Below are 56,128 nucleotides of genomic sequence, written 5' to 3' on the forward strand. Positions count from 1 at the left end.
AGCGGTGTGTCAGTCATACAGGGGGTGACTGACACACCGCTTTCGCGAGCAAGCCCGCTCCCACAGGTCAAGCAGTGCTCAGAAACCTTGCGGCGTCGAACGGGCGACGATGGCTTCCACGTCCAGCCCTCGCGGCAAGGCACCGTACACTCGGCCGTTGGTGCCCAGACGGCTGGCGATAAACGCATCACTGACCACCGAACTCCCCGCCTCCAGCAACAGCTTGGCCTGCAGTCCCAGGGCGATGTCTTCGGTCAATTGTCGGGCGCGGTACTGGATGTCGCTGGTGTCCTTGAACGCCGCCTGCAATTGAGCGATGTGCGCCGCCAGACGCTTGTCGCCATGGCCATCGCCCAATTCACTGAACAACGCATCGAGCACCCCCGGCTCTTTCGACAGGGCGCGCAACACGTCCAGGCATTGCACGTTGCCGGAGCCTTCCCATGTCGAGTTGACCGGTGCCTCGCGGTACAGCCGCGGCAGGATGCTGTCCTCGACATAACCGGCGCCGCCCATGCACTCGGCGGCTTCGTTGATCATCGCCGGCGCGCGTTTGCAGATCCAGTACTTGCCCACGGCCGTCACCAGCCGGGCGAATTTTGCCTCTTGCGAATCGTCCAGGTGATCCAGCGCCCGACCCATGCGAAGGCTCAGGGCCAGGGCCGCTTCGCTTTCCAGCGCCAGATCGGCCAGCACGTTCTGCATCAACGGCTGCTCGCTGAGCGGTCTGCCGCCGACAGAACGGTGGGCGCAGTGATGGCTGGCCTGGGTCAGCGCCTGGCGCATCAAGGCACTGGAACCTACCATGCAATCGAAACGGGTCATGGCGACCATTTCAATGATGGTCGGCACGCCCCGGCCTTCTTCGCCGACCATCCAGGCCAGGGCGCCACGGAACTCCACTTCGCTGGAAGCGTTGGAGCAGTTGCCAAGCTTGTTTTTCAGACGCTGGATATAGAACTGGTTGCGGGTGTCGTCCGGGCGATGGCGCGGCAGCAGGAAACAGGTCAGGCCCTTGTCGGTCTGGGCCAGGGTCAGGAAGGCGTCGCACATCGGCGCCGAGCAGAACCACTTGTGGCCCACCAGTTCGTACGCCTGACCAGGGCCGCCGGCCCCTACCGGGTAGGCCTTGGTGGTGTTGGCCCGCACATCGGTGCCGCCCTGTTTCTCGGTCATGGCCATGCCGATGGTGACACCCGGTTTGTGCGCCATGCCGACGTTGCGCGGGTCGTATTCGGTGGAGAGGATTTTCGGCAGCCATTTCTCCACCAGGTCCGGTTGCAGACGCATTGCCGGGACGCTGGCGAAGGTCATGGTCAGCGGGCAGCCACTGCCAGCTTCGGCCTGACTGTGCAGATAGGTCATGGAGGCGCGGGCGACATGGGCGCCGTCCTGCGGCTGCGCCCAGGGCAGCGAGGTCAGCCCGTGTTCGATGGCGGTACGCATCAACTGGTGATAGGCCGGGTGAAACTCCACCAGGTCGATACGATGGCCGTAGCGATCGTGACTGCTGAACACCGGTTTGTTCTCATTGGCGAGGAACCCCGCTTCCATCAACGGCCCGCCTGCCAGTGCGCCGTAAGCGTCGATCCGCGATTCGGCCCAACCGGCCCCGAAACGCCGCGACCATTCCTGTAGTGGCAAATCGATGCGATACAGGTTGGCGCCATCCAGCGATGGCGGCTGATTGGTCACTTCGTGGGTTTCGGCGAACTGGTGCAGGTTCATGGCAGGGCTCCTTTGGTCAGCCAAGGGGATTTCAGTTAAGCACCGTCCCTTGGCCGAACAAAGTGTCATATCTGCCTAACTTCCGGCGCTTTCGCCTTGTTGCGCGCAGAGGACCCGACGATAGAGGGCCGCCTGCAAGTCTTCAAATTTCACCGGTTTGCTCAGGTAGTCGATCAACGCGCCGGTCGGGCAGCGCTCTCGATCCACACCTTGGGCAATCACGAACAGTGGCAATTCGGTGCAACCGGGCAACGCCCGGATCTGGCAGCAGACCGACACGCCCTCCAACGGTAGCAACTGGCAGTCGAGCAGCACCGCATCGAAGCTGTCCCGTTGCAGGATGTCGAGCGCTGCGCTGCCGGTGTCGGCGGTGCGCACCCGGAAGCCCAGCTTGAGCAACATGCCGCGCATCACCAGTTGATTGATGCTGTTGTCATCCACCAGCAGCACCGTGCAATCCTGCGGCAACCGCACCCGTGGCAGTTCGCGGGTCATGAACGACAGCGGCGGCGCCTCGCTCGCTTGAATGTCGCACTCGACATCGAGCTGGAAACGACTGCCGCGCCCCGGTTCGGAACGGTGAGTCAGGCGACCGCCGAGCAATTCGATCAGTTGCCGGCAAATCGCCAGGCCGATGCCCAGGCCGCCATACTCGCGGGTCATCGAACCGTCGACCTGGAAGAAGCGCTGGTACAGGGTCGCCTCGCCCAGATCGGTGAAGCCGATGCCGGTGTCGATCACGGCAAAGGTCAACGCCAGTCGATTGGGTTTGACGGTCTTGCCGGTCACCCGCAACGCCACCCCACCGACCCGGGTGAACTTGATGGCGTTATCGAGCAGGCACTCCAGGCATTGCACCAGCCTGGCGCTGTCGCCGTACAGGCGGTCCGGCACATTCGGCGCCACGTCGACCTTGAAATCGAGCGACTTGCCCGTGGCATTGCCCTCGAACTGCACACGCATGGCTTCCACCACGCCGCGCAGGCTGAAGGCCGAAGGGGAAGCCGTGAGCTTGCCCGCCTGCAACTCGGTCAGGGTGAGAATACCGTTGACCATGCGCATCATGTCCCGCGCCGATCCCGCGGCGGTCTGCTGGTATTGCTCCAGCTCCGGGTCCATTTCCACGGTTTGCATCAACTCCAGCGAGCCGATCACACCGTTCATGGGCGTGCGCAGTTCGTGGGTCAGGGTGGCGAGGAATTCGTCCTTGAGCTGGTTGCTGCGTGCCAGTTGCTGGTTGAGCACTTCCAGTTTCTGCCCGGCATCGAGCAGGGTCTGCGCCTGCTGTTCGCGCATCGCGTTGATGCGGTCTGCCAGGGCCAGGGACAACAGTGCCACCTCGATGGCCGAGCCGATCTGGCTGGAATACATGGTCAGGAAAACGTTCGGCAGGTAGCCCAGGACCATCAGGGTATTGATGATGCCGCCGAGCAGGAACGCCGACCAGGCAATGATGAAATAGCGCGCAACCCGCAAGCCGCGAAGCCAGGCGAAAATCCCTGCGGCAAAAATCACCACGGTGAAGGTCAGCGCCAGGGCCGTCGCCAGGCGCAGGGCCAGGGCATAGCTGGTCATCAACGACAGGCCGACCACCAGTGCGCTGAACAGCACCAGCGCCAGCAACACGCGGTCCAGCCAGCGGCTATGGGTGGCGGTCTGCAGGAAGCTGCGGGCGAATTGACTGCCGAACAACCCGGCACATCCGATGAAAAACGGTGTGGCGGCGTTGGCCCACCAGGGATTGTCCGGCCAGAAGTACTGTACGGCGGCGCCGTTTACCGACAGCTGATACAGGCCAAACGAGGCAATGTAGAAGATGTAGTACAGGTAACTGGTATCGCGCACGCTGAGAAAGATGAACAGGTTGTAGACCAGCATCCCCAGCAGCACGCCATAAATCAGCCCTAGCACGTACAGCCGCACCGGTTGCTCTTCCAGGTACGCGGTGCTGGACCACAGCGTGACCGGCGCCTGGATCGAGCCTTGGCTTTGCAGGCGCAGGTAAACGGTTTGCGCCTGTTCGGGGGCGAAATTCAGGTTGAACAGATAATTATTCTGGCGGATCTCGCGCGTGGCGAACGGCAAGGCGTCGCCAGTCTCGCGGACCAATTGATAGTTGCCGGCTGCGTCGGGCAAATACAGGTCCAGGCGATCGAGGGGCGGATAGGCCAGTTCCAGCAGCCAGGTGCGCTGCGCCGCCGGGTTGGTCGGGCGATAGTGAAGGTCGATTTTCAGCCAGAACACCGAACGCGAATAACCGGCGTTGAGGGTCGCCTTGTGGTGCGGCTTGAAGTTGCCGGACGCCGCTTGCAGTCGCACATCGCCAATGCTCGCCTGGCCGTCGACGTCTTCAAACACTTGCAGGGATTTGCCCAAGGGCAGGCTTTGAGTGAACTCATCGAACTCGACGGCGTTCGCCAAAAAGGGCAAACACAACAGCAACATCAGCAAATAGCGCATTTATGCCCCAGCGTGGCCTTTCCGGTCCCGTCAGCAAGTCCCCCCATTCCTTTTGAGCAGACGTCAAACCGGTGTTTTCTATTATTTGTTTGAATCCACTCTAGCATAGCGGCTGATTGCCATTAAACACTACAGAAATATTTCCTGAAAAGGCTCTAGAACGGGCGTTACAGCGAATATTCCGGCGACAGCGCCATGGGTCCGTTCACCCCGCTATTGGACTTTGCAGCCGCCGCGCAGGCTCGGCAACCGCTAAAGGGACCTTCATGACTACCTGGTCGACTGGTGGTAAGCTCGCGCACCATGAATATCTACAGCTCACGCCCCGTTGTCCTCTGTCTCTCCGGCCACGACCCAAGTGGTGGCGCCGGCTTGCAGGCAGATATCGAAGCCCTGCTCGCCCAGGGTTGCCATGCGGCTCCGGCCGTCACCGCCCTGACCGTGCAAGACACGGTCAATGTCACTGACTTCCGCGTCCTCGACCGTGAGTGGGTATTGGCCCAGGCCAATGCCGTGCTCAACGACTCCGACGTCGCTGCGGTCAAACTGGGCATGCTCGGTTCCCTGGAAATGGTCGACACCGTTGTCGAACTGCTTTCGGCGAACCCGCACTTGCCGGTGGTCTGCGACCCGGTGCTGCGCGCCGGCGGCGGCGGGCGACTGGGCAAGGACGAAGTCGGCTACGCCATGCGCGAACGCCTGCTGCCCCTGTCGATCATCGCCACCCCCAACCTCCCTGAAGCCCGCATCCTGGCCGAACTGCCAGAAGGCACCGCGGACGAGTGCGCCGAAAAGCTCCTGCCGTTTGTAAAACACTTGCTGATCACCGGCGGTCACGGCGACGAAACCGAAATCCACAATCGCCTGTACAGCCGCGACGGCCTGCGCGAAACCTACACCTGCCAGCGTCTGCCCGGCAGCTACCACGGCTCCGGCTGCACCCTGGCCAGCGCCCTGGCCGGTCGTCTGGCCCAGGGCGAAAACCTCGCCAGCGCCGTGCAGACTGCACTTAACTACACATGGCGCACCCTGCGTGATGCCGAGCAGTTGGGCAAAGGCCAGTTCGTGCCTCGCCGCCTGCCGCTGGACTTCTGTTCGTAACTTCTTTTCGTGATGCGGTGAGGCTTGCCTGATGAAACTACGTGGCCTGTACGCCATTACCGACAGCCAGTTGCTGGCCGGCAAATTCCTGTCGTACGTGGAGGCCGCGCTGGAAGGCGGCGTCACCCTGCTGCAATACCGCGACAAGAGCAGCGACGAAGCCCGCCGTCTGCGGGAAGCCGAAACCCTGCGCGATTTGTGCGACCGCTACAAGACCCGGTTGATCATCAATGATGACGCCGAACTGGCCGCACGACTGAACGTCGGCGTGCACCTGGGCCAGACCGATGGCCCGTTGTCCCCGACCCGCGCCTTGCTCGGTTCCAGGGCCATCATCGGTTCGACCTGCCACGCGCAACTTGAACTCGCCGAGCAAGCCGCAAAGGAAGGCGCCACTTACGTCGCCTTCGGCCGTTTCTTCAATTCCAACACCAAGCCCGGCGCACCGACCTGCAGCCTCGACCTGCTCGACCAGGCGCGTAAACAGCTGCACCTGCCAATCTGCGCGATTGGCGGCATCACCCTTGAAAACGCCGCACCGCTGGTGGCCCACGGGGTTGATCTGCTGGCGGTGGTGCACGGATTGTTCGGCGCCCAGAGCACGGCTGAAGTGACCCGTCGCGCCCGCGCCTTCAACGAATTGCTTTCCATTTAAAAATCTGAGAATCCGATCATGTCTCGTTCCGAAACCCTGTTTGCCAACGCCCAGAAGCATATCCCCGGTGGCGTGAACTCCCCGGTTCGCGCGTTCAAGAGCGTTGGCGGCACGCCGTTGTTCTTCAAGCACGCCGAAGGCGCCTACGTCACCGACGAAGACAACAAGCGCTATGTGGATTACGTGGGTTCCTGGGGCCCGATGATTCTCGGCCACAGCCACCCGGACGTGCTGGATGCGGTGCGCAAGCAGCTGGAACACGGTCTGTCCTACGGCGCACCGACCGAGATGGAAACCCAGATGGCGGACCTGGTCTGCTCCCTGGTGCCGTCGATGGACATGGTGCGCATGGTCAGCTCCGGCACCGAAGCGACCATGAGCGCGATCCGTCTGGCCCGTGGTTTCACCGGCCGCGACAGCATCATCAAATTCGAAGGCTGCTACCACGGTCATTCCGACAGCCTGCTGGTCAAGGCTGGCTCCGGTGCCCTGACCCAGGGCGTGCCAAGCTCGGCCGGCGTGCCGGCGGCGTTCGCCAAACACACCCTGACCCTGCCGTTCAACGACATCGACGCCGTTGAAGCCATGCTCGCTGAAGTCGGCCAGGACGTGGCCTGCATCATCGTCGAGCCGGTGGCCGGCAACATGAACTGCGTACCGCCAGCGCCGGGTTTCCTCGAAGGCCTGCGGACCCTGTGCGACAAGCATGGCGTGGTGCTGATTTTCGATGAAGTGATGACCGGCTTCCGTGTCGCCCTCGGCGGCGCCCAGGCTCACTACGGCGTGACGCCGGACTTGACCACCTTCGGCAAGATCATCGGTGGCGGCATGCCGGTCGGCTGCTTCGGCGGCAAGCGCGAGATCATGTCGCGTATCGCCCCGCTCGGCCCGGTGTACCAGGCCGGTACCTTGTCGGGGAACCCGCTGGCGATGGCGGCCGGCCTGACGACCCTGCGCCTGATCAGCCGTCCGGGCTTCCACGCCGAGCTGACCGACTACACCACGCGTCTGCTCGATGGCCTGCAAGTACGCGCCGATGCCGCCGGCATTCCATTCGTGACCACCCAGGCCGGGGGCATGTTCGGTCTGTACTTCAGCGGTGCCGACGACATCGTGACGTTCGATGACGTGATGGCCAGCGATGCCGCACTGTTCGGTCGCTTCTTCCACCTGATGCTCGAAGGTGGCGTCTACCTGGCACCGAGCGCCTTCGAAGCCGGTTTCACCTCGATCGCCCACGGCGAAGCCGAGTTGAAACTGACCCTGGACGCCGCCGAGCGTGCCTTCGCCGCACTGAAATAACGCGGGTCCGCTGACGTTGGCCATTGCCAGCGTCAGCTTTCACCTACACTCCCGCGCTTTTTCCTACGCATCTGCCAACAATCCCCAGCAAAGTGGGCGATATATTCCCCGCGCAGCAGAAAAACGAGTAAAGACTTTGTAAGGTTGGCCCTGCTTATTTCATAATGCGCGCTTATTGGATCCCCTCGTTGGGTCCGCGCGCCCTTCAGAGGTAAGTCGATTCCCATGAACCGCACCGGCCGCGCCCTTTCAATGGGCTGCCTGTTGCTCCTTCAGCCCCTGCTCGCGCTCGCACAAGCAGGCGGTAACTCGTTGTTGATCCCAGCGATGGGTCGCTGCACCCTCAATACCCAGCCGCAAGACCTGGCACAGGCCATCGCCGCCTGCCAGAAAGCGTCGGATGAAGGGGATGCACAAGCGCAATATGAGTTGGGTGAGTTCTACTACGAAGGCAAGAATGCGCCGCGCGACCTCAATCAAGCCCTGAGCTATTTCGAGAAGGCCTCGTTGCAAGGCCACGCCCAGGCGCAATTCAAACTCGGCACCATGTTCTTCCACGGCGAAGGCGTGCCGGCCAACAACGTTCAGGCCTACATCCTGCTGAAAATGGCGGCGGTCAACGGCGCTGAAGATGCATTGGACACAGCCGACGAAGTCACCGAGCAAATGCCCCGCGAAGAACTGGAAGTCGCCACCCAGGTACTCGGGCAGATCTTCCGCAAATACCTGATGGAACTGCAGAGCGCCGATGGGCGCACGCCGTTTGCGCCGCTGCCCTGAATACCGCTGACTGGGAGGGAGCTTGTTGTGGCGAGGGAGCTTGCTCCCGCTGGGGTGCGAAGCGGCCCTAAACCCTGCAATCACACTCCGCCTGACACACCGCGCGCTTCGGTCTTGCGACTGCTTCGCAGCCGAACGGGAGCAAGCTCCCTCGCCACAAAAGCTCGCTTGCGGCTATTTCGAATTACTTCTCAGGCATCGGCACCGGAAACGGCATCACATTGCCGACCGCGCCGCGGGCTTCGCTGATTTTCGGGGTGCCCAGGCGTTCGACTTCGTCGATGCGCACGATCGAATGCATCGGCACGAAACTGCGCACCACGCCTTCGAACTGCGCCTTGAGCTTTTCTTCGCTCGGATCGACGACAACCTGCGTGCGCTCGCCGAAGACGAACTCTTCCACTTCCAGAAAGCCCCACAGATCGCTCTGATAGATCTGCTTGGCGTACATTTCGAACACCTGGCCCTGGTTGAGGAAAATCACCTTGTAGATTGGAGCTTCACGTTTGGTCATGGTGGGCGAGCAACACATCGGGGGATAAAAAGAGGGGGCGAACTATAGCATAGCCACCGGACGCACAGCGGTAGGAACCTTGGAACTTGTTCCCTATAATGCGCGGTTCTCCGAACCACGTGATGACCCTTTTCCATGGCCAAGAAGCTTTACATCGAAACCCACGGTTGCCAGATGAACGAGTACGACAGCTCGCGCATGGTGGATCTGCTGGGCGAACACCAGGCCCTGGAAGTCACCGCCCGCGCTGAAGACGCCGACGTGATCCTGCTCAACACCTGCTCGATCCGCGAACGCGCCCAGGATCGCGTCTACTCGCAACTGGGTCGCTGGCGCGAACTGAAACTGGCCAACCCGGACATGGTGATTGCCGTCGGCGGCTGCGTGGCCAGCCAGGAAGGCGCCGCCATCCGCGATCGCGCGCCCTATGTCGACGTGGTGTTCGGCCCGCAGACCTTGCACCGCCTGCCGGAAATGATCGACGCGGCGCGCAGCAGCAAACTGCCGCAAGTCGACGTCTCGTTCCCGGAAATCGAAAAGTTCGACCACTTGCCCGAACCGCGCATCGACGGCCCGAGCGCCTACGTGTCGGTGATGGAAGGCTGCAGCAAGTACTGCACCTTCTGCGTGGTGCCTTATACCCGCGGCGAAGAAGTCAGCCGGCCGTTCGACGACGTGTTGGCCGAGATCATTCACCTGGCCGAAAACGGCGTGCGGGAAGTGACGCTGCTGGGGCAGAACGTCAACGGTTATCGCGGCGCGACCCATGACGGTCGCCTGGCGGATCTCGCCGAATTGATCCGGGTGGTGGCCGCTGTCGATGGCATCGACCGCATCCGCTACACCACCTCGCATCCGCTGGAGTTCTCCGACAGCCTGATCCAGGCCCACGCCGAGGTGCCGGAGCTGGTCAAACACCTGCACTTGCCGGTGCAGTCCGGCTCGGACCGCATCCTCGCGGCGATGAAGCGCAACCACACCGCACTGGAATACAAATCCAAACTGCGCAAACTGCGGGCGGCAGTGCCGGGCATCTGCATCAGTTCGGACTTTATCGTCGGCTTCCCCGGCGAGACCGAAAAAGACTTCGAACAGACCATGAAGCTGATCCAGGACGTCGGTTTCGACTTCTCCTACTCGTTCGTCTACAGCCAGCGCCCGGGCACTCCGGCCGCCGATCTGGCCGATGACACCCCGGAGGAGTTGAAGAAAGAGCGCCTCAACGCCCTGCAACATCGCCTGAACCAGCAAGGTTTCGAGATCAGCCGACAAATGGTCGGTTCGATTCAGCGGATTCTGGTGACCGATTATTCGAAGAAAGACCCGGGCGAACTGCAAGGCCGGACCGAAAATAACCGTATCGTCAATTTCCGCTGCGACAATCCGACCCTGATCGGCCAGTTCGCCGATGTGCACATCGATGCCGCCCAGCCGCATTCGTTGCGGGGTTCGTTGATTTCGTAACACTGAACTCCCATATGGCAGAAAGGTTTTTGTGGTGAGGGGATTTATCCCCGCCGGGCTGCGAAGCGGCCCCAAAAAAGGGGACGGCCATGCATCCCAGCTGGGATAACCCCCTCACCAGAGTTCAATGGCCAAATTCCGGCAACCATTTAAGAGCTTTCGCACCCGAGCCACTGGCGTTATCCTCTATTTCATCACTATTGCCCCAGGGCGGCTAAATACGACCTTGAACGCACCCATCGAACCACATCGTTTCATTCTCGAGCCTTTTGAGGCTCGCCGCTTCGCCAATCTGTGCGGGCAATTCGACGAGCATCTGCGCTTGATCGAACAGCGCCTGACCATCGAGATCCGCAACCGCGGAAACCAGTTCGAGCTGATCGGCGAGCGCAAACACACCACCTCCGCGGAAAACCTGCTGCGCCGCCTGTACCGGGAAACCAAGGGGACCGAGCTGTCGCCAGACATGGTTCACCTGTTCCTGCAGGAATCCGCTGTCGAAGAGCTGGACAACCACTCGCCCGCCACCGCCTCCGTCGCCCTGCGCACCAAAAAAGGCATGATTCACCCTCGCGGCTTGAATCAGCAGCGCTACGTGAAGGAAATCCTTGGCAACGACATCAACTTCGGCATCGGCCCGGCCGGTACCGGCAAGACCTACCTGGCCGTGGCCTGCGCGGTCGATGCACTGGAACGCGAACAGATCCGTCGCATCCTGCTGGTACGCCCGGCGGTTGAAGCCGGGGAAAAACTCGGCTTCCTGCCGGGCGACCTGAGCCAGAAAATCGACCCGTACCTGCGCCCGCTCTATGACGCGCTCTACGAGATGCTTGGCTTCGAATACGTCGCCAAGCTGATCGAGCGCCAGGTCATCGAAGTCGCGCCGCTGGCCTACATGCGTGGCCGCACGCTGAACAACAGTTTCATCATCCTCGACGAAAGCCAGAACACCACCGTCGAGCAGATGAAAATGTTCCTGACCCGGATCGGCTTCGGCTCGACCGCCGTCATTACCGGCGACATCACCCAGGTCGACCTGCCGCGCGGCACCAAGTCCGGGCTGCACCATGTGATCGAAGTGTTGAAAGACGTGCCGGGCATCAGCTTCACGCATTTCCAGCCCAAGGACGTCGTGCGCCACCCGCTGGTGCAGCGCATTGTCGAAGCCTACGAGCGCTTCGAAAATCGCGCCGAGGATCAAGCGCCGAAGGACAACCGCCGCGATGCTTGAGCTTGACCTGCAAATCGCGACCCAGGCGCCCGCCCCCAGCGAAGCCGAGTTCCGTCAATGGTGCGAGCTGGCCCTGCGTCAGCGCAGCGCCGACTCCGAGATGACCATTCGCCTGGTCGACGAAGCCGAAGGCCGCGAGCTGAACCACACCTGGCGGCAGAAGGATTACGCAACTAACGTCTTGTCATTCCCGGCCGATGTGCCGGACGAGTTCCTCGACATCCCGCTGCTGGGCGACCTGGTGATCTGTGTCGCCGTGGTCGAGCGCGAAGCCGCGGAACAAGGCAAGGCACTGAGCGCCCATTGGGCGCATCTGGTGATCCACGGCTGCTTGCATCTATTGGGTTACGACCATATAGAGGACGAGGAAGCCGAGGAGATGGAAGCACTGGAACGTACCTTGCTTGCAGAACTGGGCTACCCCGATCCGTACGCGGACGACGAAACCGAAACATCCCCTACCGTTACAACAAAGGATTCAGAGTAATCGCTATGAGCGAAGATCGATCGAGCAACGGGCAGAAGTCCTGGCTGGGTAAACTGACCCAGGCTTTTGCCCACGAGCCGAAGAACCGCCAGGAGCTGCTGGAGCTGCTGCGCGACGCACACCAGAACAAACTGTTGGACAGCGAGGCGCTGGCCATCGTCGAAGGCGCCATCCAGGTCGCTGACCTGCAGGTTCGGGACATCATGGTCCCGCGCTCGCAGATGATCAGCATCAAGGCGACCCAGACACCCCGCGAGTTCCTGCCTGCCGTGGTCGACTCGGCCCACTCCCGCTACCCGGTGATCGGCGAAAGCCACGATGACGTGATGGGTGTGCTGCTGGCCAAGGACTTGCTGCCGTTGATCCTCAAGGAGAACGGCGACAGCTTCAACATCAAGGACCTGCTGCGCCCGGCCACCTTCGTGCCGGAGTCCAAGCGCCTGAATGTGCTGCTGCGCGAATTCCGCGCCAACCATAACCACATGGCCATCGTCATCGACGAATACGGCGGCGTGGCGGGCCTGGTGACCATCGAGGACGTGCTCGAGCAAATCGTCGGCGACATCGAGGACGAGCATGACGTCGAAGAGGACAGCTACATCAAGCCGCTGCCCAGCGGTGATTTCCTGATCAAGGCCCTGACGCCGATCGAGAATTTCAACGAATTCTTCGACAGCGAATTCTCCGACGACGAGTTCGACACCGTCGGCGGCCTGGTGATGAGCGCGTTCGGGCACTTGCCAAAACGCAACGAAATCACCGAAATCGGCTCCTGGCGCTTCCGCATCCTGAACGCCGACAGCCGTCGGATTCATTTGCTGCGCCTGACGCCTATCGCACGATAAATATTAAGGATTGAAATGCATCGTCTGACCCGCCCCGGCTGGCCCGGTAACCTGCTGGCCATGGCGGCCGGTGCAATCACCACCCTGGCCCTGGCGCCGTTCGATATATGGCCGTTGGCTTTGCTGGCGGTCGGCCTGTTCTATGCCGGCCTGCGCGAGCTGAGCCCGCGCCAGGCCCTGGGCCGCGGCTGGTGCTTCGGCTTCGGCCTGTTTGGCGCCGGTACCAGTTGGATCTACTACAGCATTCACCATTTCGGCGGCGCCTCGGTGCTGCTGGCCGGCTTCCTGATGCTGTTGTTCACCGCCGCGATCGCCTGGTTCTTTGCCCTGCCCGCCTGGCTCTGGGCGCGCTGGTTGCGCCGCAACGAAGCACCACTGGCCGACGCACTGGCGTTTGCCGCGCTGTGGGTCGGCCAGGAAGCCTTTCGCGGCTGGTTCCTCACCGGTTTCCCGTGGCTCTACTCTGGCTACAGCCAACTCGACGGGCCATTGACCGGGCTCGCCCCCGTCGGCGGGATGTGGCTGATCTCCTTCACCCTCGCCCTGACCGCCGCCCTGATCTACAACGGCATGCGCCTGATCCGTACCGGCCGCAAAGGCTTTATCGCGGTGGGTGTTCTGCTGCTGGTCGGGCCATGGGTGGCCGCACTGGCGCTCAAGCACCATGCCTGGACCAGCCCGGCAGGCGCACCCTTGAGCGTCGCCGCACTCCAGGGCAACGTCGAACAAAGCATGAAGTGGGACCCGGCGCAGCTCAACGCGCAGCTGGCGCTGTACCGCGACATGAGTTTCACGTCCAGACCCGTGGACCTGCTGATCTGGCCTGAAACCGCGGTGCCGGTACTCAAGGAGTCGGCCCAGGGCTATCTGGACATGATGGGGAATTTCGCCTCGGAGCGTAAATCTGCCCTGATTACCGGCGTGCCGATCCGCGAAGTGGTCCATCACCAGAAGCGTTTCTTCAATGGCATTACGGTGCTGGGCGAAGGCGACGGCACTTACCTGAAGCAGAAACTGGTGCCGTTCGGCGAGTACGTGCCGCTGCAGGATGTATTGCGCGGACTGATCGCGTTCTTCGACCTGCCGATGTCGGACTTCGCCCGGGGCCCTGCCGACCAGCCCATGCTGCAAGCCAAGGGTTACCAGATCGCGCCTTTCATCTGCTACGAAGTGGTGTATCCGGAGTTCGCCGCCGGACTTGCCGCGCAAAGCGATCTGCTGCTGACGATCAGTAACGACACCTGGTTCGGCACGTCCATCGGCCCGCTGCAACATTTGCAGATGGCCCAGATGCGAGCCCTGGAAGCCGGACGCTGGATGATCCGTGCCACCAACAACGGCGTGACCGGCCTGATCAATCCGTTTGGCCAGATCACGGCGCAGATCCCGCAATTCGAGCGCGGCATCCTGTATGGCGAAGTCGTGCCAATGCACAACCTGACGCCTTACCTGCAATGGCGCTCGTGGCCGTTGATCATTGTTTGCTTATTCTTGTTCGGTTGGGCACTGGTGGCGAGCCGCATGGCCAAGACCGTCTGACAGGGCTTTGGTGGCGAGGGAGCTTGCTCCCGTTGACTGCGCAGCAGTCCCTTTTTGAGGCCGCTTCGCGCCCCAGCGGGAGCAAGCTCCCTCGCCACAAAGAGCTCTCAGCGGTAAAACAACGAATACCCCACCTGCCCCACCGCCTCGTTCATCAACTGCCCGCTGCGCCAGATCGCCTTGAACTCCGGCATCCAGCCGCCCAGCGGCTCATCATCGCTGCCGCCCAGAAACCCGACCGGTGCCGGCACCACGTCAAACCCCGCTTTCTTGAAGCTCCAGACCGCGCGAGGCATGTGTGCAGCCTGGGTCACCACCACCACGCGCTTGATGCCCTCGGGCAACAACACCTTGGCCGTCATTTGCGCGTTTTCCCACGTGGTACGGCTCTGCCCTTCTTGCCAACGCACCGTCACACCGAAATCATCGCGCAAGGAATCAGCCATCAATTGCGCCTCGCTGGGTGGCGTTCCGTAATGCAGCCCGCCACTGGTCAACACTGGCAGGCCCGAGGCCTTGGCCAATCGGGCTGCATAACGTTGACGCTCCAGGCCGACGCCCGTCGGCTGATCTGAACCCCACGCCACATCACCTCGCTCACGCCCCGACCCCAGCACAACGATGGCCTGCGCACGCTGCCCCAGCGTTGCCCATTCGTCCCGGGCCAGCGGCGGCTCGCGTTCGAGCAGCCCGGCCCCCCATTGCACCACCACCGGCAAGCTCATGAGCCAGAGACCTCCCAGGCCAAGCGCAAAACACACCCCGGCAAGCCGCGGCCTTGAGCGGCGCAACCACCAGGCGAACAAAAGCAGCAGCAATAAAATGCCGGGGGGCAGAAGGAGTTGTTTCACGAAATAACGAAAAGGCATCGAGCATCTCCATGAAGATGCCCGAAGCCTAAGTGGGTTGACGCAATGCGACAATAAATACGGAAGGACCGGGCTTCAAAAAACCATGGAGCATGGCTCTATACCCTTACTTGAATTGCAGAGACCGGACCTTTACCGCGTCTCTACCGGGAACTTTGTCCTTGAGCCAGATGATCTTGGCAGAACGTGGTGCGTCGAGCTGCTTCACCGCTTCGGACAAGCATCCGTGCGTCTCACGCTCACTGCGATCCAGGTACGCCTTGACCAGTGCAAACTCTGCAGGGCTCAGGCCGCGCAACTCCAGCTCCAGCGGACGCTCGTCCCGCAGCCGGCCGGCGGTTTTTGCCGCTTCCAGCGCCATGCCCAGACGATCGATCAGTCTTTCGTACAGCTCCGGTTTTGTAGCTTTACGCTGTGACTCCACCATCCCTCACCTCATTGGAAGATAAGACCTACTCCCCAGTTAGAGCTTAGCTTCCATGTACAAACCGGCTGAACGCCGCGACCAACGGCCCTCGCAGCGGTTTTGGCCGGATGCGCGGCGCTAATCAGGGTTTCCCTCGGTCCAGTGCGGTCATGTATGCTACGGCGCTTCCTGTAACTCCACTTCCAGCTCGTCCGGGCACAGAAAACGCCGAATCGGCGCCTTCATCGTCCAGCGTTGCATTGAAGAGGATTAGGCCACCCCTATTCAGTTCAAAAGTAGCCATGCACGAACAATATCAGCCCCGTGAAATAGAAGCCGCCGCCCAGTCGTTCTGGGACGAGCAAAAGTCCTTTGAAGTCAGTGAACAGCCAGGCAAGGAGACTTACTACTGCCTGTCGATGTTCCCTTACCCCAGCGGCAAGCTACACATGGGGCACGTGCGCAACTACACCATCGGCGACGTGATCTCCCGCTACCAGCGCATGCAAGGCAAGAACGTTCTGCAACCCATGGGTTGGGACGCCTTCGGCATGCCGGCGGAAAACGCCGCGATGAAGAACAACGTAGCGCCCGCCAAGTGGACCTACGAAAACATCGCCTACATGAAAAACCAGCTGCGCAGCCTCGGCCTGGCGGTGGACTGGTCCCGTGAAGTGACCACCTGCAAGCCCGATTACTACCGCTGGGAACAATGGCTGTTCACCCGCCTGTTCGAAAAAGGCGTGATCTACCGTAAAAACGGCACCGTGAACTGGGACCCGGTGGACCAGACTGTCCTGGCCAACGAACAGGTGATCGACGGACGCGGCTGGCGCTCCGGCGCGCTGATCGAAAAGCGCGAAATCCCGATGTACTACTTCAAGATCACTGCCTACGCGGATGAGCTGCTGGAGAGCCTCGACGAGTTGACTGGCTGGCCTGAACAGGTCAAGACCATGCAGCGCAACTGGATCGGCAAGTCCCGCGGCATGGAAGTGCAGTTCCCGTACAACGTCGATTCCATCGGCGAAGCCGGTGCCCTGAAAGTTTTCACGACCCGTCCGGACACCCTGATGGGCGCGACCTATGTCGCCGTGGCCGCCGAGCACCCGCTGGCCACCCTGGCCGCGCAGAACAATCCCGAGCTGCAAGCGTTCATCGCTGAATGCAAGGGCGGCAGCGTCGCCGAAGCCGACGTCGCCACTCAAGAGAAAAAGGGCGTACCGACCTCGCTGTTCGTCGAGCACCCGCTGACCGGTGAAAAGCTCCCGGTGTGGGTCGCCAACTACGTGCTGATGCACTACGGCGATGGCGCGGTCATGGCCGTGCCGGCCCACGACGAACGTGATTTCGAGTTCGCCACCAAATACAACCTGCCGATCAAGTCGGTAGTGCGCACCAGTTCCGGCGAGACCAACCCGGCCCCGTGGCAGGACGCCTACGGCGAGCACGGCACGCTGATCAACTCCGGAGAGTTCGACGGCCTGGATTTCGCCGGCGCCTTCGATGCCATCGAAGTGGCCCTGATCAAGAAAAACCTCGGCGCCTCGCGCACCCAGTTCCGCCTGCGCGACTGGGGCATCAGCCGTCAGCGTTACTGGGGTTGCCCGATCCCGATTATCCACTGCGACAGCTGCGGTGATGTGCCGGTGCCGGAAGATCAATTGCCGGTGGTATTGCCGGAAGACGTCGTACCTGATGGCGCTGGCTCGCCATTGGCGCGCATGCCCGAGTTCTACGAGTGCAACTGCCCGAAATGCGGCCAGCCTGCCAAGCGTGAAACCGACACCATGGACACCTTCGTCGAGTCCTCGTGGTACTACGCCCGCTACGCCTCACCGCACTTCGAGGGCGGCCTGGTGGAGAAGTCCGCGGCCGACCACTGGTTGCCGGTCGATCAGTACATTGGCGGCATCGAGCACGCGATTCTTCACCTGCTGTACGCGCGTTTCTTTCACAAGCTGATGCGCGACGAAGGCCTGGTCAGCTCCAACGAGCCGTTCAAGAACCTGCTGACCCAAGGCATGGTGATCGCCGAGACGTACTATCGCCGCGAAGCCAACGGTGCCTACACCTGGTTCAACCCGGCGGACGTCGAACTCGAACGCGACAGCAAGGCCAAGGTCATCAGCGCCAAGCTGATCGCGGACGGCCTGCCGGTGGAAATCGGCGGCACCGAGAAGATGGCCAAGTCGAAGAACAACGGCGTCGACCCGCAATCGATGATCGACCAGTTCGGTGCCGACACCTGCCGCCTGTTCATGATGTTCGCCTCGCCACCGGACATGAGCGCCGAATGGTCCGACTCCGGCGTGGAAGGCTCGCACCGCTTCCTCAAGCGCGTCTGGCGTCTGGCTCAAGCCCACGTCACCCAGGGCCTGCCGGGCAAACTGGACATCGCCAGCCTGAGCGACGAGCAAAAAGCCATCCGTCGTTCGATCCACCAGGCCATCAAGCAGGCCAGCCATGACGTGGGCCAGAACCACAAGTTCAACACCGCCATCGCCCAGGTGATGACGCTGATGAACGTGCTGGAGAAAGCCCCGCAAGGTACCGGGCAGGATCGCGCACTCGTTCAGGAAGGCCTGGAAACCGTCACACTGCTGCTCGCCCCGATCACCCCGCACATCTGCCACGAACTGTGGAATCGCCTGGGTCACGCCGACCCGGTGATCGACGCCGGTTGGCCGGTGCTGGATGATAGCGCGCTGGTGCAGGACAGCCTGCAACTGGTGATTCAGGTCAACGGCAAGCTGCGCGGCCACATCGAAATGCCGGCCAGCGCCAGCCGCGAAGAAGTCGAAGCCGCGGCACGGGCCAACGAGAACGTGCTGCGTTTCGTCGACGGTCTGACCATTCGTAAAGTGATCGTGGTGCCCGGGAAACTGGTCAACATCGTCGCCAGCTAATTGGATCAGGCGCCTGGCTGAGCCTGGCGCCGAGTAAAACCTTTCGGGCCGCTTGAACGGCCCACATGGTTTCAAGGGGAGCAACACAATGATCAAACGCAACTTGCTGGTGATAGGCCTCGCGGTCCTGCTGAGCGCCTGCGGTTTCCAGCTGCGCGGCACCGGCACTACCGAACTGGCGATCAAGGAACTCGACGTCAGCGCCCGTAATGCCTACGGCGACACCGTGACCCAACTGCGCCAGGTGCTCGGCAACAGTGGGGTCAAGGTGTATACCGGCGCGCCGTACAAGCTGGTGCTCAACAATGAGCAGGAAACCCAGCGCATCCTCAGCTACGCCGGTGCCGGCCGTACTGGCGAATATCAACTGAACACGGTGCTCAACTACACCATTCTCAGCCAGGGCAACCTGGAGTTGATGGCTGACAAGCTCGAAGTGGAAAAGGTCTTCATCCACGACGGCAACAACCTGGTGGGTTCTGACCAGGAAGCCGCCGACGCCCGCAAGGACATGCGTCGCGACCTGGTGCAACGCATGATGCTGCGTCTGCAGCAGATCTCCCCGACTCAGTTGGCGCAGTTGCAGCAGACCGCCGAAGCCAAGGCCAAGGCCGAAGCCGCGGCACTGGAAGCAGCGCAGAAGGCTGAAGCGGAAACACCGCGTCAGTCGCCGCTCGAAATCCCGCAGCAATAAGACTTACGGGGCGCTCAGGCGCCCCGTTCGCCCTCTCTTATGAAGCTCGCCCCCGCCCAACTCTCCAAGCATCTGCAAGGTGCCCTGTCGCCGGTCTACATCATCAGCGGCGATGACCCCTTGCTGTGTCAGGAAGCTGCCGACGCTGTTCGTACCGCCGCTCGCCAGCAGGGCTTCGATGAACGCCAGGTCTTTGCCGCCGACGCCAGTTTCGACTGGGGCACGTTGCTGCAGGCCGGCGCCAGCATGTCGTTGTTCGCGCAAAAACGCCTGCTGGAACTGCGCCTGCCTTCCGGTAAACCCGGAGACAAGGGTGCCGCCGCGCTCATCGAATACTGCTCGCGACCGGCCGATGACACGGTGCTGCTGATCAGCTTGCCGAAGCTCGACGGCAGTGCGCAGAAGACCAAATGGGGCAAGGCCCTGGTCGAAGGCCCACAGACGCAGTTCGTGCAGATCTGGCCGGTGGATGCCAGCCAATTGCCGAGCTGGATCCGTCAGCGTTTGTCCCAGGCCGGTCTGTCCGCCAGTCAGGATGCCGTCGAACTGATTGCCGCACGGGTCGAAGGCAACCTGCTGGCCGCCGCTCAGGAAATCGAGAAGCTCAAGCTGATGGCCGAAGGCGGTCAGATCACCATCGAAACCGTACAGGCAGCGGTTGCCGACAGTGCGCGCTTCGATGTCTTCGGCTTGACCGATGCGATCCTCAATGGTGAAGCCGCCCACGCCCTGCGCATGCTCGAAGGCCTGCGCGGTGAAGGCGTCGAACCGCCGGTGATTCTCTGGGCACTGGCCCGGGAGCTGCGTCTGCTGGCTAATATTTCGTTGCAATACAGTCAGGGCACACCGCTGGACAAAGCCTTCAGCCAGGCCCGGCCGCCAGTATGGGACAAGCGCAAGCCCCTGATGAGCAAGGCCCTGCAACGCTATTCGGCGCCACGCTGGGCGCAGTTGCTGCTCGAAGCTCAGCGTATCGACGCGCAGATCAAGGGCCAGGCGGCGGGGTCCCCGTGGATGAGCCTGAGTCGCTTGACGTTGTTGATGGCTGGCCAACGGCTTTCGCTGCCTGCCGAATAAGCGCCAGCTGCCATAGCGTTCAGCGAAAGGTCCTACACAATGCAGGGACTAGACAGCCCCCCCAACTTCGGCAGATTATTGCCACCCGCGAAAACCACTTAATCGAGAGATCAGATCATGAGTAAAAAGCCATCAACGCATGGCCCCAACAAGGCCAAATCCATCGTCGCCCAGCCACTGTTCCGCAGCCGTCAGGAACGCGCCGGCAAGGGCAAAGGCAGCTACCGCCGCGAAGCCTTCCAGTCTGACAACTGGGAGGCTTCTTACTTTCTGGCCGCCTGAAAAGGCAAGCATCGGCTCAACATGTTAAGGTCTGTACCTGATTCGTTCTCCCTGGACCCGTGCATGCCCCTCAGTCTTTCCCGTCGTTGGCACCTTCGCCAACTGATCGCTGCCTCCAGCCTCATTTTGCTAGTCGCCTGCGCGGAAAAACCGACCGCCGCCGACGCACAGCCGCTTCAGACACTGCCTGTCGCCACCGCCCCAGCCGTCGTCGCCCCCGTGGTACCGAGCGGCGAAAACCTCGACATCCAGCCGACCCAGACCTTCGCCGAATGGCAGGCGGGATTCCGCAAGGATGCCCTGGCCGCCGGTATTCGTGCCGACCTGTTCGATCGCGCTTTCGCCAACGTCAGCTTCGACCCGAGCGTGATCCGTGCCGACCGCAGCCAGCCGGAGTTTTCCCGCCCGGTGTGGGAATACCTCGACGGCGCCCTGTCGCCGTTGCGGGTGCGTAAAGGCCAGGCCTTGGTCAGCCAGTACGATGGCATTTTGCAGAGCATCGAACAGCGCTACGGCGTTGACCGCCAGGCATTGGTCGCGGTGTGGGGCATGGAAAGCAACTTCGGCCAGTTCCAGGGCAGCAAGTCTGTGATCAACTCACTGGCGACCCTGGCTTATGAAGGCCGTCGTCCAGGGTTTGCCCATGCGCAATTGATCGCCGCGCTGCAAATCCTGCAGCAGGGCGATATCGAACCCGAGAAGATGCTCGGTTCCTGGGCCGGCGCCATGGGCCAGACCCAATTCATTCCCACCACCTACAACACCCACGCTGTCGACTTCGATGGCGACGGTCGCCGCGATATCTGGGGCAGCGCCACCGATGCCCTGGCCTCGACCGCGCACTACCTGCAAAGCTCCGGTTGGCAGAAAGGCCAGCCGTGGGGCTTTGAAGTGCAACTGCCGGGCAATTTCAACTACGTGCTGGCCGATGGCACGATTCGCAAGAGCGTCGCCGAATGGCGGCAATTGGGTGTAGTGCTGCCCAATGGCGGCCAGGTTCCGGCAGGCTCGGAACAGTTGTCCGCGGCATTGCTGCTGCCGGCGGGTTATCGTGGCCCGGCGTTCCTGGTGCTGGATAACTTCCGGGCAATTCTCAAGTACAACAATTCGTCGTCTTACGCGTTGGCGGTCGGCTTGTTGTCGCAGCGCTTCGATGGTGGGGGCCTGATCAGTGGCACCTGGCCGAAAGATGATTTGCCCCTGAGCCGCACCGAGCGCATCGAACTACAGAATCTGCTGAGCGCGCAAAATTATGACGCGGGCACTGCAGACGGCATTATCGGTGCCAATACCCGCAAGGCTATTCGCAGTGCGCAGCAGTCGCTTGGCTGGCCGGCGGATGGGTATCCGACGCACAAGTTGCTGGAAGGTTTGCGTAACAGATAGTCAGCCGTAAAGCTGACACCGCTTTCGCGAGCAAGCCCGCTCCCACAGGTTTGACCGAGTTCATTCATGAAAATACGGTCGAAGGTGGGAGCGGGCTTGCTCGCGAAGACTGACTGTCTGGTGCCGACTCGTTATGGCTTGACCACCACATCCTGCTCCAATACCAATTCCTTTTTCCCCGCATCCAACCTCACCAGCGCGCCCATCGGCAGTGTCAGGTTCGGGTCACAATGCCCGCTGCGCCATCCGGACAACACCGGAATTCGCAAAGGCTCGAAGGTCTGCTTGATCAGTCGATCCAGCGCAGCAGCCTCCACTCCCGCCACATCGCCCACCAATACCCCACGCAGCTTGCCCAGGGTGCCAGCCAGACGCAGATGGGTGAGCAACCGGTCAATGCGGTACAACGGCTCGTTGATGTCCTCGATAAACAGAATGACACCCTCGGCATCAATTTCGTAAGGCGTGCCCATGGTGGCGGCAATCATCGACAGATTGCCCCCCAGCAAGCGTCCGTGGGAAACGCCCGGCTCGATGGTCGTCAACGGATACGCCACCGGATGCGTCAGCACGCTGCCCGCCTTGACCTGCCCACGCAGCATGTTGAAGAACGACGACTCGGTGGGCTTTTGCCTGTCGCCGAGCAAATCCGCATTGAGCAGCGGGCCATGAAACGTCACGAATCCCGCATAACGGCTAATCGCCAGATGCAGCGCCGTGATATCGCTGTAGCCCACGAACGGCTTGGCGTTTTTGCGCAACAGTTCGAAATCGATGCGATCGAGCAATCTCGGTGTACCGTAACCGCCGCGCAGGCAAATGATCGCATCGACCTCTCTGTCGGCGAACGCGGCGTGCAGATCATTCAGGCGTATGTCATCGCTGCCGGCCAGGTAACCGTCCTTCTGGTAGACACCAGGAAAAATCTTCAGCGAATAGCCACGGGCGCGCATCCATTGCACGGCTTTATCGGTATCCAGCGGCGCGGGACCTGCTGGCGCAATGACGCCGATCCTTCCTTCGAGGGGCAAAGCCGAAACCGGGACGTGCGGACAAAGGATGGGGCTTGGTCGAACGGTCATCCATGAATCTCCCTGGGTGAAATCTTCAACACACAGTAGTCAGGTACGCGAGCAAACAGAAGAGGGTTCGTCGCCTCCGGACTGCGGGAAAACGCTGCCATCGCCGTGGGCAAGGCAAAAAAACGCCCGCAAGGCGCAAGGCTTTGCGGGCGCGTCTTCAGGCTGTCAGTGGATCAGGACGACATCAGCTCGGCCTTGACCAGCTTGGCCTGCTCGTCGGCATGGTACGAGGAACGGACCAGAGGGCCGGACGCGACGTTCTTGAAGCCCATTTTGTAACCTTCCTCGGCGAACCAGGCGAACGTGTCCGGGTGCACGAAGCGCTGAACCGGCAAGTGGCTACGGGACGGTTGCAGGTACTGGCCCAGGGTCAGCATGTCGATGTCGTGTTCGCGCATGCGCTTCATGACTTCGATGACTTCTTCGTCGGTTTCGCCCAGGCCCAGCATCAGGCCGGATTTGGTCGGAATGTGCGGCATCATCTGCTTGAAGCGTTGCAGCAGGGTCAGCGACCACTGGTAGTCCGAACCCGGACGCGCAGCCTTGTACAGGCGCGGCACGGTTTCCAGGTTGTGGTTGAACACATCCGGCGGCTCGGCGGCAGTGATTTGCAGCGCGATGTCCATGCGGCCACGGTAATCCGGAACCAGGGTTTCGAGCTGTACGTTTGGCGACAATTTGCGGATTTCACGGATGCAGTCGGCGAAGTGCTGGGCACCACCGTCGCGCAGGTCGTCGCGGTCCACCGAGGTGATCACCACGTACTTGAGTTTCAGGTCGGCAATGGCGATGGCCAGGCTTTGCGGCTCATTGACGTCCAGTGGCTTCGGACGACCGTGGCCAACGTCGCAGAACGGGCAGCGACGGGTGCAGATGTCGCCCATGATCATGAAGGTCGCGGTGCCGCCCGAGAAGCATTCGCCGAGGTTCGGGCAGGACGCCTCTTCGCAGACGCTGTGCAGCTTGTGTTTGCGCAGCAGGGCCTTGATGCGGTCGACTTCCGGGGAAACCGGAATGCGCACGCGAATCCAGTCAGGCTTTTTCGGCAGTTCCGTGGTCGGAATGATCTTTACCGGGATGCGTGCAACCTTCTCGGCGCCGCGCAGCTTGACGCCGGCTTCAACCTTGGCACGCGGGGCCGGACGCTCGGAGACATCAAGCGTCGGGATCATGGTTTGCACTGCATCAGTAGTCATATCAGTCGATTCCGCCCGTGAGGGTCGTCTGCTCAGCATAGTCGAGGTGTTTGACGAGCTGCGCGCGCAGCCGGGCACTTACCTCGGCAAATTCAATCGATCCTGCGTGCTCGCTCAGCTGGGTCATCGCCAGCCCGGCATAGCCGCAGGGATTAATCCGTCGAAACGGTTCCAGGTCCATGTCCACGTTCAGGGCCAGGCCGTGAAAGGAACAGCCGTGGCGGATGCGCAACCCCAGGGAAGCGATCTTCGCGCCATCGACGTAGACACCCGGTGCATCGGGCTTGGCCGCCGCGGTCACGCCGTAGCTGGCGAGCAGCTCGATCAGGCATGACTCCATGCGGGTCACCAGATCACGTACGCCGAAACCCAGCTTGCGTACGTCCAGCAACAGGTAGACCACCAGTTGTCCGGGACCGTGGTAGGTCACCTGACCACCGCGATCGACCTGCACCACCGGGATATCCCCCGGCAGCAACAGGTGCTCGGCCTTGCCGGCCTGGCCCTGGGTGAAGACCGGTGGGTGTTCGACCAGCCAGACCTCGTCGGCGGCATCGCTGCCGCGTTCGTTGGTGAAGCGCTGCATGGCGTGCCAGACAGGCTCGTAAGCCATCCGGCCGAGCTCGCGAAAGCCCAACGTACCGGACATCACAGCACCATGTGCACGAAGCCGGTAGCCCGCAGTTCGCTGTTGATGTTGTACAGCTGGTCCTGGTCGGTGGCGACGATGTGCAACTGAATCGTGGTGTACTTGCCGTTGCTGCTTTGACGCTCGTCCACACGCTCATCGTTGATCTTGGCGTGTTTGCGGACGATGTCGATGATCTTGTCCTTGTTGCCCACACCCGTATCGCTGATCACCTTAACCGGATAATCATTGGCAGGGAATTCGATCTTAGGCGCCTTTACTTCGGTATCGGTCATGGCGTAACGGCCTCGTAAGCGTAAGCCGTGGCGACGGGCACAGCCCCACGCTGGATCAGCGCGGGGCCATGCAGGTGCACACTATCAGTTGAACAAGCCGTAGAAGAATAGACGGATGCTATCCCACATGCGACGGAAGATACCACCCTCTTCGACGCCGTCCAGAGCGATCAGATCGGCGCTGTGCACCACTTTGTCGTCCAGTTTGACTTCGACTTTACCGATCACGTCGCCCTTGGCGATTGGCGCAACCAGTTGCGGGTTCATGGTCATGCTGGCGGCGAGCTTTTTCAGCTGGCCCTTCGGTAGGGTCATGGTCAGGTCTTCAGCCAGACCGGCCTTGACCTGGTTGGTGGCGCCCTTCCAGACAGGGGCCTGAGCCAGCTCGGCACCTTTCTGATAGAAGGTCTGGGTTTCGAAGAAGCGGAAGCCGTAGGTCAGCAGTTTCTGGGTTTCAGCGGCACGGGCCACTTCGCTGCTGGTGCCGAACACCACGGCGATCAGGCGCATGCCGTCACGTACCGCCGAAGACACCATGCAGTAACCGGCTTCGTCGGTGTGGCCGGTTTTCAGACCGTCGACGGTCTTGTCACGCCACAGCAGCAGGTTACGGTTCGGTTGCTTGATGCCGTTCCAGAAGAACTCTTTCTGCGAGTAGATCGCATAGTGAGCCGGGTCTTCGTGGATGATCGCGCGAGCCAGCACCGCCATGTCGTGAGCCGACGAGTAGTGCTCTGGGTTCGGCAGACCGGTCGGGTTCATGAAGTGGGTGTTGGTCATGCCCAGGTCGGCGACCGTCTTGTTCATCAGGTCGGCGAACGCGTCTTCGCTGCCGGCGATGTGCTCGGACAGCGCCACGCTGGCGTCGTTGCCCGACTGGATGATGATGCCGTGCAGCAGGTCGCTGACCGTCACCTGGGAGCCAACCTTGATGAACATCCGCGAACCGCCGGTACGCCAGGCGTTTTCGCTGACGGTCACCGGATCGTTCTCGCCGATCTGGCCACGACGGATTTCCAGGGTCGCGATGTACGCGGTCATCAGCTTGGTCAGGCTGGCTGGAGGCAGGCGCTGATCACCATTGTTTTCGACCAGCACGTTGCCGCTGCTGGCGTCCATGAGCACATAGGCCTTGGCGGCCAGTTGCGGTGGCGACGGCATCATCTCGACCGCGAACGCGGCAGGTGAGAGGAGCAGCGGGACTAGAAGGCACAGGCGTTTGGCAAAGGTGGTGATGTTCATCCGTCTCTCGAAATCGCTAATGGAAACTTGCCCAGCGGGCAAAACTATTCAAATGGCCTTCTAACGGGCCATCGCGTGTTCAGTTGCTCACTCAAGTCACCCTTGCCGGGTTTTTGTTTTTCGACGAGCCAACAACCTGGTTCACCCCCGACTGCGAGTGAACCGTCAATCAAGTCCTACGTATTACTCCGTGACCACACTCGGCGAACCGAGATTGGCCATGCGTACACTGTTCTGCACTTGCTGGATCTCACCCGGCGAACCGATCGGCCCCAGGCGCACCCGATGCAGAGTCTGCTGGTTGCGCACGATCGAGCTGATGAACACCGGAGCGCTCACCATCCCGCTGAGCTTGGACCTCAGGAGTTCTGCAGCGTCCGGGTTGGCGAACGCGCCCACCTGCAGAAACTGGCCAGAGGCTGGTGCAGAAGCGTTTTTTTTTGCGTCAGCCAGTTGGACTGGCACAACGGCGGCGGCGTGTTGCTGCGGCGGTGGCGTCCATTGCTCGACGGTACCGGCCGAAGCCGTGACAACCGGCGCGCTATTCTGCGCGACTTGCGGCTCGTTGAGCATTAAAGGCGCCGGACGGCCCTTGGCGGCCCACCATTGCTGCGGATCGATGCCTTCGACCTTGACCCTGGCGGTGCCGATTTCGGCATAACCGAGCTTCTTGGCGGCCGCGTAGGACAAATCGATGATCCGGTCCGAGTAAAAAGGCCCGCGATCGTTGACGCGAAGGATGACGCTCTTGTTGTTGTCCAGGTTGGTGACCCGGACATAACTCGGCAGCGGCAAGGTCTTGTGCGCGGCACTCATCCCGTACAGGTCATAGACCTCGCCATTGGCGGTGTTCTGGCCATGGAACTTGGTGCCATACCAGGAGGCCGTACCCGAGGCCACATAGGTCTTGGATTCCTGCAACGGGAAATAGGTCTTGCCCAGCACGGTGTAGGGGTTGGCCTTGTACGGGCCGCTGTGCAGGGTCGGCGTGGCATCCGGAATGCGCGACACGTCGACGTCCCACCAGGGCGCGCCATCCTTGTGGGCGCGGTTGATGTCCAGCCCCGGCGCAGAGCGCACGGCGGTGGAGGATTTCTGCGTCGGCGAACGGCTGGTCGAACAACTGGCGACCAGCACTGCCAACGCGGCAAATGCCATCAGCTTCAGGGGTTTATTCATAGGCAATGCCCGCATTACTTGACGCCCCGTGCTTGGACCAGCTGTTCAGACAGTTGATGTACGGCCATGGCGTACATCACGCTGCGGTTATAACGCGTGATCGCATAAAAATTCTTCAGGCCCATCCAGTACTCGGGGCCATTGTCGCCTTCCAGCCGGAAAGCGGTAACCGGCATATCATCGCGCAGCGCATCATGACTTGACCAGCCCAAGGCCCGCAACTCTCCAACGGTTTTAGTCGGCTCGATACCGGCGGTCAAACCCTCGTCGATCTGATCGCCGCGCACATCGGCCCGGCTGACCACCGGCTCGCCGGCGGCCCAGCCGTGACGCTTGAAATAACTGGCGACACTGCCGATGGCGTCGTCCGGGTTGTTCCAGATATTGATGTGGCCGTCGCCGTCGAAATCCACCGCATAGGCGCGAAAGCTGCTGGGCATGAATTGCGGCAGGCCCATGGCCCCGGCGTAGGACCCCTTCAAGGTCAGGGGGTCGACCTGCTCTTCCCGGGCCAGCAACAGGAACTCACGCAGTTCCTTGCGGAAAAATTCGGCACGGGGAGGATAGTCGAAACCCAGGGTCGACAATGCATCGATCACGCGGAAATTGCCGGTATTGCGACCGAAAAAGGTCTCGACGCCAATAATCGCCACAATGACTTGCGCCGGAACGCCGTATTCCTGCTCGGCCCGGGCCAGTGCTGCCTCGTGCTGACGCCAGAAGTCCACACCACGGGCAATGCGCGCGTCGGTGATGAACATCGGCCGATACTCATTCCACTGCTTGACCCGTTCGGCGGGTTTGGAAATCGCATCCAGGATCGACTGCTTGCGTTCGGCTTCGCGGAACACGCCCATCAACTGTTCGCCGGCAAAACCGTAGTCGCGGGTCATTTCACCGACGAACTCGGCCACTTGGGGTGAGCCGTCGTAATCGCCGGCCAACGCTTCCTGCGCGGTGCCAAGGATGCTTACCAGGCCGACCCACGGCGCATTTCGAGTCGCCCAGCCACGCATTACTTGCATTGAACTCTTCACCTTATTCAAACCTGCGCGATCCACTTGCGATGGGTATGGATCGACATCAAAACCCCAAACGCTGACAGCAGCGTCACCAGCGAAGTTCCTCCGTAACTAATGAACGGCAACGGTACCCCCACCACTGGCAACAGGCCACTGACCATACCGATGTTGACGAAAACATAGACAAAGAACGTCATGGTCAGCGCACCGGCCAGCAACTTGCCGAACAGGGTCTGGGCCTGGGCGGTAATCACCAGGCCACGACCGATCAGCAACAGATAGATCAGCAACAGCGCGCAGATACCCACCAGGCCGAACTCTTCACCCAGCACCGCAATGATGAAGTCGGTGTGGCTTTCCGGGAGGAAGTCCAGGTGCGACTGGGTACCCAGCAGCCAGCCCTTGCCAAATACGCCGCCGGAACCGATGGCTGCCTTGGACTGAATGATGTTCCAGCCAGTGCCAAGCGGATCGCTTTCCGGGTCGAGGAAGGTCAGGATCCGCTGCTTCTGGTAGTCGTGCATGATGAAGAACCACATGGCGATGGCCACGGGCACGGTGGCAGCCAGTACGCTGAGAATCCAGCGCCAGCGCAGGCCACCCATGAACAGCACGAACGCACCCCCGGCCAGGATCAGCAGGGAGGTGCCGAGGTCGGGTTGGCGCACGATCAGGATGAAGGGCACACCAATCAGCATCAGACTGATCCCCACATGCTTGAGCTGCGGCGGCAAGGTGCGCTTGGACAAATACCAGGCGATGGTCGCCGGCATCAGGATCTTCATGAATTCCGATGGCTGGAAGCGCACGACCCCGGGAATATTGATCCAGCGCGTGGCCCCCATGGCGTTGTGGCCCATGACATCCACCACCACCAGCAACAGCACACCGATCACATAGCCGACCGGTACCCAACGGGCCATGAAGCGCGGCTCGAACTGAGCGATGACGATCATCGAAACCAGGCCGATGCCGAACGATGTGGCCTGTTTGGCCAGCAAGTCCCAGCTCTTGCCACTGGCCGAATAGAGAACGAACAGGCTGCCGGCGGCCAGGGTCAGCAGCAAAACCAGTAACACACCATCGATGTGCATGCGTTGCAGCAGCGTCGCGCGACGCCGCATCACATCCTCACTGGAGAGCATGCGATCAAAATTATTCATCACGGGCCGTGGCCTCCGCGCTGGTAGGGCTGGCGTATTCGGCTTTGAGGCGACCGTCCTGGTCCAACAGCCAGGCGTCCATCACCTGACGCACCACGGGCGCTGCGACGCCGGAGCCGGACTCACCGTTCTCGACCATCACCGACACCACGATCTGCGGGTCGTCCGCCGGCGCGAAGCCCACGAACAAGGCGTGGTCGCGGTGGCGTTCCTGAACCTTGGAGCGGTCATATTTCTCACCCTGCTTGATCGCGACCACCTGGGCCGTACCACTCTTGCCGGCGATCCGGTACTGCGCACCGATCGAAGCCTTGCGCGCCGTACCGCGGGCGCCGTGCATCACCTGCTGCATGCCGTGGTTGACCTTGGTCCAGTCGGACGGATCGCGCAGGATGATGTCCGGCATCGGGTTGTGGTCCACCGGCTTTTCGCCTTCGATGGTCTTGGCCAGGTGCGGGCGGTTCCAGATGCCTTTGTTGGCCACCAGCGCCGTGGCCTGGGCCAGTTGCAGCGGGGTCGACTGCATGTAGCCCTGACCGATCCCTAGAATCAGCGTTTCCCCCGGGAACCACGCCTGACGGCGGGTTGCGCGCTTCCATTCGCGAGTCGGCATCAGCCCCGGGGATTCTTCGAACATGTCCAGAGACACCTTCTGACCGATACCGAACTTGCCCAGGTACGACGACAACCGATCGATCCCCAGCTTGTGGGCCAGGTCATAGAAGTAGGTGTCGTTGGAACGCATGATCGCCGTGTCGAGGTCGACGAAGCCGTCCCCGGTCCGGTTCCAGTTGCGGTACTTGTGATCGTAATTGGGCAGCATGTAGTAGCCGGGGTCGAACACTCGGGTCGACGCCGTCACCACGCCGGCGTCCAGTCCGGCAATGGCCACCGCAGGCTTGATGGTCGAGCCCGGCGGGTACAGGCCGCGCAGTACACGGTTGAACAGCGGCCGGTCGATGGAGTCGCGCAGTTCGGAATAGGCCTTGGAACTGATGCCGGTGACGAACAGGTTCGGATCGAAGCTCGGCTGGCTGACCATTGCCAGCACCTCGCCGGTTTTCGGGTTCAGCGCCACAACCGCGCCACGACGACCGCCGAGCGCGGCTTCGGCAGCTTCCTGCAGCTTGATGTCCAGGCTCAGGACGATGTCCTTGCCGGAAACCGGTTCGGTACGCTTGAGCACCCGCAACACACGCCCCCGAGCGTTGGTCTCGACTTCCTCGTAACCCACCTGGCCATGCAGTTCCGGCTCGTAGAAACGCTCGATACCGGTCTTGCCGATTTGATGGGTGCCGCTGTAACTGACCGGGTCCAGGGACTTGAGCTCTTTCTCGTTGATCCGCCCCATGTAGCCCACCGAATGCGCGAAATGCGCACCCTGGGGATAGTGACGAACCAGTTGCGCAACCACCTCCACCCCGGGCAGGCGGAACTGGTTCACGGCGATCCGCGCGATCTGCTCTTCGGTCAGCTCGAACAGGATCGGCACCGGCTCGAACGGACGGCGCCCCTGACGCATGCGTTTTTCGAAGACCACCCGATCCTCGGGCGTCAGCTCCAGCACTTCGACGATCACGTCGAGCACCTGTTGCCAGTCGCCGGAGCGCTCACGGGTCATGCTCAGGCTGAAACTGGGCCGGTTATCGGCAATCACCACGCCGTTGCGGTCGAAGATCAGGCCGCGAGTCGGCGGGATAGGCTGCACATGGACGCGGTTGTTTTCCGACAGGGTCGAGTGGTACTCGTACTGGATCACCTGCAGGAAATAAAGGCGCGCAATCAGCACGCCGATCAGTGCCACCACCGCAATTGCCCCGAACACGACGCGGCCACGCACCAGACGGGCGTCTTTTTCGTGGTCCTTGATGCGGATCGGTTGGGACATGGGGGCAGAACTACTTGTGGTAAGGGTGGCCGGACAATACGGTCCAGGCACGATACAGCTGTTCACCGATGAGGATGCGCACCAGTGGGTGCGGCAACGTCAACGGCGAGAGCGACCAGCGCTGATCGGCACGGGCGCAGACTTCCGGCGCCAGCCCTTCGGGGCCGCCGACCATGAAATTCACCGTGCGCGAGTCCAGCCGCCAGCGATCGAGTTCGACCGCCAGTTGCTCGGTACTCCAGGGCTTGCCGTGGACTTCGAGGGTGACAACGCGCTCGTTCGGCCCGACCTTGGCCAGCATGGCTTCGCCTTCCTGACGGATGAAGCGCGCCACGTCGGCGTTCTTGCCACGGGTGTTGAGCGGTATTTCCACCAGTTCCAGCGCCAGCTCGGACGGAAGACGCTTGGCATACTCATGCCAGCCTTCTTCCACCCACTTGGGCATGCGGGAACCGACGGCGATCAGTCGCAGTCGCACAGCCGTTCCTTATTCCTGGTCTTTGTTGAGCTTGTTGAAATGCTCGTGACCAACTTCAGGGCTGTGGTGTTTGCCATCGGCGGCACGGCTCTGCTCGGCACCTTTCCACAGGCGCTCCAGGTCGTAGAACTGACGGGCGTTGGAGGTCATCATGTGGACGATCACGTCGTCCATGTCCAACAGCACCCAGTCGCTGTCGCCCTTGCCTTCTTCACCCAGCGGCTTGATGCCCAGGGCTTTGACCGCTTCGCGGACCTTGTCCAGCATCGCGCCGATCTGGCGATTGGAGGTACCGGTGGCGATGATCATGTAGTCGGTGATGCTCTGCTTGTCGCGAACATCGATCACCAGTACGTCCTGGGCCTTGACGTCTTCCAGGGCGGCTACGGCGATCTTGACCAGTTCGTCGCCCTTTGGCGGCTCGGCGGCGAGGACTTTCTCAGGCAGCGGCGCACTCTTGAATGTGCCTTTGCGTTTTACTTTGCTTTCGTTGTTGCTCGTCATAAAAAACTCGTTTTGCTCGTTTGTTCGGGGCTTCGATACACGTTGTTGCCACGTGCCTTGAAGCACTCCTGTTCAGTTCGACGCACGGTAGAGTCCGTGCGCCTCGATGTAGGCCAGGACCGCGTCGGGCACCAGGAAACGTACCGACTTACCGCTGGCCAGCAGTTGACGGATCTGGGTGGCGGATACCGCGAGCGGTGTCTGCCAGACGAATGCAATCTGTCCGCTCGGCCCTTTGAGGGCCAGCGGGTCGCTCACCGAGCGCGCTGCCAGCAGGTTGCGCAAGGCATCCGGCGGTTCGCTGTCGGCATCCGGGCGTTGCAGCACCAGGATGTGGCAATGCTGGAGCAACTCTTCCCAGCGGTGCCAAGTGGGCAGGCCGCAAAATGCGTCCCAGCCCAAAAGTAGAAAAACCTGGGTCTCGTCGGCCATTTCGGCACGCATCGACTCCAGGGTATCGATGGTGTAGGACGGTTTGTCGCGCTGCAATTCGCGGTCATCCACCACCAACGGTGCCACACCGGCCACCGCGCACTCGACCATCGCCAGACGGTCCTTCGCCGACACCTGCGGCGTGTCCCGATGAGGCGGCCTGGCACTGGGTACCAGACGCAATTCATCGAGCGCCAGCGATTCGGCGACTTCCAGCGCACCGCGCAAATGGCCGATGTGCACCGGGTCAAACGTTCCGCCCAGTACGCCGATGCGTCTGCATCGAGGCGCGCTGGCGTTTACCGGGACTGACGGGTCGAAGTCGCCCAAGTCAGAGCGACTCCTGTCCGCGCAACTGGCCATCACCGACCACGACATACTTCTCGCAGGTCAGACCTTCGAGACCCACCGGGCCGCGGGCGTGCAGCTTATCAGTAGAAATGCCGATCTCGGCACCCAATCCGTATTCGAAGCCATCGGCGAAGCAGGTCGGGGTGTTGATCATCACCGACGAGGAGTCGACTTCAGCCACGAAACGCCGGGTTTCGCCCTGGTGTTCGCTGACAATCGAATCGGTGTGGTGAGAGCCGTAATGATTGATGTGCTCGATCGCCTGTTCCAACCCGTCGATCACGCGGATCGACAGGATCGGCGCCAGGTACTCGGTATTCCAGTCCTCTTCGGTCGCGGGCAGCGCATCGATGATCGTCCGTGTGCGCTCGCAGCCGCGCAGCTCGACGCCTTTTTCGCGGAACTGGGCAGCCATCGCCGGCAGGAAATCTTTGGCAACCATTTGATCGACCAGCAGCGTCTCCATCGCACCGCAGATGCCATAGCGGTAGGTCTTGGCGTTGAATGCGATGCGCTGGGCTTTGGGCAGATCGGCATGGGCACTGACGTAAACGTGGCAGATGCCGTCCAGGTGCTTGATCACCGGAACGCGGGCGTCGCGACTGACGCGCTCGATCAGGCCACGGCCACCACGGGGCACGATGACATCGACGTATTCGGGCATGGCGATCAGGGCACCGACGGCCGCCCGGTCGGTGGTTTCAACCACTTGCACCACCGCAGCCGGCAGATCGGCTTCGGCCAGGCCACGCTGGATGCAGGCGGCGATGGCACGGTTGGAGTGAATGGCTTCCGAGCCGCCACGCAGGATGGTCGCGTTACCCGACTTCAGGCACAGACTGGCGGCGTCGATGGTCACGTTCGGCCGTGATTCATAAATGATGCCGATCACGCCCAACGGCACGCGCATCTTGCCGACTTGAATCCCCGACGGCCGATAGCTCATGTCGCGGATCGCGCCGACCGGGTCCGGCAATGCGGCGACCTGGCGCAGCCCCACGATCATGCCGTCGATACGCGCTGGCGTCAGCGCCAGACGCTCGAGCAGCGCCGGCTCCAGACCATTGGCGCGGCCAGCGGCCAAATCCAGCTCATTGGCGGCGCTCAGCTCGGCACGGGCAGCGTCCAGCGCGTTGGCGGCGGCCTGCAGCGCGCGGTTCTTCTGCGCAGTGCTGGCACGGCCGATGACGCGGGAAGCCTCGCGGGCAGCGCGACCCAGGCGGGTCATGTAGTCAAGAACGGACTCAGTCATGGTCTGGCGTGGTCTTTGATCAGGTCTTGGTAAAGAGTAAAGCGGCAGATTATAGCTGTCGTGTCTCCCGACTAACAGCGGTGACGGGCGGATGGTCGAAATGGAGGGCCATTTGCCGACGTTCAGCCGGGATTAAGGCGCAAATTGTTATCATCACCGCTCACTCAGCCCTGACAACGCCGTTGATCATGTCCAATCTGACTGTTCGAACCTCCGCTTCGAGCCTGCCCAAGGGCCTGCCGGACGCTTTTTTCGACCGTGACCCGCAGATTCTGGCCCGGGACTTACTGGGCAAGGTCATTCGCCACAAGGTCGGTCATTTGTGGCTCAGCGCTCGAATCATCGAGACCGAAGCCTATTACCTCGCCGAAAAAGGCAGCCATGCCTCCCTGGGCTATACGGAAAAGCGTAAGGCTTTGTTTCTGGATGGCGGGCACATCTATATGTACTACTCCCGTGGCGGCGACTCCCTGAACTTCAGCGCACAGGGCCCGGGCAACGCGGTACTGATCAAATCCGCCTACCCTTGGGTCGACGATCTGAGCGGGCCGGCGAGCCTGGCGCAGATGCTGCTCAACAACCCCGACGCCCAGGGCCGCCCTCGCCCGTCGCAAAAGCTCTGCGCCGGGCAAACGCTGCTGTGCAAATCCCTTGGGTTGAAGGTGCCGGTATGGGATGCCAAGCGTTTCGACCATGAGATCCTGCTGGTGGAAGACGTCGGCCAGACACCCGCCCATGTCATCCAGGCCACGCGCCTGGGCATTCCCCAAGGGCGCGATGAACACCTGATGTACCGTTTCGTCGATGCGGCGTATGCGGCCTGGTGCACGCGGAACCCGCTGCGACGGGGACAGGTCGAAGGTCGCGATTATTTTGTACTGTCTTGAGTATTTTGCAGATCCCGCAGGGGCCTGCCGTGTCTTCAGCAATTGTGCCTGACATTCAATGGAGTTGTATTTATGGGCCCATGGCTCGATAGCGTGACTGCCTGGCTGACGCTCAATCCGCAATGGCTGGCGGCAGCGGTGTTCATCGTGTCCTTTGTCGAGTGCCTGGCGATCGCCGGGCTGATCGTGCCGGGAACGGTGCTGCTGTTCGCCGTGGCGGTACTGGCCGGCAGCGGAGCACTGTCGTTGAGCGAAACACTGCTGCTGGGCTTCGTCGCAGGCGTGCTGGGCGATGTGGTGTCGTATTTCCTGGGACGTCATTTCCATCAGAATATCCGGCGCCTGCCGGGGCTGCGTCATCATCCGGAATGGATCGCCAGGGCCGAGGCCTATTTCCAGCGCTATGGCATCGCCAGCCTGTTGGTTGGCCGCTTCATCGGGCCGTTGCGCCCCATGCTGCCGATGGTCGCCGGCATGTTCGATATGCCCTTCCCCCGCTTCTTCGCCGTCAGCCTCCTGGCCGGTGCCGGGTGGTCGGTGGCTTACCTGCTGCCGGGTTGGGCCACCGGTGCAGCGATTCGTCTGCCATTGCCCCAGGGTTTCTGGCCCCAGGCCGGGGTGGTGGCGGCGAGCATTGCACTGATGGTTGGCCTGAGCGCCACCAGCAGCCTGCGCAAGCATCGCAAGGCGACGATCTTCATCAGCGCAATGAGCTTTCTGATTCTGGCCGCACTGTTTATAGGTTACTCACAGCTGAACGCACTCGACCAAGGGATCATGACCCTGGTACAGGAACACCGCAGCCCGATGCTCGATGAAGTGGCCGTGGTGTTCACGCTGATCGGCGAATTCCACAACATGCTGGCCTTCAGTACCCTGTTGGTAGCACTGCTGCTGATTACCCGGCAATGGCGCCAGGCAATCTTCGCCTGCAGCACACTGCTGTTCACGGCGCTGGGCAACACCGCGACCAAACAGTTTTTCGCTCGGGTACGCCCGGAAGTGCTGAGCGATCCACTGGGCAGCTACAGCATGCCCAGTGGTCACGCCTCCGGCGCTTTCGCGCTGTTCCTCACCCTCGCCGTGCTCGCCGGTCGCGGACAACCGCCACGGATGCGCCTGACCTGGCTGCTGGTAGGCTGCCTGCCGGCGCTGGCGATAGCGCTGTCTCGGGTATATCTGGGGGCGCACTGGCCGACGGATGTGCTGGCCGGCGCGATGCTGGCCGCTTGTGTCTGCGCGGCGAGCCTGGGGCTGACTCAGCGGCGGACATCGCTCGACGCCATGCCGCAGAAGGTCTGGTGGCTGATATTGCCAGCGCTGGTGGCGTTGTTCGGGTTCTTCGTATTGCGGCATTTGCCGCACACGATGCTCAGATACGCCTATTAACAGGCGTCAGGCAAACAGTTCACCCTGCAACTCATCGAGCAGCGCCTGGATCGCATCCAGTCGCTGCTGCGGATCATCGAGTTGCAACAGGTCGATCTTGTCCAGTTCGGCAAAGGGCAGCAGGTAGGCCAACTGATTGGCCAGGGACTGTTGCCCGGTCGCTTCGGTGCCCATGTTCAGCGCTTCGACCATCGGGTGCTCCGCCAGCGCCCGAAGCAAGGCCACCAGGTCGGCATCTTCATCCTGCAGCGGTTGTTCCGGTTCATCTTCCAGCCACTCGACGTCGGCGACGATCAACTGATCGCGCTGCACCTCGGTGCGCAATACATGGAAGCGTCGACCGCCCTGCACGCGAATGCCCAGCAGGCCGTTGTCCTGGGTCTTGAAATCGGTGATCAGCGCTTCGCAGCCGACCAGCGCATAACCCGCCGGGGCGATGCCGACTTCTTCGCCCTCGAGGATGCACACCACGCCGAAGCCGCCGCCCTGTTTCATGCAGCGACCGATCATGTCCAGGTAGCGCGCCTCGAAAATCTGCAAATCGAGGATGCAACCTGGAAACAGCACCGTGTTCAGCGGAAAAAGCGGCAGACTCATAGACATTTCCTTAAACCACCATCGACACCGCCAACGGCAGCAACACCGCCGTGGCCACGCCCATCAAACTCATCGCCAGCGCCGCGAAGGCGCCGCATTCTTCGTTTTCCTGCATCGCCACCGCCGTGCCGACCGCGTGGGCGGTCATGCCCAACGCCATGCCCCGGGCCTCGGGGCTGTGCACGCCGAGCCGGGTCAACAGGCTCGGGCCGAAAATCGCGCCGATCACACCGGTGATCAACACGAACACCGCCGCCAGCGCCGCCACTCCACCAATCTGTTCGGCCACCAGCATGGCGATCGGCGAGGTCACCGATTTGGGCGCCATGGTCATCAGGATCATGTGTTCAGCGCCGAACCACCAGCCCAGCAGCACCCCCATTCCCGTGGCGACCACACCGCCTATCACCAGCGTAGTAAATATCGGCCAGAACAACTGCCGAATCCGTCGCAGGTTCAGGTACAGCGGCACAGCCAGGGCAACCGTGGCCGGGCCCAGCAGGATGCTGAGGATCTCGGTGCTCTTGCGGTATTCGGCGTAGGTCAGCCCGCAGCCCACCAGCACACCGATCACCAGCAACATGGAGACCAGCACCGGTTGCAAAAAGATCCAGCGGGTTTTCTCGAACGCCGCCAGCACCAGTTGATAGGCGCCCAGAGTTACGCCAATGCCGAACAACGGATGATGGATCACCGACGTCCAGGCGCCTTGCCAGTCAAGGGTCATTGGCTGTCCTCGGAAGGTTGTGCGTGACGCTTGATCAGGCGCTGCATCAGTACACCGGCGAAGGCCATGGACAGCAGCAGGGACAACACCAGCGCGCCGGTAATGGCCCAGAAATCCGCCGCAATGTCCTTGGCATACACCATCACGCCCACCGCTGGCGGCACCAGCAGCAAGGGCAAATAGCGCAGCAGACTGCTGGCCGCCAGGTTCAGCGGTTCACCGACCTGACCGCGACTGATCAGGAACACCAGCAGCAACAGCAGACCGACGATCGGCCCCGGCAGCACTGGTAAAAACAAATGGTTGATCGCTGTACCGAGCAGTTGAAACAGCACCAGCCAGGTCAGGCCACGTAACAACATCCTTCATTCTCCCGCAGAACCCGTCACCCGCAAGGGCGGGCCGGGCATTATAAACACGCCTGCCCTATGGATCGGCATTCGCCATAAGCATGGTCGGTTGACCGGAGCAATTCGCCATGTTGATCTAAAGTGGTAGACCGGGAGACCAGATCCCCCGGCTGAAACTATAAAACCGATGAACCCAAGGAGAGTCTCAATGCCCTATGTTCCAGTTGCAGAGCTCAATGATTATGTCGGCAAGGAACTTGGACGTTCCGAATGGCTAACGATCGATCAGGAACGCATCAACCTGTTCGCCGAAGCCACAGGGGACTATCAGTTCATCCACGTCGATCCGGTCAAGGCCGCGCAAACCCCCTTCGGCAGCACCATTGCCCATGGCTTCCTGTCGCTGTCGCTGATCCCGAAACTGATGGAAGACATCCTCATCCTGCCCGAAGGCCTGAAGATGGTGGTCAATTACGGCCTGGACAGCGTGCGCTTCATTCAACCGGTCAAGGTCAACTCCAACGTGCGCCTGAAGGTCGACCTGACCGAGGTGTCCGAGAAGAAACCCGGCCAATGGCTGCTCAAGGCCACCGCCACCCTGGAAATCGAAGGCTCGGACAAACCGGCGTATATCGCTGAACCGCTGTCGCTCTGCTTCGTGTAAAGCCTCACGGAAGCGAAGCAGCCCAGGCTGTTTCGCACCCGCTGCATTTCTACCGGCTGTATAAGGTCACATAGCTGCGGCATACTCGGTCGCCTAATTGCCCGGAACCCGCTATGCGCTCACTTGCACTCCTTGCCTTGACCCTGATGCTCACCGCGTGCGGTGACGGTGAATCACCGCTGCCTCCCGACGCCCGTCTGCCGGACGGCGGCCGCTATCGCGGTGATCTGGTCGATGGATTGCTGCAAGGCCAGGGCCGTATCGATTATCCCAATGGCAGCTGGTACGCCGGCGACTTCGACAAGGGCCAATGGCACGGCCAGGGCGAATGGCATGGCAGCAACGGCGAAGTCTATCGCGGGCAGTTCAACCAAGGCCTGTTCGACGGTCAGGGCAGCCTGACCACCAATGGCAGCAGCTACAACGGCGGCTTCAAGCTCGGCCGGCGCGACGGTGAAGGCACGCTCAAAGAAAACGGCATGACCTACCGCGGCGAATTCAAGGCCGATCAGTATTCTGGCCTGGGTCGCCTGGAACTCGAAGACGGCAGCGCCTATCAAGGCCAGTTCGCCCACGGCAAACCCAACGGCGAAGGACAGCGCAGCGACGGTAACGGCAATCAGTTCACCGGGCGCTTCGTCGACGGTCAGCTGGAAGGCAACGGGACATTCAACAGCGCAGACGGCGACACCTATGTCGGGGCCTTCAAGAACAATCAACTGCACGGCAAGGGTCGCTACGAAAACGCGGACGGCGATGTGTGGCTGGGTCAATTCAAGGAAGGCTCGCTCAATGGCAAGGGCGAACTGATCGGCGCCGACGGCAGCCACTACATCGGCTACTTCAACGATTGGCGTTTCAGTGGTCAAGGCCGCCTGAACCTGGCGGACGGCAGCTTCTACACCGGCCAGTTCGACAACGATGCCTACGCCGGTCGCGGCACCCTGGTGCTGACGGATGGCTCGGTGCTCAGCGGCACCTGGATCAATGGCCAACGGGTGCGCGATGCCGATGGCAAGTTGCTGCCCGACACCCTCGAACTCGGCCTGCTGTCCCAGGGGCGCCTACTGGAAGATGCCTTGGGCAACGTACCGGCCTCGACCCCGGCAGTGGAGCTGTACACCCTGACCCTGGGCGGCGACGGCAAGCAAAGCGTGTTCCTGCGTGAATCGGACTACGTTGCCAACATGCTCACCAGCCGTTTCGGCGCCTTCGGCCAGATTCGCCTGGTCAACCATCGCGATCACCTCAGCGACCGGCCGATGGCCACCCGGGAAAACCTGCGTCGCGCCGCCGTGACCCTGGCAGAACGCAGCGGCCCGGAAGACTTGATTTTCATCTACCTGACCAGCCACGGCACCAGCGAGCATGAACTGGTGCTCGACCAGCCGCGCATGGAACTGGCCGACCTGCCGGCGGACGAACTGGCGGCCGTGCTGGCGCCGCTGAAGAACCGCGACAAAGTGATCGTGATTTCGTCCTGCTACTCCGGCGGCTTCATTCCCGCCCTCAAGGACGAACGCACCTTGATCATGACCGCTTCGCGAGCCGATCGCGTGTCGTTCGGCTGCTCCGAAGAAGCCAACTTCACCTATTTCGGCGATGCTCTGTTCGCCCAGGCCCTAAACCAGACCGATGACCTGGAACAAGCCTTCAAACTGGCCAAGGCCACCGTCGCCGAGCGTGAGCTGGCCGACGGTTTCGAAGCGTCTGAACCGCAGATCTGGGCACCGAAAACCGTGCTTTCCCATTGGCAGTTATTGCGCAAACAGCAAGCCCGCAAAGCCCTGCAAAGTGTGTCGATCGACGGCAAGGATGCAAAGACCAACTAAGCTGAACAGTATCAAGGGAGAAACACTATGTACTTGACGCCTCAGCACGTACTGCTTGCCGGAGCCACAGGCCTGACCGGTGAGCACCTGCTCGACCGCTTGCTCAATGAGCCAACGATATCGCGGGTTCTGGCACCTTCACGCCGGCCGCTGGCCAAGCATCCGCACCTGGAAAACCCGGTGGGCGACCCGGCAATGTTCCTGCCGCAACTGAGCGGCCGGGTCGACATCGCCTATTGCTGCCTGGGCACCACCATCAAACAGGCCGGCTCGGAAGAAGCGTTTCGCGCGGTGGACCTGGACATGGTCGTGGCGTTCGGCAAACGCGCCCGGGAGATGGGCGCGCGGCACCTGATCGTGATCAGTGCCCTGGGGGCCGATCGCCGGTCTTCAATTTTTTATAACAAGGTCAAAGGCGAGATGGAGCACGCCTTGCGCGCCCAGGATTGGCCGCAGCTGACCATCTGTCGCCCTTCGCTGCTGCTGGGCGAACGCACCGAACCACGTCTGGGCGAGAAGGTTGCCGGGCCATTGTCTCGGCTGATTCCCGGCAAGTACCACGGCATCGAAGCTTGCCAACTGGCCCGCGCGATGTGGCGTTTGGCGCTGGAGGAGCAGGATGGGGTGAGGATTGTCGAGTCGGATGAATTGAGGAAGTTGGGCAAATAAGCTGCGGTGCCCTGGCGGACGCCTTCGCGAGCAAGCCCGCTCCCACATTGGACCGCGCTCTCTCAAGCGCCCCGGTCAAATGTGGGAGCGGGCTTGCTCGCGAAGGACGCGCCACACATTCCCGCCTTAAGCTACAACCCGCCCGTCGCCTGAAAACTCACCCCAATCACCGTCAACACCGACAACGGCAGCAGCAACGTATCAAGCAATGCACTGGCCGGCAGATCCACCCCCGGATAACTCGGTGCTTCGGCGCCAAAACGGTCCATCGCGCAACAACCGCCATTCATCGCATACACATCCAGCCGCGTCCCGGCGTACACCACCGGTGCCCCTGGCTTGGCCGCATCCAGCGTGCGCGCGGTGGCACAGCCCGCCAGTTGCACCGCCAGCAACACGATCAGCAGCTTATTCATCGCTGGACAGATGGTTTTCGCCCCAACGCGGCAGCATGTCCTGAGGAATGTTCAGCAGATTGAGAATGCGCGCCACCACGAAATCGATCAGGTCATCGATGGTTTGCGGCTGGTGGTAGAAGCCCGGCGATGCCGGCAGGATCGTCACCCCCATGTTCGACAACTTGAGCATGTGCTCCAGATGGATGCTTGAATACGGCGCTTCCCGGGGCACCAGAATCAGCTGACGGCGCTCCTTCAAGGTTACGTCGGCGGCACGCTCGATCAGGTTATTGCAGGCGCCGGTGGCAATGGCGGACAAAGTGCCAGTTGAACACGGCACCACCACCATCGCCGCTGGCGCGCCGGAGCCCGAGGCCACCGGCGACATCCAGTCTTCCTTGCCATATACCCGAATCTGCCCGGCAGCAGCGCCGGTGTATTCGGTGAGGAACGCCTGCATCATCTGCGGCTTGGCCGGCAGCGTGACGTCGGTTTCGGTGGCCATCACCAGTTGCGCGGCCTTGGAAATCAGGAAATGCACTTCGCGGTCGTCGCGCACCAGGCAATCGAGCAGGCGCAAGCCGTACTGGGCGCCGGAAGCGCCGGTCATCGCCAGCGTGACGCGGTCCGGGCCGTTATTCATTTGAGCGCCTCGGCGAGTTTGCCGTGCAGGCCGCCGAAGCCGCCGTTGCTCATGATCACCACGTGCGTGCCCGATTGCGCCTGGCTTTTCACCCGTTCGATGATGCCTTCCAGCGAATCGCTGACAATCGACGGCACGGTGCACAGCGCCGCCGTCGCCCCCAGGTCCCAGCCGAGGTTGGCCGGGGCGTACCAGATCACCTGATCGGCATCAACCACGCTTTCCGGCAAGCCGTCGCGGTGCGCCCCAAGCTTCATCGAGTTGGAGCGCGGCTCGATGATCGCGATCAGCGGCGCATCGCCAATGCGCTTGCGCAGGCCGTCGAGGGTGGTGGCGATGGCGGTCGGATGGTGGGCGAAGTCGTCATAGATGGTGATGCCGCGCACTTCGGCGACTTTTTCCATCCGCCGCTTCACGCTTTTGAACGCGCTCAACGCGGCGATGCCCATGGACGGCACCACACCGACGTGGCGCGCTGCAGCCAACGTGGCCAAGGCATTGGCGACGTTGTGCTGGCCGGTCATGTCCCATTCGACCACACCCTGGGAAACCCCTTCGAACATCACTTCGAAGGCCGAACCGTCTTCGCTGAGCAACTTGACCTGCCACTGACCACCGGCACCGGTGGTTTGCACCGGGGTCCAGCAACCCATTTCGATGACCCGCTGCAATGCAGGCTCGGTGGTCGGATGAATCACCAGGCCTTCGCTCGGGATGGTCCGCACCAAATGGTGGAATTGCCGTTCGATGGCTGGCAGATCGGGGAAGATGTCGGCGTGATCGTATTCCAGGTTATTCAGGATCGCGGTGCGCGGACCGTAGTGGACGAACTTGGAACGTTTATCGAAAAAGGCGCTGTCGTATTCATCGGCTTCGATCACGAAAAACGGTGTGCCGCCCAAACGCGCCGACACCGAGAAGTTCTGCGGTACACCGCCAATCAGGAAGCCCGGGCTCATGCCCGCGTGCTCCAGCACCCAGGCAAGCATGCTGCTGGTGGTGGTCTTGCCGTGGGTGCCGGCAACCGCCAGCACCCAGCGCCCTCGCAGGACGTGCTCGGCCAGCCATTGCGGGCCGGAAACGTAAGGCAGGCCTTTGTTGAGCACATATTCCACCGCCGGGTTGCCGCGGGACATGGCATTGCCGATCACCACCAGGTCCGGCGCCGGATCAAGCTGCGCCGGGTCGTAGCCCTGGGTCAACTCAATGCCCTGAGCCTCCAGCTGAGTGCTCATCGGCGGGTAGACGTTGGCATCGGAGCCGGTCACGTGATGGCCCAGCTCTTTGGCCAGAACCGCCATCGAACCCATGAAAGTGCCGCAGATACCAAGAATATGAATGTGCATAGTCGACCTCGTAAAACATGGCCGCAGGTTAGCTTAGGGAGGGGAAATTCGCACTCTTTAGCTGCGGCTGCCCCGACCACTGTGGCGAGGGGGCCGTCAGCGGGCGATACCGTGCTTGCGCAGTTTGCGGTAGAGGGTATTGCGACTCACACCAAGCTGTTCGGCGGTATGGGTCATGTGCCAGCGCGTATGCTCCAGCGCATTGAGTAGCGCCAGCCGCTCGGCATCCGCCAGCGGACGTTCCGACGCTTCAATGGGGTGTACCGCCAATGGCCGGGACTGGCGGATCATCACCGGCAAATCCTCCAGACCGACTCGCCCGCCATCGCACAACGCGGCCAGCGTGCGCAGCACATTACGCAACTGCCGCACGTTGCCCGGCCAGGCAAAGGCCAGCAGGGCCTGGCGTGCCGGCTCATCGATCAGTACCGTTTCCCCTCGCGCTTCTTCGGCCAGCAAAAAGTCGAGCAGCTGCGATTTATCACCGCGCTCGCGCAACGCCGGCAGCGCGACTTCCAGGCCATTGAGCCGGTAATACAAGTCTTCGCGGAAGCTGCCCTCCTGGACCCGAGCCAGCAGATCACGGTGAGTGGCGCTGATGATCCGCACGTTGATCATCTGTGGCTCGCCACCGATGGGCACCACCTGACGGTCTTCGAGCACCCTCAATAGCCGGGTCTGCAATGCCAGGGGCATGTCGCCGATTTCATCGAGGAACAAGGTCCCGCCATCGGCCTGCTGCAACTTGCCGCGCATGCCTTCCTTGCGCGCCCCGGTGAAACTGCCGCCGCGATAGCCGAACAGTTCACTTTCGATCAGGCTTTCGGGGATGGCCGCGCAATTGAGGGCGACGAAGGCCTTGTCGGCGCGCTGACTGGCGTGGTGCACCGCTTTGGCGAATGCCTCCTTGCCCGAACCGGTTTCGCCGTGGATCAGCAATGGCGCGTCTCGTTCGTACACCCGCAGGGCCTTGCGAAAATCCGTCTGTAACGCGGCGTCACCCAGGCAGATCCCGGGCAGTTGCGCACGGTCCTCAATGACAGGGGCCGGTACCCGTGGCATCGGTGTGCGCGGGGCCTGCCCGCGCAAAACGGCAAACAGCCGCCGCCCGTCACGGGTACGCAACGGCCAACCGGCGCTGGCATCAGGGCTGGCACGGCCGAGCATTTCATCGAGTGTGCAGTCGAAAAATGCCTCCACCGGTTGCCCCATCAAACCGCCACGGCCCTGCCCCAGCAGGTTCAGTGCACTTTGATTGACCGCGCAGATGTGCCCCTCCCCGTCGAACGCCAGCAGCCCTTCGCTGAACAGGCCGACAGATTCGGCCTGCAGATGAAATCGCAGCAACCACTGGTTGGCGAAGTTGCGCAGGAAATAGCTGCTCTCGATCATTTTCGCCGAAAGATTGACCAAGGCCATAGTGTGGAACTGGCTCTGGCGCGACACATCGGGCCGCGCCGAGGACACGTCGAGCACTGCCAGCAGTTCACCATGCGGGTCGAACACCGGGCTTGCCGAGCAGGTCAGGCCGGTGTGGCGGCCGCGAAAATGCTCGTCTCGATGAATGGTCAGCGCCTGGCGCTCCACCAGGCAGGTGCCAATGCCATTGGTGCCCTCGCAGGCCTCGCTCCAGTCGGCGCCGAGCCAGAGCCCTGCCCGCTCAAAAATCTTGCGCTCGGTGGGGGCCGTCACACAGTTGAGGATCACGCCACGAGCATCGGTCAGCAGCACCGCATGGCCCGCGCCGCAAAGCTGCTGATGCAGGCTGGTCATTTCATTGCCAGCAATGTGCAACACCTGCTGCAGGCGCTCGCGACTTTCGAGGACGCGGCCATGCTCCAGCACCGTTGGCGCCATGGTCAGGGCAGGATCGAGGTGATAGTCCTCCAGGCACCGCAGCCACGACCGGGCGATGGACGGATCAGTGCCAGGCCCGTGCAAATGGGCTTTGCCCTGGGTCACGGTCAGAACCTGTTGGGCATGGCGACTCAAGTGGTTGTCGTGCATTTCTTATTGTTCTCCCCGAAAGGTTTCCACGTTCCTGCTGGCGACATCAACGGTGCGGATTGCCCGAGCATCCTCCAGGCCGGCCGTCATTGCAATGCTGGCAAGACCGGCCCGTCACAGGCTGTGCCATAAACGGTACAAAGTGTCACGGGCAGTGTATCGATAGCGTCACGCGCGCTCTCCACCGGTCCGACAAAAACAACGCAAAGCCTTGATTTGCCTGACCTGCAAGGCAGTGGCCCGGCCTTTGCTCTACGCTTAAGGCAGGCGCACATGCGCTCTCCCTTATAAGCACAAAAAGCCAAGGAGAAATCACCATGCGTTACGCTCACCCCGGTACTGAAGGCGCTATCGTTTCGTTCAAGAGCAAATACGGTAACTACATCGGCGGCGAGTTCGTCGCGCCTGTCAAAGGTCAGTACTTCACCAATACCTCGCCAGTGAATGGCCAACCCATCGCCGAATTCCCCCGCTCCACGGCCGAAGACATCGACAAGGCCCTGGACGCTGCCCACGCCGCTGCCGATGCGTGGGGCGCCACCTCCGCCCAGGCCCGTTCGCTGATCCTGCTGAAAATCGCCGATCGCATCGAACAGAATCTGGAAACCCTGGCGATCACCGAATCCTGGGACAACGGCAAAGCCGTTCGCGAAACCCTCAACGCCGACATCCCGCTGGCCGCCGACCACTTCCGCTACTTCGCCGGTTGCATCCGCGCCCAGGAAGGCAGCGCTGCCGAGATCGACGGCAACACCGTGGCCTATCACATCCATGAACCGCTGGGCGTGGTCGGGCAGATCATCCCGTGGAACTTCCCGATCCTGATGGCCGCCTGGAAACTCGCCCCGGCCCTGGCTGCCGGCAACTGCGTAGTACTCAAGCCTGCCGAGCAGACCCCGCTGGGCATCACCGTGCTGGTCGAGCTGATTGGCGACCTGCTGCCACCGGGCGTGCTGAACATCGTGCAGGGCTACGGCAAAGAAGCCGGCGAAGCCCTGGCCACCAGCAAGCGCATCGCCAAGATCGCCTTCACCGGCTCGACCCCGGTCGGCTCGCACATCATGAAATGCGCGGCGGAAAACATCATCCCGTCCACCGTGGAGCTGGGTGGCAAATCGCCGAACATCTTCTTCGAAGACATCATGAAGGCTGAACCAAGCTTCATCGAAAAAGCCGCCGAAGGCCTGGTGCTGGCGTTCTTCAACCAGGGCGAAGTCTGCACCTGCCCGTCCCGCGCCCTGGTGCAGGAGTCGATCTACGACGACTTCATGAAAGAAGTCATGAAGAAAGTCCTGTCGATCAAGCGTGGCGACCCGCTGGACACCGACACCATGGTCGGCGCCCAGGCGTCCGAGCAACAATTCGACAAGATCCTGTCGTATCTGGAAATCGCCAAGGGTGAAGGTGCCGAACTGCTGACCGGCGGCAAGGTGGAAAAACTCGAGGGCAACCTGGCGAGCGGTTATTACATCCAGCCAACCCTGCTCAAGGGCACTAACAAGATGCGCGTGTTCCAGGAAGAGATCTTTGGCCCGGTGGTGAGCATCACCACCTTCAAGGACGAAGCCGAAGCGCTGGCCATTGCCAACGACACCGAGTTCGGCCTGGGCGCCGGCCTCTGGACCCGCGACATCAACCGCGCCTATCGCATGGGCCGCGCCATCAAGGCCGGTCGCGTGTGGACCAACTGCTACCACCTGTACCCGGCGCACGCCGCGTTCGGTGGCTACAAGAAGTCTGGTGTAGGTCGTGAAACCCACAAGATGATGCTCGATCACTATCAGCAGACCAAAAACCTGCTGGTGAGCTACGACATCAATCCGTTGGGCTTCTTCTAAGGGTGTGGGGCGATGCAGGTGATGCTGTGTCGCCCTTTCAATCGCTTTCGCGAGCAAGCCCGCTCCCACATGGGTTTGGGGGTGTCTGTCATTGCAGGCATGCCGTAAAACCCATGTGGGAGCGGGCTTGCTCGCGAAGGCGTGCTCAATCGCACCACTTTGCTGGCGCAAGCCTTGCATATCATCGATCACCAAGATGCGTAGAGAACAAGAGGACTCCGCCCCATGGCCGTATTCGCCCACTCCGTCGGCGCCCAGACCTATCGCTTCGACAGCCTCAAGGACGTGATGGCCAAGGCCAGTCCGGCACGGTCCGGAGACTTTCTGGCGGGTGTCGCCGCGCTCAACGATGGTGAGCGCGTCGCCGCGCAGATGGCCCTGGCCGACATTCCCCTGAGCCATTTCCTGCAGGAAGTGCTGATTCCCTATGAAGCCGATGAAGTCACCCGACTGATCATCGACACCCACGACAAACAAGCTTTCGCGATCGTCAGCCACCTCACCGTCGGCGGCTTTCGCGACTGGCTGCTCAGCGATGCCGCCGACGAGCATGTCCTGCGCGCCCTCGCCCCGGGCCTGACCCCGGAGATGGTCGCCGCCGTGTCGAAGATCATGCGCGTGCAGGATCTGGTGCTGGTGGCGCAGAAAATCCGCGTGGTCACGCAGTTCCGCGGCACCCTGGGCCTGCGCGGACGATTATCCACACGGCTGCAACCGAATCATCCTACAGACGAGCCGGCCGGCATCGCCGCCAGCATTCTCGACGGCCTGCTGCACGGCAACGGCGATGCCATGATCGGCATCAACCCGGCCACCGACAGCATCGCCTCGATCTGCGCCCTGCTGGAAATGCTCGACGCGATCATCCAGCGCTACGAAATTCCGACCCAGGCCTGCGTGCTGACCCACGTCACCACCTCGATCGAAGCGGCCAATCGTGGCGTGCCCCTGGACCTGGTGTTCCAGTCGATCGCCGGCACCGAGGCGGCCAACGCCAGTTTCGGCATCAATCTGAACGTGTTGAAAGAAGGCTATGACGCGGGCCTGAGCCTCAATCGCGGCACCCTCGGGCAAAACCTGATGTATTTCGAAACCGGCCAGGGCAGTGCCCTGTCAGCCAATGCGCACCACGGTGTCGATCAACAGACCTGCGAAACCCGAGCCTACGCCGTCGCACGCCATTTCAACCCGTTCCTGGTGAACACCGTCGTCGGCTTCATCGGCCCGGAATACCTCTACAACGGCAAACAAATCATCCGCGCCGGCCTCGAAGATCACTTCTGCGGCAAACTGCTGGGCGTGCCGATGGGCTGCGACATCTGCTACACCAACCATGCCGAAGCCGACCAGGACGACATGGACACCTTGCTGACGTTGCTGGGTGTGGCCGGGATCAACTTCATCATGGGCATCCCCGGCTCCGACGACATCATGCTCAACTACCAGACCACCTCGTTTCACGACGCGCTCTATGCCCGGCAGACCCTCGGGCTCAAGCCCGCGCCGGAATTCGAGCAATGGCTGGCGAGAATGGGCATCTTCACCCAGGCGGACGGCAAGGTTCTGTTCGGCAACAGCCTGCCACCGGCCTTCCGCCAGGCCCTGGCGCAATTGGGATGAGTCCAGACATGGAAAAAATACCCTTCGATCCGCACAACCCCTGGCTGGAGTTGCGGCGCCTGACCCCGGCGCGTATCGCTCTGGGCCGTACCGGCACCAGCATGCCGACCCGGGCGCAGCTTGATTTTCAGTATGCCCACGCCCAGGCGCGGGATGCGGTGCATTTGCCGTTCGATCATGGCGCCCTGAGCGCGCAACTGGCGGAACGGGGACGGGAAAGCCTTTTGCTGCACAGTGCGGCCATTGACCGCAACAGCTACCTGCAACGCCCCGATCTGGGGCGAAAGTTGAGTGATGCATCGGCCAAGGCTTTACGCGAATATGCGGCGGCCCATCCGGGCGGGGTCGATCTGGTCATCGTGGTCGCCGATGGCTTGTCAGCCTTGGCGGTTCATCGGCACACCTTGCCCCTTCTGGCGCGGCTCGAAGAACACATTCGCGCTGAAAACTGGACCGTGGCACCGGTGGTTTTGGTGGAACAGGGTCGCGTCGCGGTCGCTGATGAAATCGGTGAATTGCTGGGCGCGAAAATGACCGTGATTCTGATCGGCGAGCGCCCGGGTCTCAGCTCGCCAGACAGTCTGGGACTGTACTTCACCTACAATCCCAAGGTCGGCCTGACGGATGCCTACCGCAACTGCATCTCCAACGTGCGCCTTGAAGGCCTGAGTTATGGCATGGCGGCGCATCGCTTGTTGTATTTGATGCGCGAGGCCTGTCGGCGGCGGCTGTCGGGCGTCAGCCTGAAGGACGAAGCGCAAGTGCAGACGCTGGAGGACGATTCGGGTGCGGACATGAAAGGTAATTTCCTGCTGAGCCCGCCCGAGGCCTGAAACGCTTGTGCGTTGCACTTTCGTTCCAGTTTCAGGCAGGATCGACGCACGGCATTCAGGGTTTCCCGTCGCCGTCCAAGCATGCACGACAGCCACTTGAAGACGAGACCTACCATGCGGATTATTCAAGCGACCCTCGAACACCTGGATTTGCTGACCCCGTTGTTCGTCAAGTATCGCGAGTTTTATGGGTCCCTGCCGTATCCGGACTCGTCCCGGGCGTTCCTCGAGAAACGCCTGCGTCGCAAGGAATCGGTGATCTACCTGGCCCTGTCCGATGACGACAACAGCAAACTGATGGGCTTTTGCCAGTTGTATCCGAGCTTCTCTTCGCTTTCGCTCAAGCGCGTCTGGATCCTCAATGACATTTATGTCGCCGAGGACGCCCGCCGCCAACTGGTGGCCGACCACCTGATACGCACCGCGAAGAAAATGGCCAAGGAAACCAACGCCGTGCGGATGCGCGTTTCCACCAGCAGCAACAACGAAGTGGCGCAGAAAACCTACGAATCCATCGGATTCAAGGAAGACACCGAGTTCAAGAACTACGTATTGCCGATCAGCGACGAGTTGTAGGCAAGCCCCCTGTAGGAGCGAGCTCGCTCGCGATGTTCACAAGGACGCCGTGGGGCATCAGACTTCCCTCGTTATCGTCAACGACCATCGCGAGCTCGCTCCTGCAAGGGCATTCGTTATTAATTGTCATCCGACAACTCATCGCGTCCTCGACATCCCCCGCTACAATCTCGACGCGCTTTTCACGTCCTCGACCGTATAATGCCGACCTTCCGGCTTGTAAGAAAAACTACCTCCGTCTGTAGTCTTACGCGCAGTTATCCGCACAGGCCCACTGAACAGGGCCGTCATCACAGGTGCCTTCCATGGATTTCAACCCGCTCGATCTCGTCCTGCATCTCGATGTTTACCTCGACATGCTGGTCAACAACTACGGGCCATGGATCTACGCGATTCTGTTTCTGGTGATTTTCTGTGAAACCGGTCTGGTGGTGATGCCCTTCCTGCCAGGCGACTCGCTGCTGTTCATCGCCGGCGCCGTAGCCGCTGGCGGCGGCATGGACCCGGTGCTGCTGGGCGGGCTGTTGATGCTTGCTGCAATTCTGGGCGACAGCACCAACTACGTCATCGGACGAACGGCCGGCGAGCGATTGTTCAGCAATCCGAACTCGAAAATCTTCCGTCGCGACTACCTGCAACAAACCCACGACTTCTACGACAAGCACGGCGGCAAAACCGTGACCCTGGCGCGCTTCCTGCCGATCATTCGCACCTTCGCGCCGTTCGTCGCCGGTGTCGCAAAAATGCCTTACCCGCGGTTTTTCGGTTTCAGTGTTCTAGGCACCATCCTGTGGGTGGGTGGCCTGGTCACACTGGGCTACTTCTTCGGCAACGTCCCGTTCATCAAATCCAATCTGTCGCTGCTGGTGGTCGGCATCATCCTGCTGTCACTGGTTCCGATGATCATTGGTGTGGTGCGCAGCCGCTTTGGCGACTCGAACTCCAAAGCCGAAACCCGCTGATCCGGCATGTGGTCACTCAGCGCCTGGCGACGCCAGCGCACCTTGGCTAAACACCCGATTGCCGACGACATGTGGCAACGGGTGCGCCATCACCTGAGCTTTCTCGACGGCATCAGCGCCGCTGAAGACCAGTGGCTGCGCCAAGCCTGCGTACTGTTTCTACAAGACAAACACCTGACCGCCCTGCCGGGTGTCGAGCTGCACCAGGAGCAACGACTGCTGCTCGCCGCCCAGGCGCAATTGCCGTTGCTTCATTTGGGCGACCTGAACTGGTATCAGGGCTTCCACGAAATCGTGCTCTACCCCGACGACTTCCTCAGCCCTCAGCGCCATCGGGACGCCAGTGGCGTCGAGCACGAGTGGGACGGCGAACACAGCGGCGAAGCCTGGCAGCAGGGCCCGGTCATCCTGGCCTGGCCGGGCGTGATGGCCAGCGGTGGCTGGGACGGCTACAACCTGGTGATCCACGAACTGGCGCACAAACTCGACATGCTCAACGGCAACGCCAACGGCCTGCCGCCACTGCACGCCGACATGCGGGTCAGCGACTGGGCCAGGGTCATGCAAGAGGCCTACGATGACCTCGACCAGCAACTGGAGCGCAATCCGGACGCCGAAACCGCCATCGATCCTTACGCTGCGGAAAATCCCGCCGAGTTCTTCGCCGTCACCAGCGAATACTTCTTCAGCGCCCCGGATTTGCTGCACGAGGCTTATCCACAGGTGTACGCCCAACTGAAGCTTTTCTACCGGCAGGACCCGTTGGCGCGGCTGAGGCAACTTCAGGCCACGGACCCGGTCTATCAGGCACACGACTAAGGTCTACGCGACTTCTGGTACGTGGCGTCGCCGTAGGAATATGCCTATAATCGCCGCCACTTTTTGGTCAATCCGGCCAAGTGTTTTTGGTCAACTAACGGGGGCAACGCCCAATGAGCTACAGCAAGATTCCGGCTGGCAAAGACCTGCCGAACGACATCTACGTCGCGATCGAGATTCCGGCCAACCACGCGCCGATCAAATACGAAATCGACAAAGACAGCGATTGCCTGTTCGTTGACCGTTTCATGGCCACCCCAATGTTCTACCCGGCCAACTACGGTTACATCCCGAACACTCTGGCTGACGACGGCGATCCCCTGGACGTACTGGTCGTGACCCCTTACCCGGTTGCCCCAGGTTCGGTGATCCGCGCTCGTCCAGTCGGCATCCTGAACATGACCGACGATGGCGGCGGCGATGCCAAAGTGATCGCGGTACCCCACGACAAGCTGTCGCAGCTGTACGTCGACGTTAAGGAATACACCGATCTGCCAGCCCTGCTGATCCAGCAGATCGAGCACTTCTTCGCGAACTACAAAGATCTCGAAAAAGGCAAATGGGTGAAAATCGAAGGCTGGGACGGTGCAGATGCCGCCCGTGCTGCGATCACCAAATCGGTTGCTGCCTATAAAGGGTAAGAGCCGCTGCACGCTTTAAGCTGCACGTTCAAGAGACCCCGGTTGATCCGGGGTTTTTTGTGGGCGGTTGAAAGGCATATTTAAACGCCTTGTTTAACACGGCGCGATTGGGTGGGTTTTTGTTTAAAATTCCTCAAACGCGTCTTACATTCCGTCGTAAATTTCCCGCGAAATTTGAACGAAGCGTTTATTCAAAGGGCTTTGCCTCGCCAGTAGACTCGCGTTCATGAAAAAGAACACTAGCGGTCCACGATTCAAAGCCCTCCTGGGAATAGCGAATATCACCACGACTGGATTCGCCGAATTCCTGAATACTGCGCCGCAAAATGTCCATAACTGGTACAAGCGCGGCGTGCCTGCCCACTACATGGAAGAAGTCGCCAGGAAGCTGTCCGTCAGCAGTGAATGGCTCAAGACAGGAGAAGGCCCCAAGGATGCCGTACACCTGCGTCTGCACGACGAATCCGGCAACGTCTTCGATGCCCAGGCCATTCGCGGCGTCTATACCGTTATCGAACCCACCGACATCGACCTGCCCATCTACAAAGAAACCGCCACTGCACCCGACTCAGGCAAAACCCACGTCATCGAAGACCCTGGCCAAACCATTCGCCTGCCCCGCACCCACCTCGACTCCCTGGAAATCAACCACTCGGATGCCATCTGCACCTACATGATCGGCAACAGCATGGCCGAACGCATAGAAGACGGCTCGATCCTGGCCATCGACCGCGGCCTGACGCAAATCGTGGACGGCGAGATCTACGCCATCGAACATGACGGCATGCTGCGCATCAAATACGTACATCGAATGCCGGGCAACGCGCTGCGACTGCGCAGCCATAACCGCGAGCAGTACCCGGACGAGATTTTTCGGGCCGCACAAATCGAAGAGCAGAACATCAGGATTGTCGGCTGGGTGTTCTGGTGGTCAACACTGAACAAGCGCAGGCCGGAGGTGCCGTTTCTGTAGATAGGCTTTTCTGTAGCAGCTGGCGAAGCCTGCGTCCGGCTGCGCCGCAGTCGTGAATCGGCATCCGCGGTATACATGAATCACTGCAGTGACTGGTTTTGCGACTGCTTCGCAGCCGGACGCAGTCTTCGCCAGCCTTCGGCATTGCTCCAGCCAGCATTCAGACTGGGAATTTCCCTCAAAAATCAGTATGCTGCGCCCCACATTTGCGCATCGACCCTCTCAGAGGCTCGGATCGCACCGACAAGGCAGATGATTTTCTCGCCGAGTCCCACAGCCGGACGCAAGATCCGGGTGTACGTTTTGAAGGCTGGCGAGGTTTACCAAAAATAAACCAAGCCAGTCCCCGAGAAGCCGGCCACAAGCCGGCTTTTTAATGCCCGTGATTTGTGCAAGCACCTCCTGCACAACCTCCGCATCCAGTGACGCCTCTGCCTTCCAGCCTCACGGATAACTAAACCCCTTAACCAACGTCAACTCCCCCACCGACCGCATCGGCACCAGAAAAGTCTCCATCTTTTCGCTCGGCGTGCCTTCCTCCGTAATCACCGTGACCTGCGCCGTCGTCAGCGGTTGAACCGCCTCGTCCTGCCCGTCTTCATCACTGCGATACCCACCGCCAAAGTAATTCACATACACCAGATACTGCCCCTTGATCGGCGCGGGCATGGCGAAGATTTCCGGGCCGTAGCCGGTGGTGACGTCGACGTCGAGTGCGGCGCCGTTGGGGGCGATGCGGTTGCCGTACCAGATGTGGGCGCCGTCGGGGGTGATGAGGTGCAGATCGAGGTCGGTGCCGTCGCTGTCCCAGGCCAGCAGTACGCGTAACTTGGCGGGGGTTGCGCCGCCGCTGGCGTTGAGCAATTGCGTGCGGCGACGTTGTTGGCCGTCGGGGCTGCGCACTTCGACGCTGTTGCTGCCGTTGGGGAAGGAGAACGGGCGGTCGAAGCGGCCAGCGGGGTCGATTTTCAGGGGCATGCTGACGCCGTTGACGATCAGGCGGCCGGGCTCGGTGGATTTGGGCGTGGATTTGATCTGGCCGCTGATGCGCGCGGTGTTGGCCTGGCCGGCCGGGGTGTTGACCGATGAAGCCGGGTAGTTGACGGTCTGGCGGAAGTTTTCACCCTCGCCTTCGGACGCGCCAGTGCGCCAGCCGCCCACCGGAGTGTCCAGTTTGATGCTGTCTGCAGCCATCGCCGGGGATAACGCTGCGAAAGCGCCGAGCAACAGCAAGACCTGTGGAAAACGAAGTGTCATGGTCTATTCCAGCAAAAGGTGGCGGGCGAGCCCTTCAATGTAGGTTTCATCCTGGCCGTTGGGGTGTGCTTCAAAGGCCAGGTGCAGGTATTCGTGGGTCAGGTCGAGACGGTCTTGCAGGGTGAGCACGCCGCGCACGTAGATGCGTTGGCGTTCGCGGTCGACATAGGGTCGGCCAAAGGCCAGTCGGCAGACCGCGAAGGTGCTGACTTCGTTGTAACCCGCTTCGCTTTCCAGACGCGGACGCCAGCCGCGCCGCTGCTTTTGCAGCCAGCCCTGAGCGGCGGGCAGCGCTTCGCAGGACGCGATCGGGTTGTCCCAACGGCTGAGGCTGGCTCGCGGGTAAGCGTGCAGCAGGATGGCGTCGTAACGTTGGCCGGCATTGGCTTGTTCGACGGCTTGCTGCCAGGACAGTTTGTCCGGACCGGGTTGATCGGAGTGATAGGTGACGGTGGTACCCGCGAGCACCAGGTCGCTGGTCCATGCCGCCACACTACGGGCTTCGGCGCTGGCCGGGCGTGGGGCGACACGTTGGCGCTGGCTGCTGTCGTCGATGCTCAGGCAGTCGCCGCTGCGCGTGGCGTTTTGCAGCAGATAAGTGCGGATGGCCACGGCTAGGGCTTTGGCGGCTTCGGCAGGGTCGGGGCTGGCTTCACGC

The 56,128-nt window shown here is 61.5% G+C and carries 54 protein-coding genes (1 of these 54 cut by a window edge); 27 read left to right on the forward strand and 27 right to left on the reverse strand.

The features are described 5' to 3' along the window. Positions 1 to 78: 78 nt before the first annotated feature. Both B0W55_RS08360 and B0W55_RS08365 read right to left on the reverse strand, forming a co-directional pair. Positions 79 to 1,728 carry an acyl-CoA dehydrogenase family protein gene (locus B0W55_RS08360; RefSeq protein ID WP_077045537.1) on the reverse strand — a complete coding sequence of 550 codons (1,650 nt, stop codon included), beginning with the start codon at positions 1,726 to 1,728 and terminating at the stop codon, positions 79 to 81. A 75-nt stretch (positions 1,729 to 1,803) separates the two neighbouring features. After that, positions 1,804 to 4,188 carry a hybrid sensor histidine kinase/response regulator gene (locus tag B0W55_RS08365; protein WP_077045538.1) on the reverse strand — a complete coding sequence of 795 codons (2,385 nt, stop codon included), beginning with the start codon at positions 4,186 to 4,188 and terminating at the stop codon, positions 1,804 to 1,806. A gap of 303 nt (positions 4,189 to 4,491) precedes the next feature. Here B0W55_RS08365 and B0W55_RS08370 point away from each other — a divergent pair, with 303 nt between their 5' ends. From B0W55_RS08370 to B0W55_RS08385, 4 genes are all read left to right on the forward strand, one after another. Beyond that, positions 4,492 to 5,289, forward strand: coding sequence for a hydroxymethylpyrimidine/phosphomethylpyrimidine kinase (locus tag B0W55_RS08370; RefSeq protein ID WP_077045539.1), 798 nt, complete (start codon positions 4,492 to 4,494; stop codon positions 5,287 to 5,289). A 31-nt stretch (positions 5,290 to 5,320) separates the two neighbouring features. Continuing rightward, positions 5,321 to 5,944 carry a thiamine phosphate synthase gene (thiE, locus tag B0W55_RS08375; protein ID WP_077045540.1) on the forward strand — a complete coding sequence of 208 codons (624 nt, stop codon included), beginning with the start codon at positions 5,321 to 5,323 and terminating at the stop codon, positions 5,942 to 5,944. 18 nt (positions 5,945 to 5,962) lie between these two features. After that, positions 5,963 to 7,246: a glutamate-1-semialdehyde 2,1-aminomutase gene (gene hemL / locus B0W55_RS08380; RefSeq protein ID WP_077045541.1), complete on the forward strand. Its 1,284-nt coding sequence runs from the start codon at positions 5,963 to 5,965 to the stop codon at positions 7,244 to 7,246. Between the two features lie 225 nt (positions 7,247 to 7,471). Then, positions 7,472 to 8,026 (forward strand): tetratricopeptide repeat protein, encoded by a 555-nt coding sequence (locus B0W55_RS08385; protein WP_077045542.1) that lies wholly within the window; start codon positions 7,472 to 7,474, stop codon positions 8,024 to 8,026. 184 nt (positions 8,027 to 8,210) lie between these two features. On the opposite strand, the gene B0W55_RS08390 is transcribed toward B0W55_RS08385, so the two are convergent. Beyond that, positions 8,211 to 8,540 carry a DUF1820 family protein gene (locus B0W55_RS08390; protein ID WP_077045543.1) on the reverse strand — a complete coding sequence of 110 codons (330 nt, stop codon included), beginning with the start codon at positions 8,538 to 8,540 and terminating at the stop codon, positions 8,211 to 8,213. Between the two features lie 135 nt (positions 8,541 to 8,675). Here B0W55_RS08390 and miaB point away from each other — a divergent pair, with 135 nt between their 5' ends. From miaB to lnt, 5 genes are all read left to right on the forward strand, one after another. After that, the gene (miaB, locus tag B0W55_RS08395) at positions 8,676 to 10,004 is read left to right on the forward strand and encodes a tRNA (N6-isopentenyl adenosine(37)-C2)-methylthiotransferase MiaB (RefSeq protein WP_077045544.1); all 1,329 of its coding nucleotides are present in this window, start codon (positions 8,676 to 8,678) and stop codon (positions 10,002 to 10,004) included. 226 nt (positions 10,005 to 10,230) lie between these two features. Beyond that, positions 10,231 to 11,235, forward strand: coding sequence for a PhoH family protein (locus tag B0W55_RS08400; RefSeq protein WP_077045545.1), 1,005 nt, complete (start codon positions 10,231 to 10,233; stop codon positions 11,233 to 11,235). After that, a complete protein-coding gene (ybeY, locus tag B0W55_RS08405) occupies positions 11,228 to 11,722 on the forward strand; it encodes an rRNA maturation RNase YbeY (protein WP_077045546.1) in 495 nt (164 codons plus the stop codon). Before B0W55_RS08400 ends, ybeY begins: the two co-directional genes overlap by 8 nt. Positions 11,723 to 11,727: 5 nt before the next feature. Further along, complete coding sequence (locus B0W55_RS08410) at positions 11,728 to 12,567, forward strand: HlyC/CorC family transporter (RefSeq protein WP_077045547.1); 840 nt, start codon at positions 11,728 to 11,730, stop codon at positions 12,565 to 12,567. Positions 12,568 to 12,582: 15 nt separating this feature from the next. Then, the gene (gene lnt, locus B0W55_RS08415) at positions 12,583 to 14,106 is read left to right on the forward strand and encodes an apolipoprotein N-acyltransferase (protein ID WP_077045548.1); all 1,524 of its coding nucleotides are present in this window, start codon (positions 12,583 to 12,585) and stop codon (positions 14,104 to 14,106) included. A 107-nt stretch (positions 14,107 to 14,213) separates the two neighbouring features. Here lnt and B0W55_RS08420 read toward each other — a convergent pair whose 3' ends face one another. Together B0W55_RS08420 and B0W55_RS08425 are read right to left on the reverse strand one after the other, a co-directional pair. After that, a complete protein-coding gene (locus B0W55_RS08420) occupies positions 14,214 to 14,975 on the reverse strand; it encodes a YdcF family protein (protein WP_077045549.1) in 762 nt (253 codons plus the stop codon). Between the two features lie 106 nt (positions 14,976 to 15,081). Further along, entirely contained in the window at positions 15,082 to 15,402 is a 321-nt protein-coding gene (locus B0W55_RS08425) for a hypothetical protein (RefSeq protein WP_077045550.1), read from the reverse strand. Between the two features lie 281 nt (positions 15,403 to 15,683). On the opposite strand from B0W55_RS08425, the gene leuS reads away from it, so the two are divergent. The 5 genes from leuS (at position 15,684) to B0W55_RS08450 (ending at position 21,729) form a co-directional block, all read left to right on the forward strand. Next, positions 15,684 to 18,290, forward strand: coding sequence for a leucine--tRNA ligase (gene leuS, locus B0W55_RS08430; protein ID WP_077045551.1), 2,607 nt, complete (start codon positions 15,684 to 15,686; stop codon positions 18,288 to 18,290). A gap of 88 nt (positions 18,291 to 18,378) precedes the next feature. Further along, positions 18,379 to 18,984 carry an LPS assembly lipoprotein LptE gene (gene lptE / locus B0W55_RS08435; RefSeq protein ID WP_077045552.1) on the forward strand — a complete coding sequence of 202 codons (606 nt, stop codon included), beginning with the start codon at positions 18,379 to 18,381 and terminating at the stop codon, positions 18,982 to 18,984. 39 nt (positions 18,985 to 19,023) lie between these two features. Then, on the forward strand, positions 19,024 to 20,061 hold the full coding sequence (gene holA, locus B0W55_RS08440; protein ID WP_077045553.1) for a DNA polymerase III subunit delta: 1,038 nt from the start codon (positions 19,024 to 19,026) through the stop codon (positions 20,059 to 20,061). 117 nt (positions 20,062 to 20,178) lie between these two features. Then, positions 20,179 to 20,343, forward strand: a complete 165-nt coding sequence (gene arfA, locus B0W55_RS08445; protein WP_077045554.1) for an alternative ribosome rescue factor ArfA — start codon at positions 20,179 to 20,181, stop codon at positions 20,341 to 20,343. A 63-nt stretch (positions 20,344 to 20,406) separates the two neighbouring features. Continuing rightward, complete coding sequence (locus B0W55_RS08450) at positions 20,407 to 21,729, forward strand: lytic murein transglycosylase (protein ID WP_077045555.1); 1,323 nt, start codon at positions 20,407 to 20,409, stop codon at positions 21,727 to 21,729. A 131-nt stretch (positions 21,730 to 21,860) separates the two neighbouring features. Here the strand turns inward: B0W55_RS08450 and B0W55_RS08455 are convergent, their stop codons facing one another. The 13 genes from B0W55_RS08455 to B0W55_RS08515 all read right to left on the reverse strand — a co-directional run bounded on the left by B0W55_RS08455 (position 21,861) and on the right by B0W55_RS08515 (position 34,442). Next, the gene (locus B0W55_RS08455) at positions 21,861 to 22,811 is read right to left on the reverse strand and encodes an LD-carboxypeptidase (protein WP_077045556.1); all 951 of its coding nucleotides are present in this window, start codon (positions 22,809 to 22,811) and stop codon (positions 21,861 to 21,863) included. 173 nt (positions 22,812 to 22,984) lie between these two features. Next, a complete protein-coding gene (gene lipA / locus B0W55_RS08460; protein ID WP_077045557.1) occupies positions 22,985 to 24,007 on the reverse strand; it encodes a lipoyl synthase in 1,023 nt (340 codons plus the stop codon). A gap of 1 nt (position 24,008) precedes the next feature. After that, positions 24,009 to 24,656: a lipoyl(octanoyl) transferase LipB gene (gene lipB / locus B0W55_RS08465; RefSeq protein ID WP_077045558.1), complete on the reverse strand. Its 648-nt coding sequence runs from the start codon at positions 24,654 to 24,656 to the stop codon at positions 24,009 to 24,011. Next, positions 24,656 to 24,931 (reverse strand): DUF493 domain-containing protein, encoded by a 276-nt coding sequence (locus tag B0W55_RS08470; protein ID WP_077045559.1) that lies wholly within the window; start codon positions 24,929 to 24,931, stop codon positions 24,656 to 24,658. Before B0W55_RS08470 ends, lipB begins: the two co-directional genes overlap by 1 nt. Positions 24,932 to 25,015: 84 nt before the next feature. Beyond that, complete coding sequence (locus B0W55_RS08475) at positions 25,016 to 26,173, reverse strand: D-alanyl-D-alanine carboxypeptidase family protein (protein WP_077045560.1); 1,158 nt, start codon at positions 26,171 to 26,173, stop codon at positions 25,016 to 25,018. A gap of 183 nt (positions 26,174 to 26,356) precedes the next feature. Next, the gene (locus B0W55_RS08480; RefSeq protein WP_077045561.1) at positions 26,357 to 27,367 is read right to left on the reverse strand and encodes a septal ring lytic transglycosylase RlpA family protein; all 1,011 of its coding nucleotides are present in this window, start codon (positions 27,365 to 27,367) and stop codon (positions 26,357 to 26,359) included. Further along, positions 27,367 to 28,377, reverse strand: a complete 1,011-nt coding sequence (mltB, locus tag B0W55_RS08485) for a lytic murein transglycosylase B (protein ID WP_077045562.1) — start codon at positions 28,375 to 28,377, stop codon at positions 27,367 to 27,369. The genes B0W55_RS08480 and mltB overlap by 1 nt, the downstream gene beginning before the upstream one ends. A 17-nt stretch (positions 28,378 to 28,394) precedes the next feature. Beyond that, positions 28,395 to 29,498: a rod shape-determining protein RodA gene (gene rodA / locus B0W55_RS08490; RefSeq protein ID WP_077045563.1), complete on the reverse strand. Its 1,104-nt coding sequence runs from the start codon at positions 29,496 to 29,498 to the stop codon at positions 28,395 to 28,397. A 31-nt stretch (positions 29,499 to 29,529) separates the two neighbouring features. Continuing rightward, complete coding sequence (gene mrdA / locus B0W55_RS08495) at positions 29,530 to 31,425, reverse strand: penicillin-binding protein 2 (RefSeq protein ID WP_077045564.1); 1,896 nt, start codon at positions 31,423 to 31,425, stop codon at positions 29,530 to 29,532. Positions 31,426 to 31,435: 10 nt separating this feature from the next. Then, entirely contained in the window at positions 31,436 to 31,903 is a 468-nt protein-coding gene (gene rlmH, locus B0W55_RS08500; RefSeq protein WP_007937439.1) for a 23S rRNA (pseudouridine(1915)-N(3))-methyltransferase RlmH, read from the reverse strand. A gap of 9 nt (positions 31,904 to 31,912) precedes the next feature. Further along, positions 31,913 to 32,407, reverse strand: a complete 495-nt coding sequence (gene rsfS, locus B0W55_RS08505) for a ribosome silencing factor (protein ID WP_007975896.1) — start codon at positions 32,405 to 32,407, stop codon at positions 31,913 to 31,915. Positions 32,408 to 32,479: 72 nt separating this feature from the next. Then, positions 32,480 to 33,202 (reverse strand): nicotinate-nucleotide adenylyltransferase, encoded by a 723-nt coding sequence (gene nadD, locus B0W55_RS08510; RefSeq protein WP_077045565.1) that lies wholly within the window; start codon positions 33,200 to 33,202, stop codon positions 32,480 to 32,482. Beyond that, positions 33,171 to 34,442 (reverse strand): glutamate-5-semialdehyde dehydrogenase, encoded by a 1,272-nt coding sequence (locus tag B0W55_RS08515; protein WP_077045566.1) that lies wholly within the window; start codon positions 34,440 to 34,442, stop codon positions 33,171 to 33,173. The genes nadD and B0W55_RS08515 overlap by 32 nt, the downstream gene beginning before the upstream one ends. Before the next feature lie 188 nt (positions 34,443 to 34,630). Here B0W55_RS08515 and B0W55_RS08520 point away from each other — a divergent pair, with 188 nt between their 5' ends. Further along, a complete protein-coding gene (locus B0W55_RS08520; RefSeq protein WP_077045606.1) occupies positions 34,631 to 35,329 on the forward strand; it encodes a DNA-3-methyladenine glycosylase in 699 nt (232 codons plus the stop codon). Positions 35,330 to 35,401: 72 nt separating this feature from the next. Continuing rightward, positions 35,402 to 36,718, forward strand: a complete 1,317-nt coding sequence (locus B0W55_RS08525) for a bifunctional DedA family/phosphatase PAP2 family protein (protein WP_077045567.1) — start codon at positions 35,402 to 35,404, stop codon at positions 36,716 to 36,718. Between the two features lie 6 nt (positions 36,719 to 36,724). Here the strand turns inward: B0W55_RS08525 and B0W55_RS08530 are convergent, their stop codons facing one another. Genes B0W55_RS08530 through B0W55_RS08540 form a run of 3 tightly spaced genes read right to left on the reverse strand, consistent with a single transcriptional unit; the run spans position 36,725 to position 38,404 of the window. Further along, complete coding sequence (locus B0W55_RS08530; RefSeq protein ID WP_077045568.1) at positions 36,725 to 37,315, reverse strand: LON peptidase substrate-binding domain-containing protein; 591 nt, start codon at positions 37,313 to 37,315, stop codon at positions 36,725 to 36,727. Positions 37,316 to 37,325: 10 nt separating this feature from the next. Continuing rightward, entirely contained in the window at positions 37,326 to 38,042 is a 717-nt protein-coding gene (locus B0W55_RS08535; protein WP_077045569.1) for an LrgB family protein, read from the reverse strand. Then, on the reverse strand, positions 38,039 to 38,404 hold the full coding sequence (locus tag B0W55_RS08540; protein ID WP_077045570.1) for a CidA/LrgA family protein: 366 nt from the start codon (positions 38,402 to 38,404) through the stop codon (positions 38,039 to 38,041). Before B0W55_RS08540 ends, B0W55_RS08535 begins: the two co-directional genes overlap by 4 nt. Before the next feature lie 196 nt (positions 38,405 to 38,600). Between B0W55_RS08540 and B0W55_RS08545 the strand changes: the two genes are divergently transcribed. The 3 genes from B0W55_RS08545 to B0W55_RS08555 all read left to right on the forward strand — a co-directional run bounded on the left by B0W55_RS08545 (position 38,601) and on the right by B0W55_RS08555 (position 41,557). After that, positions 38,601 to 39,056 (forward strand): MaoC family dehydratase, encoded by a 456-nt coding sequence (locus tag B0W55_RS08545; RefSeq protein WP_077045571.1) that lies wholly within the window; start codon positions 38,601 to 38,603, stop codon positions 39,054 to 39,056. A 113-nt stretch (positions 39,057 to 39,169) separates the two neighbouring features. After that, positions 39,170 to 40,888, forward strand: coding sequence for a C13 family peptidase (locus B0W55_RS08550; RefSeq protein ID WP_077045572.1), 1,719 nt, complete (start codon positions 39,170 to 39,172; stop codon positions 40,886 to 40,888). 27 nt (positions 40,889 to 40,915) lie between these two features. Beyond that, positions 40,916 to 41,557 (forward strand): oxidoreductase, encoded by a 642-nt coding sequence (locus B0W55_RS08555; RefSeq protein WP_077045573.1) that lies wholly within the window; start codon positions 40,916 to 40,918, stop codon positions 41,555 to 41,557. A gap of 131 nt (positions 41,558 to 41,688) precedes the next feature. Here B0W55_RS08555 and B0W55_RS08560 read toward each other — a convergent pair whose 3' ends face one another. The 4 genes from B0W55_RS08560 to B0W55_RS08575 all read right to left on the reverse strand — a co-directional run bounded on the left by B0W55_RS08560 (position 41,689) and on the right by B0W55_RS08575 (position 45,951). Next, a complete protein-coding gene (locus tag B0W55_RS08560) occupies positions 41,689 to 41,973 on the reverse strand; it encodes a YceK/YidQ family lipoprotein (protein WP_077045574.1) in 285 nt (94 codons plus the stop codon). Next, positions 41,966 to 42,598 (reverse strand): flavin prenyltransferase UbiX, encoded by a 633-nt coding sequence (gene ubiX / locus B0W55_RS08565; protein ID WP_077045575.1) that lies wholly within the window; start codon positions 42,596 to 42,598, stop codon positions 41,966 to 41,968. The genes B0W55_RS08560 and ubiX overlap by 8 nt, the downstream gene beginning before the upstream one ends. Then, positions 42,595 to 43,944 (reverse strand): UDP-N-acetylmuramate:L-alanyl-gamma-D-glutamyl-meso-diaminopimelate ligase, encoded by a 1,350-nt coding sequence (gene mpl / locus B0W55_RS08570; protein WP_077045576.1) that lies wholly within the window; start codon positions 43,942 to 43,944, stop codon positions 42,595 to 42,597. Before mpl ends, ubiX begins: the two co-directional genes overlap by 4 nt. Before the next feature lie 96 nt (positions 43,945 to 44,040). Further along, positions 44,041 to 45,951: a sigma-54-dependent Fis family transcriptional regulator gene (locus B0W55_RS08575; RefSeq protein WP_077045577.1), complete on the reverse strand. Its 1,911-nt coding sequence runs from the start codon at positions 45,949 to 45,951 to the stop codon at positions 44,041 to 44,043. A gap of 317 nt (positions 45,952 to 46,268) precedes the next feature. Between B0W55_RS08575 and B0W55_RS08580 the strand changes: the two genes are divergently transcribed. The 8 genes from B0W55_RS08580 (at position 46,269) to B0W55_RS08615 (ending at position 54,213) form a co-directional block, all read left to right on the forward strand. Next, positions 46,269 to 47,789 (forward strand): aldehyde dehydrogenase family protein, encoded by a 1,521-nt coding sequence (locus B0W55_RS08580; protein WP_077045578.1) that lies wholly within the window; start codon positions 46,269 to 46,271, stop codon positions 47,787 to 47,789. 225 nt (positions 47,790 to 48,014) lie between these two features. Further along, positions 48,015 to 49,409: an ethanolamine ammonia-lyase subunit EutB gene (locus tag B0W55_RS08585; protein ID WP_077045579.1), complete on the forward strand. Its 1,395-nt coding sequence runs from the start codon at positions 48,015 to 48,017 to the stop codon at positions 49,407 to 49,409. A gap of 8 nt (positions 49,410 to 49,417) precedes the next feature. Continuing rightward, positions 49,418 to 50,242 (forward strand): ethanolamine ammonia-lyase subunit EutC, encoded by an 825-nt coding sequence (gene eutC / locus B0W55_RS08590; protein WP_077045580.1) that lies wholly within the window; start codon positions 49,418 to 49,420, stop codon positions 50,240 to 50,242. A gap of 114 nt (positions 50,243 to 50,356) precedes the next feature. Then, complete coding sequence (locus tag B0W55_RS08595; protein WP_077045581.1) at positions 50,357 to 50,818, forward strand: N-acetyltransferase; 462 nt, start codon at positions 50,357 to 50,359, stop codon at positions 50,816 to 50,818. A gap of 305 nt (positions 50,819 to 51,123) precedes the next feature. Continuing rightward, complete coding sequence (locus tag B0W55_RS08600) at positions 51,124 to 51,780, forward strand: DedA family protein (RefSeq protein ID WP_077045582.1); 657 nt, start codon at positions 51,124 to 51,126, stop codon at positions 51,778 to 51,780. A gap of 6 nt (positions 51,781 to 51,786) precedes the next feature. Beyond that, positions 51,787 to 52,599, forward strand: a complete 813-nt coding sequence (locus tag B0W55_RS08605) for a zinc-dependent peptidase (protein WP_077045583.1) — start codon at positions 51,787 to 51,789, stop codon at positions 52,597 to 52,599. Between the two features lie 113 nt (positions 52,600 to 52,712). Then, on the forward strand, positions 52,713 to 53,240 hold the full coding sequence (gene ppa / locus B0W55_RS08610) for an inorganic diphosphatase (RefSeq protein ID WP_007933577.1): 528 nt from the start codon (positions 52,713 to 52,715) through the stop codon (positions 53,238 to 53,240). 226 nt (positions 53,241 to 53,466) lie between these two features. After that, positions 53,467 to 54,213, forward strand: a complete 747-nt coding sequence (locus tag B0W55_RS08615; protein ID WP_077045584.1) for a S24 family peptidase — start codon at positions 53,467 to 53,469, stop codon at positions 54,211 to 54,213. A 444-nt stretch (positions 54,214 to 54,657) separates the two neighbouring features. Here the strand turns inward: B0W55_RS08615 and B0W55_RS08620 are convergent, their stop codons facing one another. Both B0W55_RS08620 and B0W55_RS08625 read right to left on the reverse strand, forming a co-directional pair. Beyond that, positions 54,658 to 55,470, reverse strand: coding sequence for a YfaP family protein (locus B0W55_RS08620; RefSeq protein WP_077045585.1), 813 nt, complete (start codon positions 55,468 to 55,470; stop codon positions 54,658 to 54,660). A 3-nt stretch (positions 55,471 to 55,473) separates the two neighbouring features. Further along, positions 55,474 to 56,128: the 3' portion of a DUF2300 domain-containing protein gene (locus B0W55_RS08625; RefSeq protein WP_077045586.1), read on the reverse strand. It continues 965 nt past the right edge of the window; only the last 655 of its 1,620 coding nucleotides appear in the window; the start codon falls outside the window, past its right edge; the stop codon is at positions 55,474 to 55,476.

Source organism: Pseudomonas sp. KK4, assembly GCF_001984065.1.
In the GTDB taxonomy this organism is placed as follows: Bacteria; Pseudomonadota; Gammaproteobacteria; order Pseudomonadales; family Pseudomonadaceae; genus Aquipseudomonas.

Excerpts from the sequence above, each read along its gene's own strand:
- B0W55_RS08360 (WP_077045537.1), bottom strand. The coding sequence starts at position 1,728 with ATGAACCTGCACCAGTTCGCCGAAACCCACGAAGTGACCAATCAGCCG.
- B0W55_RS08365 (WP_077045538.1), bottom strand. The coding sequence starts at position 4,188 with ATGCGCTATTTGCTGATGTTGCTGTTGTGTTTGCCCTTTTTGGCGAAC.
- B0W55_RS08370 (WP_077045539.1), top strand. The coding sequence starts at position 4,492 with ATGAATATCTACAGCTCACGCCCCGTTGTCCTCTGTCTCTCCGGCCAC.
- thiE (WP_077045540.1), top strand. The coding sequence starts at position 5,321 with ATGAAACTACGTGGCCTGTACGCCATTACCGACAGCCAGTTGCTGGCC.
- hemL (WP_077045541.1), top strand. The coding sequence starts at position 5,963 with ATGTCTCGTTCCGAAACCCTGTTTGCCAACGCCCAGAAGCATATCCCC.
- B0W55_RS08385 (WP_077045542.1), top strand. The coding sequence starts at position 7,472 with ATGAACCGCACCGGCCGCGCCCTTTCAATGGGCTGCCTGTTGCTCCTT.
- B0W55_RS08390 (WP_077045543.1), bottom strand. The coding sequence starts at position 8,540 with ATGACCAAACGTGAAGCTCCAATCTACAAGGTGATTTTCCTCAACCAG.
- miaB (WP_077045544.1), top strand. The coding sequence starts at position 8,676 with ATGGCCAAGAAGCTTTACATCGAAACCCACGGTTGCCAGATGAACGAG.
- ybeY (WP_077045546.1), top strand. The coding sequence starts at position 11,228 with ATGCTTGAGCTTGACCTGCAAATCGCGACCCAGGCGCCCGCCCCCAGC.
- B0W55_RS08410 (WP_077045547.1), top strand. The coding sequence starts at position 11,728 with ATGAGCGAAGATCGATCGAGCAACGGGCAGAAGTCCTGGCTGGGTAAA.
- lnt (WP_077045548.1), top strand. The coding sequence starts at position 12,583 with ATGCATCGTCTGACCCGCCCCGGCTGGCCCGGTAACCTGCTGGCCATG.
- B0W55_RS08420 (WP_077045549.1), bottom strand. The coding sequence starts at position 14,975 with ATGCCTTTTCGTTATTTCGTGAAACAACTCCTTCTGCCCCCCGGCATT.
- B0W55_RS08425 (WP_077045550.1), bottom strand. The coding sequence starts at position 15,402 with ATGGTGGAGTCACAGCGTAAAGCTACAAAACCGGAGCTGTACGAAAGA.
- leuS (WP_077045551.1), top strand. The coding sequence starts at position 15,684 with ATGCACGAACAATATCAGCCCCGTGAAATAGAAGCCGCCGCCCAGTCG.
- lptE (WP_077045552.1), top strand. The coding sequence starts at position 18,379 with ATGATCAAACGCAACTTGCTGGTGATAGGCCTCGCGGTCCTGCTGAGC.
- holA (WP_077045553.1), top strand. The coding sequence starts at position 19,024 with ATGAAGCTCGCCCCCGCCCAACTCTCCAAGCATCTGCAAGGTGCCCTG.
- arfA (WP_077045554.1), top strand. The coding sequence starts at position 20,179 with ATGAGTAAAAAGCCATCAACGCATGGCCCCAACAAGGCCAAATCCATC.
- B0W55_RS08450 (WP_077045555.1), top strand. The coding sequence starts at position 20,407 with ATGCCCCTCAGTCTTTCCCGTCGTTGGCACCTTCGCCAACTGATCGCT.
- B0W55_RS08455 (WP_077045556.1), bottom strand. The coding sequence starts at position 22,811 with ATGACCGTTCGACCAAGCCCCATCCTTTGTCCGCACGTCCCGGTTTCG.
- lipA (WP_077045557.1), bottom strand. The coding sequence starts at position 24,007 with ATGACTACTGATGCAGTGCAAACCATGATCCCGACGCTTGATGTCTCC.
- lipB (WP_077045558.1), bottom strand. The coding sequence starts at position 24,656 with ATGTCCGGTACGTTGGGCTTTCGCGAGCTCGGCCGGATGGCTTACGAG.
- B0W55_RS08470 (WP_077045559.1), bottom strand. The coding sequence starts at position 24,931 with ATGACCGATACCGAAGTAAAGGCGCCTAAGATCGAATTCCCTGCCAAT.
- B0W55_RS08475 (WP_077045560.1), bottom strand. The coding sequence starts at position 26,173 with ATGAACATCACCACCTTTGCCAAACGCCTGTGCCTTCTAGTCCCGCTG.
- B0W55_RS08480 (WP_077045561.1), bottom strand. The coding sequence starts at position 27,367 with ATGCGGGCATTGCCTATGAATAAACCCCTGAAGCTGATGGCATTTGCC.
- mltB (WP_077045562.1), bottom strand. The coding sequence starts at position 28,377 with ATGCAAGTAATGCGTGGCTGGGCGACTCGAAATGCGCCGTGGGTCGGC.
- rodA (WP_077045563.1), bottom strand. The coding sequence starts at position 29,498 with ATGCGGCGTCGCGCGACGCTGCTGCAACGCATGCACATCGATGGTGTG.
- mrdA (WP_077045564.1), bottom strand. The coding sequence starts at position 31,425 with ATGTCCCAACCGATCCGCATCAAGGACCACGAAAAAGACGCCCGTCTG.
- rsfS (WP_007975896.1), bottom strand. The coding sequence starts at position 32,407 with ATGACGAGCAACAACGAAAGCAAAGTAAAACGCAAAGGCACATTCAAG.
- nadD (WP_077045565.1), bottom strand. The coding sequence starts at position 33,202 with ATGGCCAGTTGCGCGGACAGGAGTCGCTCTGACTTGGGCGACTTCGAC.
- B0W55_RS08515 (WP_077045566.1), bottom strand. The coding sequence starts at position 34,442 with ATGACTGAGTCCGTTCTTGACTACATGACCCGCCTGGGTCGCGCTGCC.
- B0W55_RS08520 (WP_077045606.1), top strand. The coding sequence starts at position 34,631 with ATGTCCAATCTGACTGTTCGAACCTCCGCTTCGAGCCTGCCCAAGGGC.
- B0W55_RS08525 (WP_077045567.1), top strand. The coding sequence starts at position 35,402 with ATGGGCCCATGGCTCGATAGCGTGACTGCCTGGCTGACGCTCAATCCG.
- B0W55_RS08530 (WP_077045568.1), bottom strand. The coding sequence starts at position 37,315 with ATGAGTCTGCCGCTTTTTCCGCTGAACACGGTGCTGTTTCCAGGTTGC.
- B0W55_RS08535 (WP_077045569.1), bottom strand. The coding sequence starts at position 38,042 with ATGACCCTTGACTGGCAAGGCGCCTGGACGTCGGTGATCCATCATCCG.
- B0W55_RS08540 (WP_077045570.1), bottom strand. The coding sequence starts at position 38,404 with ATGTTGTTACGTGGCCTGACCTGGCTGGTGCTGTTTCAACTGCTCGGT.
- B0W55_RS08545 (WP_077045571.1), top strand. The coding sequence starts at position 38,601 with ATGCCCTATGTTCCAGTTGCAGAGCTCAATGATTATGTCGGCAAGGAA.
- B0W55_RS08550 (WP_077045572.1), top strand. The coding sequence starts at position 39,170 with ATGCGCTCACTTGCACTCCTTGCCTTGACCCTGATGCTCACCGCGTGC.
- B0W55_RS08555 (WP_077045573.1), top strand. The coding sequence starts at position 40,916 with ATGTACTTGACGCCTCAGCACGTACTGCTTGCCGGAGCCACAGGCCTG.
- B0W55_RS08560 (WP_077045574.1), bottom strand. The coding sequence starts at position 41,973 with ATGAATAAGCTGCTGATCGTGTTGCTGGCGGTGCAACTGGCGGGCTGT.
- ubiX (WP_077045575.1), bottom strand. The coding sequence starts at position 42,598 with ATGAATAACGGCCCGGACCGCGTCACGCTGGCGATGACCGGCGCTTCC.
- mpl (WP_077045576.1), bottom strand. The coding sequence starts at position 43,944 with ATGCACATTCATATTCTTGGTATCTGCGGCACTTTCATGGGTTCGATG.
- B0W55_RS08575 (WP_077045577.1), bottom strand. The coding sequence starts at position 45,951 with ATGCACGACAACCACTTGAGTCGCCATGCCCAACAGGTTCTGACCGTG.
- B0W55_RS08580 (WP_077045578.1), top strand. The coding sequence starts at position 46,269 with ATGCGTTACGCTCACCCCGGTACTGAAGGCGCTATCGTTTCGTTCAAG.
- B0W55_RS08585 (WP_077045579.1), top strand. The coding sequence starts at position 48,015 with ATGGCCGTATTCGCCCACTCCGTCGGCGCCCAGACCTATCGCTTCGAC.
- eutC (WP_077045580.1), top strand. The coding sequence starts at position 49,418 with ATGGAAAAAATACCCTTCGATCCGCACAACCCCTGGCTGGAGTTGCGG.
- B0W55_RS08595 (WP_077045581.1), top strand. The coding sequence starts at position 50,357 with ATGCGGATTATTCAAGCGACCCTCGAACACCTGGATTTGCTGACCCCG.
- B0W55_RS08600 (WP_077045582.1), top strand. The coding sequence starts at position 51,124 with ATGGATTTCAACCCGCTCGATCTCGTCCTGCATCTCGATGTTTACCTC.
- B0W55_RS08605 (WP_077045583.1), top strand. The coding sequence starts at position 51,787 with ATGTGGTCACTCAGCGCCTGGCGACGCCAGCGCACCTTGGCTAAACAC.
- ppa (WP_007933577.1), top strand. The coding sequence starts at position 52,713 with ATGAGCTACAGCAAGATTCCGGCTGGCAAAGACCTGCCGAACGACATC.
- B0W55_RS08615 (WP_077045584.1), top strand. The coding sequence starts at position 53,467 with ATGAAAAAGAACACTAGCGGTCCACGATTCAAAGCCCTCCTGGGAATA.
- B0W55_RS08620 (WP_077045585.1), bottom strand. The coding sequence starts at position 55,470 with ATGACACTTCGTTTTCCACAGGTCTTGCTGTTGCTCGGCGCTTTCGCA.